Genomic DNA, 53,323 nt, shown 5'->3' with positions numbered 1-53,323 from the left:
AACCCAAGCACCCGACCCGCACACTCAACCACCAACCAAACAGTCAGTGTGAGCGGCTCCTGCCGCGATGCCCTTCCGGGCTGACTCCGTAAACACTAGGCGACCGGAGAGTGTCGGGCAAATCGAGGGCGTGTGAACTGGCGCACGCTCGTCGGTGGCCGGTTTCGGCGTCAGCGCCTGGTGGTCACAGGCCGTTCTGCGAGCCGGCAACGATGCGTCGGTGGTCGGGCTCGAACCCGTGGCGCACTCCCCACAGAACTGCCTGACTCCGGCTCGTCACCCCGATCTTGCGGTAGCCCGTGCGGATGTAGCTCTTCACCGAGTTGATCGACAGGTGAGTCTGGGCTGCGATCTCGTTGTTGGACAGGCCCTGTGTGATGAGCGCGAGCACCTCGGCCTCACGAGGCGTGAGCCCCTCTTCGCGCCCGGGCCACTCACCGGCGATCGGCCCCGTACCCACTTCGGCGGAGACGATCGTCTCCCCGGCGTGGACCCGCTCCAGCGCTGCGACGAGTTCCGAGGCCGGGAGCGTCTTCGACAGGTAGCCCTTCACGCCGGCCTCCAGGCTGCGGCGCACAAGATCCGGTTGAAAGTTCCAGGTGTAGACCACGACGTCGCCAACGTTCGGGGCGCCGATGAGGTGCGACAGCGTGACCTCGTCACCGTGAGCCTGGCCGAACGTGTCGTACAGGACGATGTCGCACTGTTCGGCGACCTCCGGCTCCTGGGGCGTGGTGTCTAGTTCGACCACGACGACACGGTCCTTGTACCGCTCGAGCATCTTGACCAGGCCGTTGACCACCACTTCGTAGTCGTCGACGACGGCCAAGCGGATCGGGTTAGCGTTCATCACCCCTTGAGGCTACGATCTCCACCCCCGCGGCGAACCCACCCCTGTGGGTGAGTAGTTGGTGAAGAGTTTCGCTTGCCAACGTGATTCGGCATTCCTACGAATCGGCTGACAACGGCGGCCACAGGCGTCGGGTGCAGCGGGTGGTCACGAGCGTCAGACAACGCCCGGATTGCCGCGGCCGGTCAGGACTTGGCGGCGCGAGCTCGAGCCAACCTGTCGGCCACCTGCATCGCACCGGGCTGGGGCGACTTCCCCCTTGCCACACGCTTTGCCGCGGACTTCATGCCCAGGTCGTAGAGCGGGCGTGCGTAGCGCTTCGCCCCGTAGGCCACGCGCCCGTCGGGCTCGGTGAGGATGACGTGCTTGCCCGCCTTCATGCGTGCGAACGCAGCAGCGGCGACCTGCGCGGCCGAGCGCGGCGCCTCGTCGATGAGCTTCGTCGCGCTCTCCTCCATCTCCCGGTCAGCGCCCTCGAGGGAGCTCGCGAGGTTCGTGCGGAAGAACGAGGGGCAGATGACGCTCACGTCGACGCCGAAGGGCGAGAGTTCGTGGGAGACCGTCTCGCTCACCGCAACGACGGCGGCCTTCGTCGCGTTGTACGTGGCCATGGCCGGCGCGTGAACGAGGCCGGCCAGGGAGGCGGTGTTGACGATCTGGCCGCTGCGGCGCTCCTTCATCATCGGTGTGAACGTGTGGCACCCCCGCACGACACCCATGAGGTTGTTGGCGAGCGCACGATCCCAGTCGGCCATGCCCGCGGCCTCGATGCGACCGCCGACGGCGATGCCGGCGTTGTTGACGAGAACGTCGAGGTGGCCCCAGTGCGACTGCACCCAGGTGCGGGCAGCAGCCCAGTCGTCGTCGCTGCGGACATCGAGGCGCAGGTAGTCGACGCCGTTCGGCAGGAGGGAGGGGTCAACGCTCTCGTGGATGTCGGTGGCGAGCACTCGCGCGCCGTCAGCGGCGAGGAGCCTCACGAGTTCGAGACCGAGCCCCGAGGCGCCGCCCGTGACGAGGGCGCACGCGCCCGAGTAATTGCGCATCTTCCGTCCGAAACCGATCATGCTCCCGACCGTACGGGCGCATCGTCTCCGTCGGTGCGCAAACCGGCATACTCGTGGCCATGGCAGGCCACCGCATCTTCGACACCCCGTTCGCGAGCATCTACCCGCACTACGTCACGAAGGTGGAGCGCAAGGGGCGCAGCGTCGCCGAGCTGCACGAGGTCATCACGTGGCTCACGGGCTACGACGACGAGGGCATCCGCCGCGTCATCGACGACGGGGTGACGATGCAGGTCTTCTTCGACGAGGCCCCGGCGTTCAACACCAACGCGGAACTCATCACCGGCGTCATCTGCGGGCACCGGGTGGAGGAAATCGAGGACCCCCTCATGCAGCGGATCCGCTACCTCGACAAACTCGTCGACGAACTCGCCCGAGGGAAGAAGATGACCTCGATCCTTCGCGGCTGAACGTCAGCGGCGCAGTGCGTCGATCTCGAGGCGGACGTAGTCGAGCACCGGCTCGCTCATCGCCTCACGCACGGCCCGGGTGAACTCGCGGGCCTCGTCATCCGTCATGCCGTCGAGGTATTCACCGAGACAGATCGTGGCGAGGTAGCGCTCCATCGTGGCCGGATCGTCGATGCGCACGGGGCTGGGACGCAGTTCGACGCGCTCGACGTCGAAGCCGTGACGCTCCAGGCGCTCCTTCGTCTCCTGCGGCCCCACGAAGCTCTTCGGCTCGTTCGGCACGCCGCGAACTCGGAAAATGGCCGCCTCGACGATGGCGATTTTGCCCTCGCCGCCCGAGTCGGACGCGAGGCGGGCGCCGGGACGCATCACCTCGGCAAGATTCGCGAACAGCGCGTCCTGGTCGGCGATCCAGTGGAAGCAGGCCACGCTCATCACGGCGTCGAAGGAGCCTTCGAGGTCGAGCGGCTGCTCGAGGTCGCGCACGTGGAAGCTCGCACGCTCGGCTGGTCGATCGGCGAAGCGCTCGCGTGCCTGCTCCACCATCTGCGACGACCCGTCGGTGCAGACGAGCTCGACGTCGGGGAACCGGCGCAGGAGCTCCTCGGCGTCGCGGCCCGTACCGCAGCCGGCATCGAGGACGCGCTCGGTGCCTGCGAGGTTCAGGCGCTCGATCGTGCGCTTGCCCCAGGCAACGTGCGGCAACGGCAGCTCGTCGTAGACCTTGGCGTTCCACTCTCGGGTCATCGGCTGCACCTTCCGTCGAAGTATCTTGACATCAAGATACTTGATAGGTTCTCATTCGAGAAGGGCTGCGATGTCCGCGCCGCTCAGGCGACCACCGCCGGCCCCTGCGTCGACGACGTCCTCGAAGAGCTTGCGTTTCTTCTCCTGCAGCTCGACGACCTTGTCCTCGATCGTTCCTGCACTGACGTAGCGGTAGACCATGACCGGATTCGTCTGCCCGATGCGGTGGGCGCGATCGATGGCCTGATCCTCGGCGGCCGGGTTCCACCACGGGTCAAGGACGATGACGTAATCGGCCTCGGTGAGCGTGAGCCCGGTACCGCCGGCCTTGAGCGAGATGAAGAACGCGTCGGCGTCGCCGTCCTTGAACTCGTCGACGACCTGCTGCCGGTTGCGGGTCGAGCCGTCGAGGTAGGCCGTGGAAACACCGGCATCCGCCGCGGCCTCACGCACGATGGTGAGGAAGTCGGTGAACTGGCTGAAGACGAGCGCACGATGCCCCTCGCCCGCGATGTCGGCGAGTTGCTGGACAACGGCCTCGACCTTGCGCGAGACGCTCCGCCCAGAGAACTCGTCATCGACGAGCGCCGGGTCGAGCGCGAGTCGGCGAAGGCGCGTGAGCGCAGCGAGAATCTCGACGCGGTTGGCGTCCGGATCCTTGAGCAACCCCATGACGCGCTGCTGCTCGCGGCGAAGGTGCCGCTTGTAGACGCGCTCGTGCTGAGGCGACAGCGCGACATCGACCCGCTGGATCTGCTTCTCGGGAAGGTCGGGGGCCACGTCCTGCTTGCGGCGACGCAACATGAGCGGCCCGATGCGGCGGCGTAGCGCCGACAGGGCGTCGGTGACGACGTGCCCCTCACCCTGCTCGATCGGTTTGCGGTAGCGCCGGATGAAGTCCTCCGGTCGGGGGAAGAGGCCCGGCGCGACGAGGTTGAACAGCGACCAGACATCCATGACGGAGTTCTCGAGCGGTGTGCCCGAGATGGCCAGGCCGAACGGCGCCCCGATCTTCTTGATGGCCTGGAACGTCTGCGACGTGTGGTTCTTGACCATCTGGGCTTCGTCGAGCACGAGGGCGCGCCACGAGCAGGCGTGGAAGTTGTCGGCATCGAGGCGAGCCACCGCATAGCTCGTCACGACGACATGGGCACGCTCGTCGCGGATCTCCTGGGCCACCTCCGTGCCGCGCTTCTTCGACGTGGCGTTGAGGACACTGACACGCAGCTTCGGCGTGAACTGCGCCGCCTCGCGTGCCCACACGCCGAGCACCGAGGTGGGCGCGATGACGAGCGCCGGGGCGTCGTCGAGTTCCCCTGCCGCGCGGGCCCGTTCGAGCATCGCCAGCGTCTGGATGGTCTTACCGAGGCCCATGTCGTCGGCCAAAACCCCGCCGAGACGCGCGTCCCACAGATTGGCGAGCCAGGCGTAGCCCTCGAGCTGGTAGGGCCGCAACGTGGCATCGAACGCCACCGGCGTCTCGACCGCCCGCGGGTTCCAGCCCTGCTTCGTCAGGCCCTCGACGGCCTCCTGCCATGCCGTGCGCTGCTGCTCGACCACCCCGAGCCCCACGAGCTGGTCCCACAGGCCGATGTCATACCGGCTGATCTGCAGCTTCTCCGAGGTCTTGTCGGTGAGCTCCTGGGCTTCCTCGAGAACGCGTGAGATGTCACGAAGCTGGGGCGAGTCGAGCCGGAAGTACGTGCCCGACGGCAGCATCATCGTCTCGTCGCCGCGGTGCAGCGCCTCGATGAGGTTGGGGTAGGGCACCTCCTGGCCGTCGACGCTGATGGTGATCTGCAGGTCGAGCCAGTCCGGCTTGTTGCCGGCCTCGTTGACGCCCACCTCGATGATGGGATCGTCCTCGGCCTCCTCGTAGACCGGCAGCTCACCCGCCATGACGACGTCGACGCCGTCGACGGCCTTGAGTTCCGGAACGGCGTCGGCGAGCTTGACCGCCTCCATGCCGAGGAGCTCGGCCTTCGGCTTGACCCACAGATCGAAGCCGGGCACCGAACGCGTGAGGCGCAGACGCCCGAGGAGGACGGCGGCGCGGGCGATGACGGCGCTCTCGCTCGAGAACTGACGCCCGCGACCCACCGGCGTCGACGTGACTCGCTTGTCGCCGTAGGTGAAGAACGTCTCGACCTCGACCTTGCCCACCGTCTTCGGCGTGACGACGAGGAGCAGACGCGGTTCGACCGGATCGCTCAGGGTGTTCGTGACGTCACTGATGCTTGTGTGACGACGCAGGCGGGGCAGGAACTCGCTCTCGAACTCGGGGATCTCGTCCTCGGGAATCTCGATGACGTCGCCCAGCAGGAGCGGTTGGAGCACCGAGTGCGGCGTCTCGTGGAACGGTACGAGCCGCAGGCTGCCGCGGTCGAGCACGGCGACGCCGTGAGCCGGCTCGCCGATGAGGATGGCCGTACCGAACTCGGGTTCGAGGTCGACGCCGACGACGTCGGCCGTCAGGACGAGCCCGGCCTCGCTGCGGTGGATGCCGAGCGTGACCTCCGCGGGCTCGGCGAGCGTGACGCCCTCACCGGGCGTGGCCGCGAGCATGAGCGTGATGCCGGCGTCGGCCACCTCGCGAAGACCCGGCCAGACGCCCGGGCCGAGTTCGTCGAGGTAGACCGTCTGACCGCTGCCGACCTGGGGCTTGTGCGCCGCGACGAAGCGCTTGAGCACTTCCTGCTGATGCTCGTCGGCCTCGGAGATACCCGCGCTACTGCGCACGTCGACCCACGTCGCCGTGCGCGACCAGCGCCCGGTGCGCATGAGCTTCGTCGGCTTGAGCTCGAGGCGCTGCACCGGCGTCGAGTCCGACATCGACGCGGGCCGAGCCTTGGCCTCGAACTGCAGACCGAGCTGGGCGCGCCACGAACTGCTCGTGGGACTCTCGACCCGCTTCTCCACCCGCTCGGGCTCCGAGGGTCCGAGGGATTCCGACAACCGTGCCCGCCAGGACGCGGTGGCCACGCCGCTGTCGCCGAAAAGGGGCACGACGTTGGACTGGGCGCTCGAACGTGCGGGGGTGCGCGAGACCGAACCCTTGCTCACGCCGTCGGTAATCGCACGGCGCGCCGCGATGATGGCGGCGACGGCGTGCTTGCACTCGGTGGCGACAGGGCACGTGCACCGCGAAACCCACAGCGGCTCACCGTTGGCCGCCTCGCCCTTGTGCGTGACGAGGCACTGGTACGGGGCGAGCCCGTTGCCGGTGACGGTACCCATGAGCACCCGCCCACGGTCCGCCGTGGCCAGCGCGACGACCTTGCCGCCGATGGCATAGTCGAGGCCCCGGCTGAACGCACCCTCCCCGACGACGGCCGCCAGACCGACATCGGTGCTCGACAGCACCCACGTGGCCTCGTCCGGCTCGAATTTCATCGTCACGTGCGCGAGGTTAACGCAGCCCACCGACAACGCCGGAGCTCCGCCCGTGCGAGGTGCGGACCGGGACCGAGGCACCCACCTCGCAACCCGCCTACGATGAGCTTGTGAGCCGCGAGCGTCAGCCCATCACGCCCCCGACGATCATCCTGCGCACGCCTGCCCCGACCGACGACCTCGACGCGGAACGTGCGTGTCTCTCCCCCGACGAGCTTCACCACGCGAACACGTTGCGCGACGGCGAGACCCACCGCATGTTCGTCGCCCGCCGGGCCCTGCTGCGCACCGAACTGGCTGCGCGTCTCGGCGGGTCTCCGGCCGAGATCGTCATCGACCACCGTCCGTGTGTGCAGTGCGGCGGCTCGCACGGACGGCCCTATCCGCGTGCAGCCGATCTGCATTTCTCGGTGACCAGCGTGCGTGGCCCGCGTCCCGTCGTCGCGCTCGCCCTCGCCGAACGTCCCGTCGGGTTCGACCTCGAGGAGGTGGCCGAGCTCGACGTGGTCCGCGACGTGGCGACGCAGCTGCACTTGCGCGAGCGGGCTGCCGTCACCGCAGCGCTCGAGACGTCCTCGCGGGCGGCGTGCAGCGTCTTCACCGAGATCTGGACGCGCAAGGAGGCGCTCCTGAAGGGAACGGGCGAGGGCATCACGGTGCCGCTGGACCGCGACGACGTCAGCGACGTGCGTGCCCGCCCGATCCCCGGGTGGACGGTGGCGATGTGGGAGACCGATCGCCCCGACGTCGTCGGGGCATGGGCTCTCAGCGATTGAGCCGGCTCAGCCCCACCCGAGTTCGTGCAAGCGGTGGTCGTCGATGCCGAAGTAGTGGCCGATTTCGTGCAGCAACGTGACGCGGATCTGCTCGACGACTTCCTCCCGCGTCCTCGAGAGGCGCTGAATCGGACCGGAGAACAGGTAGATGCGATCGGGCAGGCTGCCCCAGCCATAGCCATCTCCGCGGTCAGGAAGCGCAACGCCCACGTACAGACCGAGCAGCTCCCCACCGTCGACGTCGGCGAGCTGCTCGGGCGTGGGCTCGTCCTCGACCTGGAAAACGACGTTGTCGAGGCGGTCGAGAAACTGCGTCGGCACCGCGTCGAGCGCGTCACCGACGGCGTCCTCGAACTCCTGGCGCGACAACCACACAGGGTCAGGACTTACGCAGGCTGCTGACGATGTCCTTGGCCAGCTTCTGTGCCCGCTCGGCCGTGCCGGAGCTGACAGTGATGTTGCGGTACGAGCCCTTGCCGTCCGGCACGTAGAGCGCGACGCCGCGGACGGTGGTCTCGGCTACCGGCAGGCTGTACTCGTACTGCACAGCCTGTCCGAGCGGCGTCTCGATCTCCTTGAAGGAGACGGGCTTTCCGCCGATCTGGTCGAACGACGAGTCGAGTTGGCCCTTCGTGGGCTTCACGGGGGTGGCGACCTTCGTGACGTTCGCGTTGTCGGCGAAGTTCGACGTGCCGGACAGATCGATGACGACGATGTCGGCCTGGGTCTCGAACTGCTTGACCATCTGCTCGGGCGTGAGCCCGGACTTCTTCGCGAGCGGTTCGATGTTCTTCTTCGAGCGCGGGTTGTCGAGAAGCGACGCCTCGACCTTCTGCCAGCCCGACGGCACGGCGAAGCTCATCCCGGCATCAGGAGCCGTGACGAGCTTTGTGCCGGCCGGCAGAGCGGCGGTGCCCGCATCACTCGACGAGGCACTCGAGGAGGAAGTCGAGGAGGAAGTCGGGGACGAGCTCGACGAGGACGATTCGGACGAGGTGGACGACTCCGTCGCGGACGATTCGCTCGACGACGACTCCGACGGCGAACTCTCGCTCGTCGAACTGGAGCTCTGTGACGAGGAACTGCTCGTCGAGGTTCCCTCCGCACCGAACGTGCCGCACCCGGCGAGCACCGTGGTGAGCGCGAGCCCTGCCGTGACCACCCTGAGCGACTTCATGACGAACCCCTCCCGAACACTGCCGACTGTGAGGCTCACACTAGCGCGGCAGGACGACCGGACGACCCGTGGACGGATCCTCGAGAACCACACACTCGATGCCGTACAGACGCTTCGCCAGTTCGGCGGTGAGAACCTCCGCCGCCGCGCCCTGCGCGACGATCTTCCCGTCGGACATCGCGACGAGATGATCGGCGTAACGCGCCGCGAGGAACAGGTCGTGCAGCACCATGACGACGGTCGTGCCACGCTCGGCGTTGCGGCGCCGCACGACGTCGAGCAACTCCACCGCGTGACCGATGTCGAGGAAGCTCGTCGGCTCGTCGAGCAGCAAGATGTCCGTGTCCTGAGCGAGTGCGAGTGCGAGCCACACCCGCTGACGCTGACCGCCGGAGAGCTCCTCGACCGGTCGCTCGGCGAGGTCGTCCACGCCGGTGACGCGCATCGCCTCGGCGACCACCTCGTCGTCCTCGGGGCCACCGCGCCCGAGCAAACCGAGGTGCGGTGTGCGCCCTTGACGCACGAGTTCCGCGACACTCATCCCTTCGGGAGCCAGCGGGTTCTGGGGCAGGAGCGCCACCTTCTTCGCGACGTCACGCGTCGGCTCGGACGCGACGTCGGCGTCGTCGAGCAGCACCCGCCCGGACGCCGGCGTCATGAGTCGGGTGAGGCCCGCGAACAGCGTCGACTTGCCACAGCCGTTGGCGCCGATGAGGACGGTGACCTGCCCGTCGGGCACCTCGAGCGAGACGTCACGGACGACGTCGGGCCCGGCGCCTCGGCCCGAGCCGTAGCGCAGCACGAGTTCTTCGGTGCGAAGCCGTGTCATCGCGTTCCTTTCGATCGGCCTCGCTGCGATGCGACGAGGAGCCAGGCGAGCACGGGCGCGCCGGCGAGTCCGGTGATGACGCCGACGGGCAGCTTGCCGCCGCCAGGGATGAGGTAGGCGCCGACGTAGTCACCGGCGATGGTGATGCTCGCGCCGACGAGCGCCGCAGCGACGATGCTCGTGCGCCCCATGAGACGACGGGCGATCGGGCCGGCGAGCAGGGCGACGAAGGCGACCGGGCCGCAGACGCTCGTCGCCACGGCGATGCCGAGCACGACGGTGACGAAGACGAAGGCTCGTGTGGCGCCGTCGGGAACGCCGAGGCCGACGGCGAGCGGTCGACCGAGTTCGAGCACGCGCAGGCGATGAGCCAGGACGGCGAGCACGACGAGCATCGGAAGCCCGATACCCGCGAGCCGTGCAATCTCGGGCCACGTGACGTCCGAGACCGAACCGGCGAGCCACACCATCGCGTCCTGCGCCTGGAAGGCGTTGGACTTGAGCAGGATCCACTGGATCACCGACTGCAGACCCGCAGCCATCGCGATACCGACGAGGATCATGCGCGCCGTCTGCCCCTTGGCGAGAGCCAGGATGACGCCGGAGACGGCGAAGCCGCCCAGCACGGCGACGAAGAGGATCGGCCAACCGGACCATCCGAGCAACGTCACACAGAACACGGCCGCTGTACTCGAGCCGAGCGAAATGCCGAGGACGTCAGGGCTCGCGAGTGGGTTACGCACGAGCGACTGCATCGCCGCACCTGCCGCGCCGAAGAGCGCCCCACCGACGAGGGCTGCCACGGCCCGCGGCAGCTTCGACTCCATGAGGACGTAGTTCGCGCCGCTCACGTCGATCTGCTCACCGAGGACGATGCGCACGGCATCGGTGATGGTGAAGGTGAAGTCGCCGAGGAGAACCCGGACGAGGAAGATCGTCAGAGTCGCGACGATCAGTGCGCCGAGGGCGAAGAGGCGGCGCCGTTTGCGCGGATCGGTGTCGACGCGCGACCGCTCGAGCGTCGTCGGGGACATCTGCGTCGCGGAGGGAGAAGTCGATGTCGTCTCGTTCACAGCGATCGCATCCTCGCGACGACCCACAGCAGGGCGGGGCAGCCGAGGACGGCCGTCATGATGCCGACCTGCACTTCGCCGGGCGGGGAGACGACGCGGCCGAGCGTGTCGGCGAGCAGAACGAGGCTGGCCCCGACGAAGGCTGACGCGGGGAGAAGCACGCGGTACGACGTCCCGATGAGGGGACGCAGGAGGTGGGGCGCGACGAGCCCGACGAAACCGATCGGCCCCGCGACGGCCACGGCCCCTGCCGCGAGTGCCACCGCAGCACCGCCGATGACGAAGCGCAGCTTCTCGGGCTTCTCGCCGAGGCCGCGCGCCACGGAATCGCCCATGGCGAGGATGTCGAGGCGCCGTCCCGCAACGAGCAGAACGCCGAAGCCGAGCGCGAGCAGCGGCAGCACCGGAACGATGTCGCCGATCTCGCGGCCGGCGACCGAGCCGACCTGCCAGAAGCGGTAGACGTCGAGCGACTTGCCGTCGGCGATGAGCAGTGCCGACCCGACGGAGGTCGCGCCGGCGGTGAACACCATGCCGGCAAGCGCCATCGACAGCGGGCTGTTGCCCGATCCGCCGAACCCGCGTGAGGCCGCCGTCGCGAGCGCCGTCACGGCCACCGCGGCGAGCGCGGCGCCGACGAGCGCGAAAGCGATGTAGCCGAGAAGCGAGTTGATACCGAACCACGTGATGCCCGCGACGACGAGCAGTGATGCCCCCGCGTTGATGCCGAGAATGCCCGGGTCGGCGAGAGGGTTGCGAGTGATGCCCTGCATCGCGGCACCCGACATCGCGACAGCCGCCCCGATGAGGGTGCCGGCGACTGTACGGTCGCCGCGTGCAGACAGGAGCGCACCGAGGTCGCCCGAGGTGAGCGCCGTGGCCCCGACGAGCAGGGACACGACGACGGCGACCGCGAGGAGCGCGGGCAGCACGAGGCCACCGGCGACGAGCCGCGATCGGCTCGGTGCCTGCGCGTCAGGGCGTGACGTGGTGGATGACATCGGCATCGAGGCTAGTGACCACATCGAATGCGGCTGCGCGCGCACCGCGATGCGGAACGCGCGCAGCCGTCATCCGAGGTACTTACTTGACCTTCTTGGCCGCGGCGGCGAGCTGCGGCAGGAACGTCTCGAGAGCGACCGGGATCGACAGCACGCTCGGGCCGGACATCGCCGCGGACGGCTTCTGCTCCTTGATCGAGACGAACGTGTCGTTCTTGATCGCCGGGATCTTGCCCAGCAGGGCGTTGCTCTTGATCTTGCTCGGCTCGGCGCCCTGCAGTTCGTCGAACACGACGATGTCCGAGTCGATCTGCGCGGCCTTCTCGGCAGAGAGGTCGACGAAGAACGACTTGCTGCTCTTCGTCTGCTTGGCGATTCCGTCACCGTCGGGCAGGCCGAACTCGGCGAGCATGCGCGGACGGTTGTCGCTCGGGGTGTAGACACCCACCGTGTTGAGGTTCGTCGGCGTGAAGTAGACCCACGAGGCCGTCTTGCCCTTGAGCTCGGGGTACTTGGCGACGGCGTCGCTGATCTTCTTCTTGGTCTCGGCCATGAGCTTCTCGCCCTCGGCCTTCTTGCCCAGAGCGGTCGCGATCATGGTCGTCGACTCCTGCCAAGACGTGCCCCAGGCGACCTTCGGGTACGCGACCGTGGGTGCGATCTTCGAGAGCTTGTCGTACTGCTCCTTCGTCAGACCCGAGTTCGTTCCGAGGATGAGGTCGGGCTGGTACGTCGCGATCTTGTCGACGGGCGTGCCGTCCTTGTCGCTGAAGCGCGCCGGAGCCTTGCCCCCGATCTTCTTGAGCTGAGCGTCCAGCCAGTCGGTGGACTTGTTCGCGTTGGCGCCCCACGTCACCTCGGGTGCCGCGACCGGCGCGACGCCGAGGGCGGCGACGACGTCGGCGTCACCCCACCCGACGACGACGACCTTCGTCGGGGCCTTCTCGATCTTCGTCGTACCGAAGGCGTGCTTGACCTCGACGGGGAAGCCAGACCCGGCGCCCCCACCCGAGCTCTTGCTCTCCGACGACTCGTCGGACGACGAGCCGGTGCCACAGGCGGCCAGGGCGGTGGCGGCAGTGCCTGCGGTGGCGAGGGCGAGGAAACCACGGCGGTTGATCACGGGGGACCTTTCGATGAAGGGACAACAGCAGATATGCAGTTACGTCACGTCGACGTGACGCAATGCCTGGCAACGTGAGTTAGGCAATGCTAACCTCACATGTGTTGCTCGATGCAACGCCCGCACCCGCAGTCGAGACGGAAGGCGTCGATGATGACCCCGACCACCGCACGCGCTCGCGCGTTGCGCCCAGTCGATCGCGGTGAGGCCGGCCGGATCCTGGCCGACCTTCGCGCGCAGGACTTCGTCTTCACCGTCCTCGAAACCGAGCGCGTCAGCGACACCTACCAGCGCGTGCGCTGCGCAGGCAACGGATTCCTGCGCACTCATGCCCCGTACCCCACGATGTGGGTGCGCCTGTGGTTCACCGATCCCACGGGAACCGGCGCCGGCCACCAGCGCGCCTACACGCTCGTCGACCCCAACGTCGAGACCGACACCTTCTGGCTCGAGTTCGCCATCCACGACGGCGCTGCCGCCCGCTGGGCGCAGCAGACCGTCCTCGGCGACGAGATCGAGGCCAGCCTCTACGGGTCGGAACCGTCCCTGCCCGACTGCGACGACGTCGACCGTCACCTCCTCGTCGGAGACACCGCCTCCCTGCCGGCGATCAACTCGCTCCTCGACGCCGTGAGCGCCGCGCCGACCACTGTTGTCCTCGAGTGGGTGCACCCCGAGGACCGTGCGCTGCCTGTTCGCCTACGTGCACAGGATTCGCTGCGCTGGGTGCGTCGCACCGACAACGGTCAGGGCCTGCTCGACGCCGTCGATGCGGAGATCGCCGCGTTCGTCGCTGCAGACGGGGCGCCCGGCGAACGCACGAACCTGCACGCCCCCGAGGCCACCTGCACGCGGCTGTTCGCGTGGGGCGCCTGCGACACCGTCACGACCCGCGCCCTGACGAAGAAGCTGCGCGCGGCAGGCCTTCGTCGCGACTGCATCAAGACGCTCGGCTACTGGTTGCCGCCGAAGGAAGCCGACCAAGCGCTCGCCGGCTGACGCGCGGCCGGCCTGCCCACGAAGCGAAACGAACTGCCCACGTCCCCTCGGGAGCGTGGGCAGTTCGTCTCACGTCAGGCCCGTGAGGCCAGCGTTCAGGCCTTCGGGACGTTGCGCTCCAGTTCGTCGAGCCAGGCCTTGCCCGAGGCATCGGACGGCATGCGCCAGTCGCCGCGGGGAGACAATGCACCGCCGGCGCTCACCTTCGGTCCGTTCGGCAGCGCCGAGCGCTTGAACTGCTGGCTGAAGAAGCGCTTGTAGAACACCTCGAGCCAGTGACGGATCTCCTCGAGGGAGTAGACCGGGCGCTTGTCCTCGGGGAAGCCGGCCGGCCAGCGGCCGTCGTCGACGTCGTCCCAGGCGTGCATGGCGAGGAACGCGATCTTGCTCGGGCGGAAGCCCTGCGAGAGCACGTGGTAGAGCGTGAAGTCCTGCAGGTTGTACGGGCCGATGTTCGCCTCGGTCGACTGCGGCGTCTCGCCCTCCTTCGTCGGCACGAGCTCGGGCGTGATCTCGGTGTCGAGGATCGACAACAGCGTCTCGCCGACGCGCTCGTCGAACTGGTCGCTCGAAGCCACCCAGCGCACGAGGTGCTGCATGAGCGTCTTCGGGACGCCGGCGTTGACGCCGTAGTGCGACATCTGGTCACCGACGCCGTAGGTGCACCAGCCGAGTGCGAGCTCCGACAGGTCACCCGTGCCGAGGACGATGCCGCCCTTGCTGTTGGCGATACGGAAGAGGAAGTCGGTGCGCAGACCGGCTTGGACGTTCTCGAACGTGACGTCGTAGACCTCCTCACCGCGCCCGAACGGGTGGCCGAGATCCTTCAACATTTGTGTGGCCATCGGGCGGATGTCGACCTCCTCGAACGTGACGCCGAGCGTCTCGCCGAGCTTGTACGCGTTCGACTTCGTGTGGTCGCTCGTCGCGAAGCCCGGCATCGTGTACGCCAGGATGTCGGTGCGCGGGCGTCCGAGGCGGTCCATCGCCTTGGCCGCGACGATGAGCGCGTGCGTCGAGTCGAGACCACCCGAGACACCGATGACGATCTTCGGCTGGCCGATCGAGCGCATGCGCTGCTCGAGTGCGCTGACCTGGATCTCGTACGCCTCGTAGCAGTCCTGGGCGAGGCGGGCTTCGTCGGCGGGCACGAACGGGAAGCGCTCGATCTCGCGCTTGAGACCGAGGTCGGCGTCCGGCACACCGAGCTCGAACGGCACCTCGCGCAGCGGTCGCGCCGGGCCGAAGCTCAGGCGGTTGTCGTCATAGCTGCCGTAGCGCTGGCGCGCCTGGCGGATGGCACCGAGGTCGATGTCCGCGACGCTGGAGCGCGGGCCCTCGGGGAAGCGCTGAGTCTCGGCGAGCAGGGTGCCCTGGTCGTAGATCATCGTCTGGCCGTCCCACGCGAGGTCGGTGGTCGACTCGCCCTCGCCGCTGGCCGCGTAGACGTACGCCGACAGCGTGCGGAACGACTGGCCCTGAACCGTGAGGCTGCGCTGGGCGGACTTACCGATGGTGATGGGCGAACCGGACAGGTTCATGAGGACGCTCGCACCCGCGAGGGCCGCCTCGGACGACGGCGGGATCGGCACCCACACGTCCTCGCAGATCTCGACGTGGATGGCCAGATCCGGCAGGTCGAGTGCTCGGAAGATGAGGTCGGGACCGAAGGGCACCTCGCCGAGTTCCTCGCCGAGGTCGACGTGCTCACCGCGCTGATCCTCGCCGAACGCGTACCAGCGCTTCTCGTAGAACTCGCGGTAGTTGGGCAGGTAGCTCTTCGGCACGACGCCGAGAACCTCACCCTCCTTGACGACGACGGCGCAGTTGTAGAGGCGCTGGCCCTTACGAATCGGCGCGCCGATGACGGCGACGGGCGTGAGCCCGCGCGAACCGTCGACGACGGCGGCGATCGCGCGCAGCACGTCGTCGAGCAGCACGTCCTGCATGACGAGGTCCTCGACGCTGTAACCGCAGAGGTTGAGTTCGGGGTAGACCGCGGCCGCCACACCCTCGTCGTGCAGCTCACGCATCGACTCGAGAACGCGCTCGGCGTTCGTCATCGGGTCGGCGAGCGCAATGGGGTGAGTGACCGCCGCGACGCGGGCGAATCCGTGCGCGTACAGGGAACGGAAGTTCATGGTTCCCAGCATGTCAGAACCCACCGAGGACGCCTGTGAGGAAGGTGCCGGCGCCCCGCGGTGACGCCACGGCGGGGGCCGTTGGCTACGGTCTGGTCATGACGCACTCCGGCTGTTGGACCACGCGCTCGAGCACCCCGAAGTACACCAACCCGTGGATCAGCGTCCGGGAGGACGCCGTCGTGCGCCCCGACGGCGTAGAAGGCGTGTACGGCGTCGTCACCATGCGCAATCCGGCCGTTTTCGTCGTCGCGATGACGGACGAGGACGAAGTCCTCATGGTCTCGCTCTACCGCTACCCCACCCAGGCGATGTCGCTCGAGGTACCGGCCGGCGGCAGCGACGGTGAGAACCTAATGCTCGCAGCGCAGCGTGAGCTCGCCGAGGAGACCGGCTACACGGCCCGCGAGTGGCGCGAGATCGGGCGGATGAACGCCCTCAACGGAGTGTGCGACGCCCCCGAGCACGTCTTTCTCGCCACGGGCTTGCAGGCTGCGGCCAGCGTCGAGGACGTCGAGAGGGCAGCCCGTGAGCAGAAGGCAGAAGGGATCTCCGCCGTTCGAGCCGTTCCGTGGCGCGACCTCACGCGTCTCGTCGCCGACGGAGAGATCACCGATGGCGAGACACTCGCTGCCCTCATGTTCGCTGCGGCCGCCCTCGGGTGGTTGTGACAACAGGTGTTGCGCAACAGGTAACGTCGGTGACGGCGCTCACACTCGCGAGCGCGATCAGCCGAGCCCACGAGGAACGACATGCCCAGCGACGTCGAGATCGCAGCCGCCTCCCCTATGCAGCCCATCGAGGACATCGCGGCGAAGATCGGCATTCCCGAGTCCGAGATCTTCCGCTACAGCCCGCACAAGGCCAAGGTCTCGCTGCCGTACGTTCAGGGGCGCGACCGGCGTGAGGGCAGCAAGCTCGTGCTCGTCACCGCCACGAGCCCTACTCCGGCCGGTGAGGGCAAGACGACGACCACGGTGGGCCTCGTCGACGGGCTCGCGCAGATCGGCGAGTCCGCCGCAGCCGCGCTGCGTGAGCCGAGCATGGGGCCCGTCTTCGGGATGAAGGGCGGGGCCGCCGGCGGAGGGCGCGCCCAGCTCAACCCGATGACGGACATCAACCTTCACTTCACCGGTGACTTCGCGGCCATCGCCGCCGCACACAACCTGCTCGCAGCGGTGCTCGACAACCACCTGCAGCAGGGCAACGCGCTCGGCATCGACCCGCGCAGCATCACCTTCAAACGCGTGCTCGACATGAACGACCGCGCGCTGCGCGACATCGTCATCGGCCTCGGCGGGCCGACCAACGGCGTGCCGCGCGAATCCGGCTTCGACATCGTCGTCGCCAGTGAGGTCATGGCCATCTTCTGCCTCGCCACGTCGATCGACGACCTCAAGGAACGCCTCGGTCGCATCGTTGTCGCGCGAACCTACGAGAAGGCACCCGTGACCGCGAGCGACCTCGGCGTCCACGGCGCCATGGCGGCTCTTCTCGCCGACGCGTTGGCGCCCAACCTCGTCCAGACGCTCGAGGGCAACCCCGCCTTCGTCCACGGCGGCCCGTTCGCCAACCTCGCGCACGGCTGCAACTCGGTGACGGCGACGCAGACCGCCCTCGCTCACACCGATTGGACCGTGACGGAGGCCGGCTTCGGCGCCGACCTCGGCGCGGAGAAGTTCATCGACCTCAAGTGCCGCTTCACCGGCCTGCGCCCGGACGCCGTCGTCCTCGTCGCGACGATCCGCTCGATGAAGTACCACGGCGGCGTGGCCGTCGCCGACCTCACGACGGAGAACGTCGAGGCGATGCTCGCCGGCATGAGCAACATCGAGCGCCACCTCGCGAACATCCGCGACGTGTGGGGCCTGCCCGTCGTCGTGGGCGTCAACCGCTTCCCGAGTGACACCGACGCCGAGATCGAGGCCTTCACGAAACACGTCGAGGGGCTCGGCGTGAAGGTGGAGATCTGCACCCACTTCGCCGACGGCGGCAAGGGCGCGGCGGGGCTCGCGAAGGCCCTCGTCGAGATCACGTCCGGCCAGAAGCCCGAGCTGTCGTTCACCTACGGCGACGACCTCGGGCTCGCGGCGAAGGCAGAGACGGTCGCACAGCGCATCTACGGCGCGGAGCGACTCGAGATCCCCTCGGCCGTCGCCAAGCAGATCGCCCAGTTCGAGGACGAGGGTTACGGCCACCTTCCCGTGTGCATCGCGAAGACGCAGAAGTCGTTCACGACCGACGACGCCGAACGCGGCGCCCCGTCGGGCCATGTCGTCGAGGTGCGCGAGGTGCGCCTGGCCGCCGGTGCGGGCTTCGTCGTCTTCGTCTGCGGCTCCCTCATGACGATGCCGGGTCTGCCGAAGAAGCCGGCCGCGCTGGCCATCGACGTCGACTCCGAGGGCGCCGTCACCGGCCTGTCCTGACGGGCGACGCGCACCGAGGGAAAGATCCGCCCTTCGTGCGTCCAAGCCGGCGGCTCGGACGCACGAAGGGCGGATGTCGTCAGGTGGGGCGCCTCACGGCAGCACGCGGGGGCTGTACTTGACCGCCGCTCGCGCTTCCGCGCGTGCTCCGGCCTTGGCCATCGCGACCTTGCGCGCCTTGGCCGTGTTCTGCGCGATGAGAAGCAGCGCCTGCTCGGCGCGCTCACGGCGGAAGGTGGTGCGAGCGCTCGTGTTCCACGAGCGGTTGAACAGACGCTTCGCCGCAGCGAGCTGATCGGGCGACTTCGTGGTCAGCTCGTGCGCGAGGTCCATGGCGGCAGCCAGCGGGTCGTCGCTCACCTCGGAGGCGAGACCGAGCTCGACGGCACGCTCGCCGCAGACCATCTCGGCCGTCATCGTGAGCTTCTTCGCCACGTCGATGCCGACGAGTTCCTTGAGCGACTGGACGCCGCTCATGTCGGGGATGAGCCCCCACTTGCCCTCGAGCACCGACCACTCGGCGTCAGGTGTGGTGTAGCGGTAGTCGGCGCCCAGCGCGATCTGCAAGCCGCCGCCGTAGCAGTGGCCGTGAACCGCGGCGACGACGGGAACCGGCACGCGCCGCCACGCCCAGCAGGCTTCCTGGAAGGTGTTCGTGCCGCGCCACGGGCGGGGGATGAAGGCCGGGATGATCTTGGCCGGGGCCTTGTTGACCGATCCGAAGTCGAGACCGGCGCAGAACGAGCGTCCCTCACCCGAGACGACGACGACGCGGACGGCCTTGTTCGTGCGCACGTGGTGCGCCGCAGCCACCAGCTCCCCGAGCATGGGCAACGTGAGGCCGTTGAGCTTGTCCGGTCGGTTGAGCTTGACGTGGGCGATGCCCCCGGTGATCGTCGTCTCCACATTCGCCATTGCGTCAGCGTACGTCGACGGCGCCGCGTCCGACAGGCGATTGCCCGGGTTGTGCAGCGCACGAGCCATTCGTCGGCCGTCAGCCTGACGACGATCGTGCTCGTACAGCCCCTCGAGCACCATCGCCTCGTGGGCGGCGCCGCGGTAGAGCTCGAAGGCCGCCACGGTGATCCACGGAACGACGGTGACGACGAGAAGGACGACGGGCAGCGACACGTGCTGCGTCGACAGGAGCACCGCACCCGCGAGCACGGCGAGGGTCGCGAGCAGGATGAACGTGTGCAGGCCGGCCCAGGAGCGGGTCGTGAGGTAGTGGGCGAGGTACAGCGCCACCGTGTAGAGGCCCACCGGAACGGCCAGCGCCAGAGCGGCGACCGTGTGGTCGACGTGCGAGCCCGTCTTCTCGAACGACAGGGCGACGACGTGCAGGCCCCCGACGACGGCCGCCAGGCTCGGCCACACGAGGAAGTGGGCGTAGCCGAAACCGAACGAGCGGCTGAAGAAGCGATGGAGCACCTTGCCGAACGGGGTGATGAAGTAGCTCCACCACATGCCCACCGCCATGGCGATGCCCGAGAGCGCCACGAGGATCGCGCTGCCCCAGTCGATGGTGCGCTCGGCGTCTCCGAGGATCTCCTCGAGCGTCAGCACGGTGCCCGTGACGATCTCGCCGAACGTGATGATGGTGAGCAGGCCGTGTCGCTCCGCGACGTGGTGGGCGTGCCACGGGGTGCCCTTTCCACGTTCGGCGATCAGGGGCCCTGTCAGCTCGACGCACGTGACGAGAGTCGTCAGGGTGAAGATCGCCGGGAGCGGCAGGTGCATGCCCTCGAGAAAGGTCGTGGCGACCCACAGGATCTGTGCGACGACGAGGGTCGCCATGTACGTCGCGATCGCCCTGCGGTGCTCGGGGTCGCTGCGATAGGCGCGCACCCACTGGCACAGCATCGCGCCCCGCATGATGACGTACCCGATGACGATGACCGTGTTGTCGAAGTGCCCTTCCTCGATCGCCTCGAAGGTCCGCGGGATGCCGAGGGTGAAAATGACGACGCCGACCATCTGCACCATCGTGAGCAGACGGTAGAGCCAGTCGTCCGAGTCGTACGCACTCGCGAACCAGGAGTAGTTGATCCAGGCCCAGATGATGCCGAAGCTCGTGAAGGCGAACGCCCGACGGCGCCCGCCACGTGGCCCACCGCAATCCCGTGCGCGAGCTGCGACGCCCCCGTCGCGACGGCGACGACGAACGTCAGGTCGAACAGGAGCTCGAGCGTGCTGGCCACGCGTCCGCTCTCGTGGGGGTCTCGGCCCGACATCGGGCGAATGCGAGAACGAAGGTCGTCGGCGGTGACCGAGGGGGTCGTCGTGGCCGCATTATGACCCCGCGCGTCGACGCGTCAGAGCGCCGTCCACGCTCACGCGTCGGTGCGCAGCTCCGCCGACTCGTAGGTGCGGGCGCCCGCCAAGGACGGCGCGTAGGCGTGCACGGTGAGGGCTGGGCTGTCACCGAAGGCGCTCGTGCGGTGAATGAGACCGGGCGCAAGCCAACGGTGTTCGTCGGCCGTCACCACGCGCGTGGTCTTCTCCCCCGACGGCAGGTGCACCTCTTCGAGCAACGATCCGCGCACGACGACGAAGGCACCGGACGCGGCACCGTGATCGTGCCAACCGCTCGTGGAGCCTGGCGGCCAGGTGATGGCCCACATCTCGAGGTGGGGTGTGCCGGCCAGCGAGGCACGGCGGCGGTTCCCGTCGGCCGGCAGGTCGTCGAGATGCGCGGCCAGCGAATCGTCGCTCGCGAAGAGTCGGGCCACACGCACGAGTTGCTCGTCGGTGAAGCTGGTGATGCCGGGGGCGTCGGACGAGGTTCGCATGGTGATTCCTGGAGTGATGAGGCAACCCAACCCGCAGAAGGCGGGGTCGACCGCGGACATCTCCCAGCCAACCACCTCCACCGAGCGTCCACTCCTCCCGCACCTGTGGATTTGCTGACACTTCCCCTGCGCAGCCGTCAATTTCCCGACAAGGGACGCGGCAGGCCGCGAGCAGGACGGAGACAGGGAAGACCGCCGAGCAGCGACCGCCGCACGACGGGAAAGGGCGCCACTCGTGTGCGAGTGGCGCCCCTCCCTCTTCCCCAGAGCCCCGCGCAACGAGAGCGCAGGGAGTTTGCTCGGCGGGCCAGAACCGGCACGGGGGAAGGTCGTGCGCGAGAGCAGACGCGATCCGGCGGATCGAGCCGTTCTGGCCGGCCACGCGAGGCGCCCGCCGATGGGGCGGACACCTCGCGGGTCACAGGGCGGCCTTGACGCCCCCGGAGAACATCGAGTCGTGCAGTTCGATCTGGGTCAGCTTCGTGCCCGCCGGGACGTCGAAGACGAGGACGCCCTTGACCTGGTTACCGGGGTTGATCTGGTTGAACAGCACGTCGTTTCCCTGGATGGAAGCGCCTGCCATCGTGTCGGCGGAGAACTGCGTGCCGGAGGCGTCCATGGCCTTCTGGTCGGAGTCCGAGAGGCCCTGCTGTTGGTCGCCGATGTTCTTCACGGTGACGTGGACGAGGGTGTACTCGCCCTGAGCGGTTTCACTCACGTACTGCTGCCCCACCGTCTTCTTGCCGCGCTCGACCTTCGTGATCGTGAATTCGAACTTGCCGTCGCGCACCGGCGTACCCACCGCGGGCAAGGCGTCTCCGCCGTCCTTGGACCCGCCATCCGAGTTGCCCTCGGAGGTCTTGCTCTTCGAGCTGCTGCTCGGCGCCGCGTCGTCACCACCCTTGGAGCCACCTCCCCCGATTGCCGATCCGATGCCCACGATCAGGACGAGCGCGAGGATCGCCGTGAGGAACTTGTGGCGCAGGAACCAAATCTTCTTCTTGGGCGGCGGCTGCGGTTGCCAACCACCCTGCGGGTAGCCCTGCTGGGGGTAGTGGCCCTGCTGCTGGAACGTGTTGTTCTCGTCGTTCATGTGATTCTCCGGGGAAAAGGTCGGCGTGGCGCCGACGGCGATGGTTGATGTCGCCCCCTCGTACGCTTCGCATCCGGCGGCGACACCCGAAGGATCATCGCGCTCGATCCCCTCGCGCACATCGGTCGATCGGGCAGAATCCACCTGCCCGATCGGTCGGGGCGCACCGTCCGCGCCGAGCCGTCCCGGCGAACCACTCGCCACCGACGACGAGCCACCCGCGAAGCTATGAACTCCCTCTGAACGGGAAATGGCCCCAGGGCCCGCGCGCGCACCCAAAAAGTGACCGACATCTCACTCGACGCCGACCGATCAAAATAACAACCGCTGAACGCACGACCAACTTGGCGCCAGTACTGGGCAGACAGCTCCTTCTGGCGAAACCCCTGCCCGTTTCAGCCTACCCGCCCTAGACGCCCGTGAGCTTCTTGGGCGAAATTTAATTCTGCTATCGCACATATTATAGGACCGGGCTCCGCCCCCGGTCCGGCCTCAGCCCGACTTGATCGCAGCCGTCATCTCGGCCAGCCGCAAGGAAAAGAAGTACATGAACGCTCGCTCGATTCGCGCACGTCTGCGTACCACCACGATCGCGACGACGGCCGCTACGGCCATGCTCGCCACGGGAGGCGTGGCTCTGGCCACGCCTGCCGCAGCAGCCACGCGCCCCGTGGAAATCCAGGCCACCGTCCTGGTCCTCGACGACGGCCAGCCCATGGTCAGTGCCATCGTCGACCGCCTCGCAAAGGAGGGCGTCGACTACGAGAAGGTCGACCTCACCTCCGCCTCGCGCCCGCAGCTGACTCCGGCATTCTTCGCGAGCCAGGGGTGGCTCACCACTCGGGCGAAGTTCATGGGTGTCGTGACGCCCAGCGCCGAACCGGCGAGCCTCACCGCCGCCGAGCGGGCCACCCTGGCGCGATACGAGAGCACCTTCAAGGTGCGCGAGTTCAGCGCGTACAACTGGCCCAGCGCGGGCATCGGCCTGGAGAACCAGTACAGCGGCGCCGTCGACGGCATGGCCGCCGACCTGTCCGGCGCAGCGAAGACCAACGGCTTCGAGTACCTCAAGGGATCGGTCACGTTCGACGACCTCTCCCCCGGTGTTTCCGAGAGCTACGGATACATCGCGAAGAAGGCCGCCACGAGCAACGGCGCCACCTATACGCCGTATCTCACGCTCCCCGTGCCCGGAACGGGCGAGAACGGCTCCCTCCTCGGCGTCTACGCCAAGGACGGGCGCGAGCAGCTCATCAGCACGGTCGCGTCCAACGCCTCGCAGCAGCACTGGAAGGTGCTCTCGCACGGCATCGTCTCGTGGCTGACCCGGGGGATCTCGACCTCCTACTCGCGCAACTTCCTCGCGGTTCAGGTCGATGACGTCCTGCTGCCCGACGCCGAATGGAACGCCGAGGGCAACTGCACCGTGGGCGACGACTGCGACCCCGCCACGTACCCCGAGACGGCACCCGACGCCACCTCGCGCATGACGGCCCAGGACGTCGACCAGCTCGCCGCCTGGCAGCGCACCAACGGCGTCAAGCTCGACGTCGCCTTCAACGGCGCGGGTGCGGCCGACCAGAAGGCCGAGACCGGCTCCGACGCCCTCGAGGCGTCGTTGCTGGCCAACAAGAACGAGTTCCGCTGGATCAACCACACGTGGTCGCACCCCTACCTCGGCTGTGTTCACGACGACTCGACGACGCCGTGGCAGTGCGCGAAGACGTCGACGGGTGGCATCAACTGGGCCTCGCAGGCCACGATCGCCTCCGAGATCAGCAAAAACGTCGCGTACGCCAAGACGAACACGCTGCCCAACTTCGACGCCGCGAGCCTCGTCACCGGCGAGCACTCGGGTTTGAAGTCGCTGCCGCAGATGCCGGCCGACAACCCTTACCTCGCGTCGGCCCTGACGCAGCAGCGCATCAAGTGGATCGCCTCGGACGCCTCGCGCGAGAGCGAACCGCGCGTCCTCGGCTCCGCGACGACCGTGCCGCGCCACCCGATGAACATCTACTACAACACCTCGACGAAGGCTAACGCCGTCGACGAGTACAACTGGCTCTACACGAGCCGCGCCGACGGCGGATCCGGGCTGTGCGAGGACAACCCGGCCACGAGCACGTGCATCACGCCGCTGACGCAGGACGGGTTCGACTCCTACATCGTGCCCAAGGAGAAGCAGATCGCCCTGGGGCACGTGCTCGACAACGACGCCCGCCCGCACTACGCCCACCAGAGCAACCTGACGGGCGACCGCATCCTCTACCCGGTCGTCGAGGGCATTCTCGGCTCCTACCGCGGCGTCTACGCCGACAACGCTCCCATCGTCAACGTCACGACGGCCGAAGCGGGCACGCAGCTCGTGCGTCAGCAGACGTGGCGGGCCAGGAGCTCGCAGGTGCAGGCGACGATCTCCGGCACCAAGCTGCAGCTGTTCAACAACTCCTTCTCCGCGATCGACGTGCCCGTGACGGCACCGTCCGGCACCCGCTCGGGCCTTTCGACGTTCGGGCAGAGCTACGGCGGGCAGTCGTCCGACTGGGTGCGCCTGCGCGGCCTCGGCCTCAAGACGTTCACCCTGCCCACCGCGACCGGTTTCGCCACGAGCGCCTCGTGGGACACCTCCGCCGCCGCGACGCCCGCCACCCCGAGCGCGCCTGCCCTCACACCGGGCACGGCGAAGGACGGCACGTCGACGCGGGTGGTCGCACAGCCGGTCGCCGACAGCGACCTGATCGCGGCCGCCGGCTGAGTCCAGCATGCACGTCGCGTTACTGAACGAGGGAACCTACCCGGTCGTGCACGGCGGGGTCAGCACCTGGTGCGACCAGTTGGTGAAGAACCTACCCGAACACGAGTTCTCCATCGTGACGCTCACCGGCACGCAGCACGAGAGCGTGTGGTCGCTGCCCTCCAACGTCCGCTCGTTCCAGGCCAAACCCATGTGGGGTGAGGTGAGGCGTCGGTGGTCGTTCGAGGCGCTGCGAGCCTGGGGTGAGTCGTCGGAGATCGACTCCGCCTACCGCCAGTTGTGGTCGGCCGTGTTGCCACCTGCAGGTCGCTCGGTCGACCTGCAGGCGGCGACGGCAGGGCTGCGCGTCCTCGCTGCCGAGTACGCCCAACCCCTCATGGCGCACTTCACGGGCGGCCTGGGGACGAAGGCGCTCATGGGCGCCTGGGCGTCGCACGTGAAGGGCACGGGCCTACCACCGCTGTCGGGGTCGCAGGCGGCGGACGTCTCGCGGCACGTCGACCGTTTTCTCGCGGTGCTCAACGTGTCATGGCCGAGCGTCGACCTCATCCACGCCACGACGAACGGTCCGGCAGGGCTCATGGCACTCGGCCGGCACTGGCGGGACGGCACACCCATCGTCCTGACCGAGCACGGCGTGCACCTGCGCGAGCGCTACCTCGCGCTGCGCGCCGCGAACTTCCCCTGGACCGTGCGCTACGCCCTTATGGCGATGACGCGCGCCGTCTGCCAGACCGTCTACAACCACTGCGAACTCATGACGCCCGTGAGCGAGTTCAACGCAGGATGGGAGCGCGAGCTCGGAGCGAAGGCGCAGCGCGTCATCACCGTGCCCAACGCCGTCGACGCCACGGCCTTCCCACCCGTCGAGGGCGAGCCGGACGTGCCGACCGTCAGCTTCGTGGGTCGCATCGACCCGCTGAAGGACCTGGCCACCCTCATCGAGGCGTTCGCGATCGTGCGCGACTCGGTACCGGATGCCCGCCTGCGGCTCTTCGGCCCGACGCCAGCCGGCAACGAGGCCTACCGGGCGGAACTCGACGCGCTCGTCGTCGCATGCGGCCTCGGGGCGAGCGTGACGTTCGAGGGCGCGGTGCCCTCGGCCCGACCCGCCATCGAAGCGGGCCACGTGGTCGCCCTGTCCAGCATCTCCGAGGGGCTGCCCTACACCGTCATCGAGTCGATGATGTGCGGCCGCGCGACCGTGAACACCGACGTCGGAGGAGTCAACGAGTGCGTCGGGCGCGACGAGACGTGCGGGCTGCTCGTACCGCCACGCGACGCCCAGGCCCTGGGTGAGGCGCTCGTGCGCCTGCTCGTCGACGATGCGGAACGGCAAGCCATGGGACGCCGTGCGCGCGAGCGCGCCCTGTCGACGTTCGACCTCGCGAAGTTCACCGCACGCTACCGGTGCATCTACCAGCGCAGCGCCGCCACGGTGCCCGAGGCAGACCTCGACGACGTCCGCCGCGCCCTCGAGGCAGCCGACTCGAGCGCCACACGTGAGTACGCCGCCGCGACCCACGCCGCACCCACCACCACGGAGGCCGAGTCGTGTCGATGACGCTCAAGGAGGCGACCGGGACGAGGGCGACGGGCGACGACGAGACGCACCTCGAGCTCGCCGCCTCGGTCGACAACACCGTCGACCTCTTCGACGCCGCCGCTCACCTCGAATCGATGGGGTTCGGGGGCCGCAGCTCGGTGCGCCACGGCTATGCGAACACCTTCGCGCACGCTGACGCGCTCGTGCGCACGCGCCTGGCCGGCGCCGTCGTCCTCACGGGCCGCGAGCGCACGGACGAGTTGCGCACGTGGAGGCGGGCATGGAGCCACGCCCTCGCCCGCTCCCTGACGATGCTGTGCGGCGTCCTCATCTGCATCGCCACGGTCTCCACGCACAACACGAACGCCGTGTTCACCGCCGGTGCCGTCGGGTGGCTCGCGGGGCAACTCGTCAGCGCGACGATGTGGCAGGGCCTGTCGTCCGCCAGCCGTCTCAAGGCCGAGGTGAACGGCGCCTGCGTCGGGACGGTGGCCCTCCTGCTCTCTGCGGCCACCTGCCTCGTCGTGGATTCCTGGGCCCCCCTGCTGTGGGCGTTGTGGAGTTGTGCGATCTCGGCGCTCGTCGTCATCGGGTCTCCGGTGCAGCTCCTGGGCGCTGTCCTGCCCTGCGCCGCACTGACCGGGGTGCTGCTGCTCGTCGAACCGAGCATGGCCCTCGTCGTCAGCCGCATCATCATCCTCGGATTCGCGGCGGTGACGGGATACGTCGTCCTCAAGGCTGCCTGGGAGCAACAACAGCGTGCCCGCACGTTGGCGCGTGAGGTCCTGCACCCCATCCTGGCCTGGAGCACCATCCAGACGCTCGCACTCATCACCCAGTTGATGGTGCTCGTCCTGCACGTCGGCAGCGCGTTCACGTCGTCGTTGGCGCTCGCCGGCCTCGCAGCCTCCGCGGCCTGCGAACCGGTGCTCGACAGCGCCCTGCTCGGCGCGAAACGCCTTGCGGTCCTGACCCACAGTTGGCGCCAGTTGCGGTGGACGACGGCCGGCCTCGGCGCGCTCGCCGTCGGCCTCGTCTGCGGCGTGGGCCTCATCGCCGCGTTCTTCATGCTCACTGCCGTCGGAGGTGGCCGCGACGATGCCCACCTCTTCCTGCCCGCTGTGCTCATCACAGCCCTCACCACGACCGGCTCGGGCGTGCAGCTACGCACCGGAAACGCCCCGGGGGCTGCGGCGGTGGCCGCCGGCAGCCTCGCCGTCGTCCTAGTCTGTATGCTCACCGGTGGCGCCGTCGGCCTGCTCCTGGCGTCCCTCGTACTGTTCGTCATCGTCAGCGCCGTCACGGCCCGACGCACCTCCCACTCTGCGAATTGGTGACACGTGTTCGACGCCCCTCAACCCACCCCGGCCGTCCCCTGGTACATCCATCCGGCAGAAGCACCTCTCGCGTGGCAGCGCCTGGCCGACGGCGTGTTCGGCTTCGGGTTCGTCGTCGTCAACGTCGACAACGGGCCTGGGCACGGGCCGCAGGATCCGTACTACCGCAGGCCGCTCGAGCGCGGGCTCGCCACGACTACAGCCGGGTACGTCAACGTCGGCTACGGGCAGCGCCCCTGGGATGACGTGCTCGAAGAGGTCGAGCAGTGGCAGCAGTGGTACGGCATCCACGACATCATGCTCGACTGCGTCCCGTCGCAGGATCATCAAGGCGCCTGGTCGGTCGAGTGGATCGACGCGTTGAGAGACGCCGGGGTCGAGCACGTCATCGCCAACCCCGGCGTCGTGCCAACGCGACGCCTCGTCGAGACGGCCGACGTCACCTGTGTGGCCGAGGCTGCCTGGCAGGACTACGCCCACCTGCAGATGCCCGAGTGGTTGCAGGCGGTCAGCCCGCACAAGCAGTGGCACCTCGTGCACGGCGTGCCACCCGAGCACCTCGCCTCCGTGCCGGCCCTGGCCGCGAGCCGCGGGGCGCACTTCAGCTGGGCCACCGACCGGGGCCTGCCCAACCCGTGGGACGTGCTGCCCGCGCCGTACGCCGACTGTCACCCTGAACTCGTGAAGGCACGATGAAGACCTCGCTCCCCGCAGCGGGCGCGCTCGTGCTCGCGCTCACGACGAGTGCGTGCGCGGCCACGGACGACCAGGCCCTCCCGCCGTCCGCGAGTGCCGCCGGAACGGCCCCGAGCGCCGCAACGTCGAACGGCAAGCCGGGCGCACGTGGTGGAAGCCCGCGCGTGGGCAGAGCTGGCAGATCCAGTACAGCGGCGCGCTCGACACCTCCGTCAAGGCATCGGTCTACAACCTCGACTGGGAGGGGACGAGCACGAAGACCGTCACCGCTCTGCACCGGCGCAACATCAAGGTGATCTGCTACATCAACGCCGGCGGGTACGAGCAGTGGCGTCCGGACGCGAAGAAGTTCCCCGCGTCGACGCTCGGCAAGCCGCTCGATGACTGGCCGGGCGAGCGCTGGCTCGACGTGCGCCAGCGCGCCAAGCTGGCGCCGATCATGGCCAAGCGCATGGACGTGTGCAAGGCGAAGGGCTTCGACGCCGTCGACCCTGACAACATGGACGGTTACGCCGCGACGAGCGGGTTCCCCATCAAGCAGTCCGACGCCGTCGCCTACCAACGTCAGCTCATCGCCGACGCGCACAAGCGGGGCCTGGCGATCGGCCTGAAGAACAGCCTGGAAATCCTCCCGCAGTTGCAGACGAGCATCGACTTCGCCGTCAACGAAGAATGTGTCGCCTACGACGAGTGCGACCGCTACGCGCCGATGCTCGCGGCGAACAAGCCTGTCTTCAACGTCGAGTACTCCGGTTCCGCGGCCAGCGTGTGCTCTCGCGTACCCAAGGGCATGAGCACGATTATCAAGCCTCTCGAACTGACGGCCAGACGCAGCGCTTGCTGACGCCCGTCCGGACGTGGCGCGGCGCCGTCGCACCGGTTCGCGAGCGCGCGGTCACGCCCGCCCCGTGCGCGCCGCGGTGGCAAGGACCGGCACCGCCGGGCGGTCGCTCGCATCACCGGTGGCCGGGCCCGTGGCCGTCACGATGCGACGTAGGCCTCGAGGTGCTTGCCCGTGAGCGTCGAACGATCTGCGACGAGGTCGGCGGGCGTGCCCTCGAACACGACACGGCCACCGTCGTGGCCGGCCCCCGGGCCGAGGTCGATGATCCAGTCGGCGTGGGCCATGACGGCCTGGTGGTGCTCGATGACGATGACGTTCTTGCCCGCGTCGACGAGGGAGTCGAGCAGCGACAACAACTGCTCGACGTCCGCGAGATGCAGACCCGTGGTCGGCTCGTCGAGGATGTACGTGCCGCCCTTGTCACCCATGTGCGTGGCGAGCTTGAGACGCTGACGTTCCCCGCCCGAGAGCGTCGTGAGCGGCTGACCGATCTTCACGTAGCCGAGGCCCACGTCGTCGAGGCGTTCGAGGACCTTGACGGCGGCCGGCACCTTCGCGGCGCCGTCGCTCGTCTCGCCCCGGAAGTAGGCAAGGGCGTCGGCGACGGAGAGAGCGAGCACGTCGGCGATGTTCTTGCCACCCAGCTCGTACTCCAGCACCTCGGGCTTGAAGCGCTTGCCCTCGCAGACGTCACACGGCGTCTCGACGGTCTCCATGATGCCGAGGTCGGTGTAGATGACGCCGGCACCCTTGCACGCCTCGCATGCGCCCTCGGAGTTCGCGCTGAACAGGGCCGGCTTGACGCCGCTGGCCTTGGCGAACGCCTTGCGGATCGGGTCGAGCAGGCCCGTGTACGTCGCCGGGTTGGAGCGGCGCGATCCCTTGATGGCGCTCTGGTCGACGGCGACGACGTCGTCTCGCCCGCCCAGCCCGCCGTGGACGAGGGTCGACTTGCCCGAGCCGGCCACGCCCGTCACGACGACGAGCACACCGGTGGGAACGTCGACGTCGACGTCGCGCAGGTTGTGCGAGTTCGCGCCGCGGATCTCGAGGGCGCCCGTCGCCTTGCGCGTCGCTTCCTTGAGCGTGACGCGATCGTGCAGGTGGCGGCCGGTCAGCGTGTCGGACCCGGCGAGGCCTTCGACGGTGCCCTCGAACATGATGCGGCCACCCTCGCTGCCTGCGCTGGGGCCGAGGTCGACGACGTGGTCGGCGATGGCGATGGTCTCCGGTTTGTGCTCGACGACGAGCACCGTGTTGCCCTTGTCGCGCAGGCGCCGCAGCAGGTCGTTCATGTTCTCGATGTCGTGCGGGTGCAGGCCGACGGTCGGCTCGTCGAACACGTACGTGACGTCGGTGAGCGAGCTTCCGAGGTGGCGGATCATCTTGACGCGCTGCGACTCGCCGCCCGACAGCGTGCCCGAGGGGCGTTCGAGGGAGAGGTAACCCAGACCGATCTGCACGAACGAGTCGAGTGTCTCCGTCAGCCCCTTGAGCAGCGGTGCGACGGACGGCTCGTCGAGGCTCTTCGCCCACTCGGCGACGTCGGTGATCTGCATGGCGCACACGTCGGCGATCGAGTACGCGCCGATCTTCGAGGTGCGAGCACCCTCCGTGAGCCTCGTGCCGTCGCACTCGGGGCACGTGCGGAAGACGACGACCCGCTCGACGAAGGCGCGGATGTGCGGCTGCATCGCCTCGACGTCCTTGCTCAACATCGACTTCTGGATCTTCGGGATGACACCCTCGTACGCGAGGTTGATGCCCTCGACCTTGATCTTCGTGGCCTCCTTGTGGAGGAGGTTGTCCATCTCCCGCTTCGAGTACTTCTTCAGCGGCTTGTCCATGTCGAAGAAGCCGGAGCCGGCGAAGATGCGGCCGTACCAGCCGTCCATCGTCATGCCCGGCACGGTGAGGGCGCCCTCGGCGAGCGACTTCTCCTTGTCGAAGAGCTGGTCGAGGTCGAAGTCGCTCACGCTGCCGCGCCCCTCGCAGCGCGGGCACATGCCGCCCGTGACGCTGAACTGACGCACCTCACGCGTGCCGTCGGCCTTCTTGAGCGAGCCGCTACCCGACGCCGAGGCGACGTTGAACGAGTATGCGCGGGGCCCACCGATGTTCGGCGTGGCGAGGCGACTGAACAGGATGCGCAGCATCGCGTTGACGTCGGTGACAGTGCCGACTGTCGAGCGCGGGTTGGCGCCCAGGCGCTCCTGGTCGACGATGATCGCCGTCGTCAGGCCCTCGAGCAGGTCGACGTCGGGGCGGGCCAGCGTCGGCATGAAGCCCTGGACGAACGAGGAGTACGTCTCGTTGATCATGCGCTGGCTCTCGGCCGCGATCGTCTTGAACACGAGCGAACTCTTGCCGGAGCCGCTGACACCGGTGAACACCGTGAGGCGCCGCTTCGGCAGTTCGACGCTCACGTCCTCGAGGTTGTTCTCCCGCGCGCCTTCGACGCGGATGATCTCGTGGGAGTCGGCGGGGTGGGTGCTCATGGGGCTCCTGCGCTCGGTGCGGACGTAGGCAGCATCATGCCGTACCGCAGGACTACGGTCACGCCATGACGATCTTCGCGGTGACCTGCACGTACGTCGACGACGAGCGGCGCCTCAGCGCGCGGCGTCCGGCCCGTTATGCCTGGTTCCAGGAACTCGAAGCCAGTGGACGCCTGTTGGCCTCCGGCCAGCTGAGCGGTGAGGGCATGCCGCGGGGCCTGTTGCTCCTCGAGGCGGCGGACGCGGGCGAGGCGGCCCGCCTGCTCGACGATGACCCCTTCGAGGTCGAAGGTGTGGTGACGCAGCGACTCATCGGACGCTGGCACGCGACGCTCGGCACGTGGGCCGGACGTTCCTGACACTTCTGCCCGATCGGCGTGCCCGGTCCGACACACGTTGTCGGTGCTCACCCCTAGGGTGTGCGATGTGACACAGCCAACGCTCACCGGCCCGCACGCCGGGCATGCCCCTTCGGGGCAAGGTGCTCGCACGCGCCGCGTGTGGACGAACGTCGGCATCGTCGTCGCCACCGTCGGCTCGGCTGCACTCGCCGCGGGCGCGGCCGACATGCGCCTCTACGACGCGGCACCCGGCCAGCCTGCGGGCAATCTGACGCTGAGCGCCTTTCTCGTCTCCGTCGCGGCGGCGGTGATGCTGTGTTTCCGACTGCGCTCCCCGCGCGCACTGCTCGTCACAGCACTCGTGGCGTGTCTGCCGCCCCTCGTGTTGCCCACCGACAGCTTGCCCGCGCTCATCGGGGCAGCGAGCGTCGTCGTCTGGCACCCGGACGTTCGGGCCCGTTGGGGTGTGCCCGTTCTGGCCGGCATCGCGACGCTCGTGGCCGTGTGGCGCGACACCCGTGGAACGACGAGTGGCAAGAGCTTCTGGAACAGCTTCGAACACCCGGACGGCAGCGCGGGTACCTGGCCCGCCATGCCGTGGTGGCAGGTGCTCCTCGTGGCAGGCCTGCTCGTCGCGCTCTTCGTCGGCACAGCCCTCCTGCGGCGCAGCCGGGCAGACACCGACGTCCACCGTCACCGCGCGGAGGCGGCCCGAGCCGAGGCCGACGACCTCGGACGCCGCATCGCCGAGCAGGACGACCGCGAAGCTCTCGCTCGTGAGGTGCACGACGTTCTCGGTCACCGGCTGAGCATCCTGGCCATGCAGGCCAACGCGCTCGAGATCGAGGCACAGGCAGCCGGGGCGCCGGAGGTCGAAGATCGGGCCCGGCAGATCCAACAGGGTGCCGCCGGGTCGATGAACGATCTGCGTTCTCTGCTGTCGATCCTGCGTCACGGGCCGCAGGCCGGCGAGCGCCCGTACGAACTGGCCGACATCGCAACGCTCGTCACCGAGTGCATCGACGCGGGCACCCCCGTCTCGTCGAACGTCTTCGTCGACCAGAGCAAGCCACTCGATCCGGTCGTGTCGCGCAGCGCGTACCGGATCACCACCGAGTTGCTGACGAACGCACGCAAGCACTCCCCCGGAAACCTCGTCCGCCTGAGCATCCACGGCAACCCACGGGACGGGCTCGTCATCTCCACCGAGAATCCGATGGCTCCCGGCGGTTCGGGTACCGGCAGCCAGAGTGGCCTGGCCGGCATCGGACGGCGAGCCAACGATCTCGGTGGCCAGTTCTGGGCCGGGCCGAGCGACGACGGCCGCACCTACACCGCCACGGCGAGGTTGCCCTGGCACTTGCCCCGATGACTCACCACACTCCCGACGCGAAGAGAGCGCCCATGACGAACGCCGAACAACCCATCCGCGTGCTCGCGGTCGATGACGACCCGATGGTGCTCGACCTCGTGCGCGTCATGTTCAAGGGCGCCCCCGACATCGTCCTCGTCGCCACCGCCTCCGACGGCGACGAGGTCATCGACGCCGTCACGGCCTATCACCCGGACGTCGTTCTCATGGACGTGCAGATGCGACGCCTAAACGGCATCGACGCCACCGCCGCGCTGACGAAGCGGCCCCACCCGCCGCGCGTCGTCATCCTCACGACGTTCGACGAGAAGGAGTACGTGCCGCGCGCGATGGACGCGGGAGCGGTGGGCTTCATCCTCAAGTCGGCCGCGAGCAAGGAGCTGTACGACGCTGTTCGTGCAGCGCACGCGGGCGAGAGCCCGATGTCGGCGCGCAGCGCGGGTCACCTGCGCTCGGGCTACCTCGACGGCGGAGGCGAGGGGCGTCGTGAGGCACGTCGCCTGCTTCAAGGGTTGAGCGAGCGGGAGGTCGAGATCGCCCGGCTCGTCGCGGCGGAACGCACGAACCCGGCCATCGCTGCCGAGCTGTTCCTCAGCGAGAGCACGGTCAAGCAACACGTCGCGACGATCCAGCGCAAGCTCGGCGTCGAAGGACGCATCGGCATCGCGATGGTCGTCGTGCGTGCCGAATGACCCGTCGCTCGTGACGCTCAGCTAGCCTCGTTGAGCTTTGCCATCTCGTCGGGGGTGAGCTGAGGCGCGGCGAGCGCCTCGTCGAGTTGCTCGAGCGAACTGACGCCGACGATCGGGCGCAGGCTCGGCTCGCTCTGCACGAGCCAGCTGAGCACGACCTGCCCCGGCTTGGCACCGTGCGCCTCGGCCACCTCGGCGAGAGCTGCGAGACGCGCCGTCGTGCCGGGGTGGTCGTAGACGTCCGGGAACGGCCGGTCGGCTCGGTCGTAACTGCCCTGCACGAGCGGGCTGTAGGCCCAGCACTCCATCTCGGGGTGAGTCTGCAGGTAGTCGATCGTCTCGTCGGTGACGAAGCCGAAGCGGTGGTCCTTGCCCGGCACCTGGGTGTCCGGTCGGGGGCGCACGTAGCTCGTCGTGAGCTGCAGCGCCGTCCACGGTTCGACGCCCTGCTGCTCGGCGAGCATGCGTGCCTGCTCGACACGCCACGTCGGGTGGTTGCTCACGCCGAGACGCCTCGCCGAGCCGTTCGCGTGCAGGGCGCCCATGGCGGCCACGACGTCCGCCAGGGGCGTGGCACGGTCCTCGCCGTGGGCCCAGTAGAGGTCGATCACGTCGACGCCGAGGCGCTCACGGCTGCGTTCGAACTGCGTGGCGATGACCTCGGGCGCAAGGCCCTCCCACTCGGTGAAGTCGCCGGGACGCACGGGCTCCTGGGCCACCTTCGTCGCGATCGTGAGGCCGTCGCGCACCCCGGGGTTGGCCCGGAGCCACGCGCCGAGCGTCGCTTCACTCTGCCCGCCGGCGCCGCTCGGATTCGCCCAGAACGCGTAGCAGTTGGCCGTGTCGAGCACCGTGCCGCCGGCCTCGACGTAGCGGTCCATGAGGGCGAACGAGGTGGCCTCGTCCGTCTTCGTACCGAAGTACATCGTGCCGAGGACGAGGTGGGCTGCGATCGGGGACGACGAAGTCATTGCGCCATCCTGACACGCCTCAGTGACGGTGCGTCCGCTCCACCCAGGCGGCAGGAATACTGAGGTTCCACAGCGAGTCTCCCTCGTCGAGGCGATAGCTGCGCAGTGCCGCCACGCGCAACAGACGCAGCGATCCGGCGATCATGACGAACGCGAGCGGCCACTCGAGCAAGCCCGCCGACAGCAGGGATTCGCCACGCTCCGCGGCCGCCGCCGTCATGACGTCGAACCAGGCGTCACACGCGAGCAGGACGCCCGTGGCGAACGACAGCAGCATGACGACCTGCTTGCGTCGCCATCCGCAGTAGGCGGTGAGTGCCATGAGCGCGGCGAGGAAGAGATCGAAACCGACCCACGTGTAGCGCCAGTTGTGCGCCTCGTACTGCACGGGCAGCGTGAGGCTGACGTAGAGCACCCACGGCACGAGTGCGACGGCGCCGCCGATCATGAGACCGAGACGCACCGTGCGGATCCGGCCGATGTGGGTGGGCAGCAGCTCCCCGATGGGGCGTTGGAGGCGCTCGATGACATCGCGTCGGTGATGACCACTGGGTCAGCCGTTGTTGGCTCCGCAGTTGCAGCCGCCGCAACCGCAGCCGCCGCCCGCCGGGGCTGCACCCTTGGCTTCGGCCTCCATCTGCGCGCGGATGTCGTCCATGGGCAGTTCGCGGATCTGACGGATGAGGTCGTCAACGGCGTTCGCCGGCAGCACGCCGGAGTTGGAGAAGACCATGAGGCCGTCACGGAACGCCATGAGCGTCGGGATCGACTGGATGTTCGCCGCCGCCGCGAGTTCCTGCTCGGCGTCCGTGTCGACCTTCGCGAAGACGATGTCCTCGTGCTTGTTGCTCGCCTCCTCGAAGACGGGCGCGAACTGACGACACGGGCCGCACCACGCCGCCCAGAAGTCGACGAGGACGATGTCGTTGTTCTCGATGGTCTCGGTGAACGTGTCACCGGTCAGTTCGATGGTGGCCACAGGCCTTGCTCCTCAAAAAGATTGTGGTTCGTCGGCCATTCAAACAAACACCGGAGGCAAACCCTTCCCGCCGCGCCCGCCCGCCCGCCAGAACCGAACGCCCGCGCGGGCCGTGGAACCGGCGCGCGGGCGTTGTCATCCAAACACCATGCCACCGACACGACGCCGACGCTGGCCGCTGATGGTGGCGCTCGCCCTGGTGGTGGCGCTGATCGCGGCCGGTGTCGCCGTCGTCAACCTCACAAGGCACGATTCCTCGTTCCGCGAACCGACCCAGCCGGCGCCTGCCTACGCACATGCTCTCGAGGAGCAACTCGAAGAGCGGCCCGGCGTGGCAAGGGTTCGCGCCGAGGAATCGATCGAGTGCATCGACGGCTGCAAGGGTCAGCGCTACGGGTTCGACGTCGCCATCGACCTCACGGACGACGCGACGGCCGCGAACGTTCGGGATGCAGCGGCCTTCGTCCGCAGCCGCTACCCCGAGGGCGCGCACCCGATGGCGGCAAAAATCCCCGCGTCCATCCACTTCTTCACCGCCGGGTTGAACGCGAACGGTGACAACAGCCTCTCCGTGACCACCTCGGGCCCAGCCCTGACGGCGACGCAAGCACACGCCTTTCTCGACGTGGCGCGCACGAACCCGCGGACGGAAGCGCGCTTGCTCCCCGACCGCGCACAGCCTGCGGCGAAGGCGACCTTCGTCGTCGAATCCGACGTCATCGCAACGAAGTGCGAGGATCTCGACGCCGTGAGCACGCCAACGGTTGCGGCCCTGACGAAGGCGACCGGCACCGATGGCACTAGCACTCATCTGACCTTCCGGTGTGCGCAGACGTACGCCACCGTCGCCGTGGGTCCGACGACGCGGATCCACGGATGGTCGGATGCCGCGACGGCCTTGAGCACACTGGAAGCGACGCCGCAATCGAGTGCCGCGGAGAGGCCCTACGTTCGCCTCGGAGTGCGGGACGGCGCCACGCGTCTGTCGGTGAGCGCCCGCTCCGACGAGGCGTTGAGTCCGGAAACCCGCCGTCGTGCGAGCGTCGTCATCGAGGGCCTTCGCACGGTGGGCGCGGTGAATCCTCAGCTCGATCTCGACTGAGACGCCCTCCCCTGACTCGACGTCGACGTCACGTCTCCAGGCGAGGCGGGCGGCGCCGATAGGTCACCGGCGTCGCCGACATCCGAATGGGGTTCGCCACCTGTGCGAGCCCGTCGACGTCGACCCGCATGTGGAGCCCCACCTGGTCGGCCAGCGCGAAGGCCTGCTCGATGTCGTTGACGGGGCCGGCAGGCACGCCCGCCTCGCCGAGGTCGCTCGCCCACTCCCCGGCGCTGCGCGACGACAAGGCGTCGTTCATCGCCGTCACCAGGACGTCGCGGTGCTCGACGCGCAGGGCGTTGGAGGCGTACCGGGGGTCGTCGGCCCATTCGGGGTGACCGAGAACGTCGGCGAGGCGGGCGAACTGGCGTTCGTTCCCGACGGCGATGGCCAGCGGCCGATCGGCCGTCGTGAAGACCTCGTACGGGGTGAGCGACGGGTGCCGGTTGCCCATGCCGCGCGGCACGGCGCCCGTCATGAGGTGCGCGCCGGACTGGTTCGCGAGCGCCGAGAGCAACGACGACAGCAGCGAGACCTCGACGTGCTGGCCCTCCCCCGTCGCGTCGCGATGCCGCAGCGCGGCCAGCAGACCGACGGCCGCGTGGAGGCCCGTGACGATGTCGACCATCGCGACACCGACCTTCGTCGGCTCGTCGGGGGCGCCCGTCACGGACATGAGGCCGCCAACGGCCTGGACGAGCAGGTCGTAGCCGGGCAGCGTCGACTCCCCGAAACCGGTGATCGAGACGTAGACGACGTCCGGGTTGAGCGCCACGACGTCGTCGTAACCGAGGCCGAGGCGGGCCATCGTGCCCGGCAGGAAGTTCTCGACGACGACGTCCGCGCGCGTCACGAGCTCGCGCGCAGCGGCCCGATCGTCGTCGGAGCGCAGATCCCAGAACTCGCTGCGCTTGTTGCGGTTGACGGAGAGGAAGTAGGTCGCCTCGCCGTCGTCGGTCCACGGCGGGCCCCACGAGCGGGTGTCGTCACCGCAGTCTGGGCGTTCGATCTTGACGACGTCTGCGCCCAGGTCGCCGAGCAGCATCGTCGCGTAGGGCCCGGCGAGGACGCGCCCGAAGTCGGCGATGAGCAGCCCGTCGAGGGCACCGGGCGTCCGCACGTGTTCCATGAATCTCCTCGCCGCCGTTGTCCATCACGTCAACGCGATGCCGTGCGCGCGGGTTCCCCCCGCGAGTCGGCGGCCTTCGTCGTCGTGGCCCCAGGCCGACCCGAAGTCCCGGTCGAGGTGGCTGAACTCATTGTTCCGCAGCCCCACAGGAACACCCCGAGCGAGATCGCGACGCAGCCCAGGAGGTAGACGCGGAAGCCCTTCTCGTTGCCGTCGCACCGAGCACCGGCCACGTGATGAGCAGCGAACCGACGCCGAAGATGAGCAGCATCGTGCGTCGTCCGATGCGCCCGCGCTGGAAGCCATCGGCGTGTAGGAGGCGTCACCGAGCGGGTCGCCTGCCGTTGCGGCGGTGCTCGTCTTGGTGAAGGTGCCACTCGTCGGCGCAGCGGTCGGGTAGAGGACGTACGGCAGGAAGGCGCCGTCGCGACCGTTGGTGCTTGCGGAAGGAACCGAACGTGTTCTGCCACGGCACGGAGACGACGAGTCCGTTGGTGTTCGTCGGGTTGGACGCCGCAACGGCGGGCGCCGACGAGGCGACGGCGACGGCCCGTGTGACCTGCGCAACGGCAAACGATTCGTCGAATTGATTGCCTGTGCGGATGGTGTGACCACAAGGGTGCCGCGACGCGCCGTCTGCCTACTCGCCCGTAAAGTAACTGCGAGTCCACTCGCCCACCGCCGAAGGTCGCCCACGATGCGCATCGCCCTGTCGTCCTACCGCAGCAAACCGCACAGCGGCGGTCAGGGCATCTACGTGCGCAACCTCAGCCGCGAGCTCGTGGCGCTCGGCCACGAGGTGACGGTGTTCTCCGGCCAGCCCTACCCCGAACTCGACGAGGGCGTGCGCCTCGAGAAGGTGCCGAGCCTCGACCTCTACAACGACGAGAACCCGTTCCGCCGCCCCGCGCGCTCGGAGTTCCGTGACGCCCTTGACGTCGCGGAGTTCGCCGGGATGTTCTCGGGCACCTTCCCCGAGCCGCGCACCTTCGGGCGTCGTCTGCGTCGCCTTCTCACACCGCGCGTCCGCGAGTTCGACGTCCTGCACGACAACCAGACCCTCGCGCCCGGCATCCTCGCCGTCGAACGCGCCGGGCTGCCGGTCGTCACGACGATCCATCACCCGATCAGCGCCGACCGTCGCCTCGAGATCGCCGACGCCCCCACCCTTTGGCGCAAGTACACGAAGTGGCGCTGGTACTCGTTCGTGCCGATGCAGGCGCGCGTCGCCCGCGCGAGCAGCCGCGTCATCACGGTGAGCGAGACGAGCCGGAACGACATCATCTCGGAGTTCGGCGTCGACCCGGCGCGCATCGACATCGTCCCGGTTGGCGTCGACGTCGACACGTTCACGCCGGATTCCCCTGCGCGCGAACGTGTTCTCGGTCGCCTGACAACGATCACGAGCGCCAACGTTCCACTCAAGGGCCTGTCGGTGCTCGTCGACGCCCTTGCGCTGCTGCCGGACGACGCGTGGAGCGAACTCGTCGTCGTCGGCACACCGAACCGCGCCGTCGAACGGCAGCTCGACGCTCTCGACCTTCGTCACCGTGTGCGTTTCGTCAGTGGGATCAGCGACACCCACCTCGCGGGCCTGCTCGCGAGCGCCGCCGTCCACGTCGTGCCGAGTCTCTACGAGGGGTTCTCGCTGCCTGCGGTCGAGGCGATGGCGTGCGGGACGCCGCTCGTCGCGACACGTGTTGGGGCGCTGCCGCAACTCGTCGACGGTACGGGTGACGACGACGCCCCGGCCGGCCTTCTCGTCGAACCGAACGACGCGGCGGGCCTCGCCGATGGCATCCGTTCGTTGCTCGAATCACCGGAAACGCGAACGGCATTCGGACACGCTGGCCGCTCGCGCGCCGAATCCACATACAGTTGGCGGGCTGTCGCCCGCGCGACAGCCCGCATCTACGAGCAGGAGATCGCCCGTGCTGACCGTTGATTACGACCGCTTCGCCATCGAGCCGGGCATGCGTGTGCTCGACGTCGGGTGCGGCCAGGGGCGTCACAGTTACGAGGCGCTGCGCCGTGGCGGTGACGTGACGGCGTTCGACCTCAACGAGGACGACCTCGCCGAGGTCGCCACGATGTTCGGCGCGATGGACGCCGAGGGTGAGGTGCCTTCGTCCGCGGCTTACCGCACGGTGGCCGGTGACGCCCGCCGCATGCCGTTCGACGACGCGAGTTTCGACCGCGTCATCGCCTCCGAGGTGCTCGAGCACATCGTCGACGACGAGACCGCGATGGCCGAGATCGCGCGCGTGACGAAGCCCGGCGGGCTCGTCGCGGTGACGGTGCCGCGGTACTGGCCGGAGAAGATCTGCTGGATGCTGTCGACGCCGTACCACGAGGTCGAGGGCGGCCACGTGCGCATCAACAAGGGCTCGGAGCTGACGAAGCGCCTCGAGCGTCAGGGCCTCGAGGCGTTCGCGACGCACCACGCGCACGCGCTGCACTCGCCGTACTGGTGGCTCAAGTGCGCCGTGGGGGTCGACAACGACACCAACCCCGCGGTGAAGGCGTACCACCGCCTGCTCATGTGGGACATGATGAAGGCGCCCAAGCTGACGCGCACCGCCGAGAAGGCGCTCAACCCCGTCATGGGCAAGAGCTTCGTCGTCTACCTGCGCAAGCCCGCCCAGGTCTGATGCCGCCCGCCCTCACCGCAGCGCAGATCGCCGAGACCGGCGCGTTTCTCGCCCGGATGCAGGGTGACGACGGCGCGCTACCGTGGTTTCCGGGTGGGCAGTGGGACGCGTGGAACCACACCGAGGCGCTCATGGGCCTGACGGTTTCGGGCGTCTTCGTTGGCGCGACCGACGAGGTGGAGGGTGAGCGGCTGCTCGCCTGCGCCCGAGCGGGTTTGGAGCACCTGTCGCACACCCAGCGTCCTGACGGGTCGTGGCCGATGGAGGTGCGCGATGGCGCTGTCGTCCACGCCGAGAGCGACACGAACCAGTGTGCCTACCCGGCCGTCGGCGTCTGGCACTACGTGCTCGCGACCGGTGACGACGAGGTCGGCGCGCGGTACTGGCCGATGGTGCGCGATGCGATCAACCACGTCCTGACGGCGCAGCGTGACGACGGCACCATCGCGTGGGCGATCAACCCGCGCGGTGGCCTGGGCGATCACGCGCTGTTGACGGGCAACGCGAGCATCCTGCAGTCGTTGTGGGCCGCGTGTGCTCTCGCGATGCGCCTCGGCCACGACGCGAGCGACTGGCTCGCCGCGGGACGGCGACTGGCCCATGCGGTGCGCCGCTCGCCCACCGGCTTCGCCGACCGTGACCGCTTCTCGATGGACTGGTTCTACCCGGTTCTCGGCGGCGCACTCACCGGTGACGCGGCCCGAACCCGTCTCGACGACGGTTGGGAGCGCTTCGTCTGGGCCGGCCAGGGCGTCCGCTGCGTCGACGATCGGCCGTGGGTGACCGGCGGCGAGAGCGCCGAGCTCGTCATGGCGTTGTGCTGCCTCGACGACACCCCGCACGAAACGCAGGCCAGGGAGCGAGCGCGCCAGGTGTTCGCCGAGATCCAGCAGCTGCGCGACAACGAGGGCGCGTACTGGACGGGCTACGTCGTCGACGACGCCGCCATCTGGCCCGAGGAACGCACGGGCTGGACCGCCGGCGCCGTCCTCCTCGCCGCGGACGCCCTCGACGGGCTCACGCCCGCAGCGAATCTCTTCCACGCCATGACGTGGGCCGGCGACGAGGACTCCTCCGCGTCGCCACGCCTCGAACCCACGGCCTTCCAGCCCTCGACGCAGGAGACCCCATGACGACGAACAGCCCCGAGCTGCCCCGGAACGTGCTCGACGCGTTCGATGCCACGACCGGCTTCATGCCCCTCGACGAAGGCCGCGCGCTCTTCGAGGCGGCGTGCACGGCCCGTCCCGGAACGTGGCTGGAGATCGGCACGTACTGCGGCAAGTCGACGGTGCTGCTCGCGCAGGCGGCCCGCGAGGTGGGCGGTACCCAGATCGTCACGGTCGATCATCACCACGGCAGCGAGGAGAACCAGCCGGGCTGGGAGTGGCACGACACGTCGATGGTCGATGCCCACTCCGGCCTGCTCGACACCCTCCCGAGTTTCCGACGAACGTGGGACGAGCAGGTGCGCGACGTCGTCACCGCGGTGGTGGCGACGACCGAGCAGGTCGCCGCGTGGTGGAGCACCCCGGTGGAGTTCCTCTTCCTCGACGGCAACCACGTCGAGGAGATGGCGCAGCACGACTACGCCGCGTTCGCGCAGCACGTCACGCCCGGTGGGCTGCTCGCCGTCCACGACGTCTTCCCGGACCCGAACGACGGTGGCCAGGCGCCCTGGCATGTCGTCGAGCGCGCTCTGGCGGAGGGCTTCGAGCAGGTGAGCGTCACCGGCTCGCTGCGCGTGCTGCGTCGCGCCTGACGCGGCGATGGTGCCTGGGAATCGCGGGACCGGTGCCGCGGTGCCCGCTCAACATCGGTGGTCAGGGGATGGCGGCGGCTTCCTCGTCGGCGGGTAGGGGTTGCCCCTCGCGCCCCAGCGCCAGCACGCCGAGCAGGACGAGGGCCATGCCCAGCCAGCCGAGCATCCCCATCTCCTCCTTGACGACGAGAACTGCGAGCACGGCGGCGACGACGGGTTCGACGAGCGTCAGCGTCACCGCGGTGGACGCCGACGTCGTCCGGAGGCCGTAGCCGAAGAGGAGGTAGGCGAAGGCCATCGGGACGAGGGCGAGGTACGCCATGACGGCCCAGCCTCGGGGCTCGGTGAGCAGCGGCCCACCCGTCGCGAGGTAGAACGGCACGAGGAAGAGGCCGGCGACGCCGAACATGCGGCCCATCGCGATGCCGGAGGGGCAACCGCGCCGGATCATCTCGTGCGCGCTCGCCGAATAGCCGGCGTACGTCAGGCCTGCCGCGAGGCCGAGGGCGATGCCGAGTGGTGGGTTCTCCGCGGTCGAGGCTCCCCCGTGGCCGGCGCCGCCGATGGACAGGAGCACGAGTCCGAGGACGGCCAGGGCTGCCGACCCGAGCTTGCGGCGGGTGAACGTGGCCCGGCCCGTCGCTCGTTCGATGGCCATGGCCATGAGGGGCGCGCTGCCGATGTTGATTGCTGTGCCGACGGTGATGCCGGCGTAGTGCATGGCGCCGTAGAAGCACATCGGGTAGACGGTGAGGCACGCGACGCCCCACGCGAGTGGCGTGCGGATTGGGCGCCAGGGTGCGCGGCGCGCTGCGCCGGCGTGGCCGACGAGCGCCATGACGAGCCCGCCGAGGCCCATCGAGCCGGCCCCGATGGCGAACGGGCTCGCCCCGGCCGGCGCGTAGTGCGCCGTCAGCCCGGTGGTGCCCCACAGGATTCCGGCGACGAGGACGGCGATCGCCCCCATGGAGGCGATGACACCACAACCGCGTGCGCAGCCGGGAGGGGTGTCCGCACGTCGGCGAGCAGGTCGCGGGCGCTCGTGTCAGAGGTTCAGTCCTGCCCCTTCGACGGTGCCGCGCAGGCTGCGATCGGGATGTCGCGTTCGCGCGCCCATTCCTCCCACTCCGAAGCGGTGCGGGCGGCGAGGGCTGCGCTCAGCGCGCTGGCTGCGTCCGGCCCGTCGGGCAGGTCGAGGGCGTCGCGTAGGCGGGCCCAGAAGTGGCCCTCGAGGGCGGCGACGGCGACCCAACCGTCGGATGCTCGGTAGAGCGCGTATTGCGGCAGCGAGCCGCCGAGTGGTCCGTCGGGCGTCGTCATGCCGTGACGGGCGGGGGCGGCGAAGTCGTAGGCGACGTCGCTGAGGGCGACCTCGCAATAGCTGCCCGTGCCGGATCGGGAGCGTTCGACGAGGGCGGCGAGGCCGGCGGAGACGGCGCGTTCGGCGCCGCCGAGGTCGGCCATGAGGACGCGGGGAAGCGACGGTGGGTCGAGGGTTCCGTTGACGGCCTGGTAGGTGAGGTCGTGGCCGGCGATCTCGGCTTCTTCGCCGGGGTGCCCGACGATGGCGACGTGCACGAGCCGCGGGTGGGCGGCGTGCAGGGCGTCCCAACCGAGGCCGAGCTTGGTGAGGGCCGACGGGCGCGACGAGGTGAGCAGGATGTCGGCGTCGGCGAGCAGTTCCGCAACGGCTGCCTTGCCCTCGTCGGACTTGAGGTCGTGCGTGACGATCTCCTGCCCCGCGGTGAGTTCGCGGTAGTAGGCGGGCGCGGCGGCCTCCATGAAGTCACCACTCGGCGGCTCGACCTTCGTCACGTGCGCCCCGAGGCGGACGAAATGCATGGCCGCCGCAGGCCCGGGGAGGTTCGGCGCGAGGCTGACGACGCGGACGCCCTCGAGGGGAGATGTGCTCATGGTTGGGACTCTGCCACGTTCAGCCGCCGCTCCCGTGTTCCGACTTTCGGACTGACTCGTCCGACTTCTGGCACAGTGAGCACGGATGCTTCAGCCCCACAACTGCTCTTCCGACACCCCTAGGAGACACCTTGGGATTCCAAACGCCGCAGTACCGTCTAGCCGAGTACCTTGAGCGCGCAGTCAACGGCAAGATTCAGCTGCCCGATTTTCAGCGCGGCTACAAGTGGGATGACGAGCGCATCCGGCAGCTTCTAGTCACCGTTTTGCGCGGGCATCCGATGGGGGTGGTGATGCTGCTCAACACGGGGAATGAGCAGATCCGCTTCAAGCCGCGCCCGGTCGAAGGCGTTCACCTGTCAGGCGGAACTGAGCCGGAGGCTCTGTTGCTCGACGGCCAGCAACGCCTCACCTCGTTGACCCAATCCCTCACGGGGGATGGCGTGGTCGACACCAAGGACGCTCGCGGTGAGCATCTGCGGCGCCGCTACTTCGTTCATATCGAGACCGCCTTGGCTGGCGAGGAAGCACTGGATGATGCCGTCATCTCGGTGCCCGCGGATGGGGTGCAGCGCACCAACTTTGGTCGTGATGTCGTCCTCGACCTCTCCACCACCGAGAAGCAGCAATCTGCCGGCTACTTCCCCCTCAACCTCCTGCTCTCCGCAGGGGAAGGGGTCACGTGGATCTTCGGCCTCAAAGTCCTTCCAGGGGCAACAACCGACTTCAGGAGCGAGTTCCACTCGCGCGTGGTTGCCCCCGCGCAGTCTTACAGCATCCCGGCCATCGAGCTGGACAAGCAGACGAGCAAGTCGGCTGTCGCCACCGTCTTTGAGAAGGTCAACACCGGCGGTCTCACCCTCAACGTGTTTGAACTCCTGACCGCGACGTTCGCAGGAGACGCTAGCTATTTCGCTCGCACGGGTAGCGACTTCCGACTCAACGACGACTGGGAAAAGACGGAAGAAGCATTCCGCGCTCATCCCGTACTGCGCGGAGTCGAAAACACCGACTTCCTGCAGGCCGTTACCGTCCTGACGACTCTCAAGCGGAAGGAGTTGGACCCCGATCGGCGGGTTGCCGTTTCGGCCAAGCGCGAGGACGTCCTCAAGCTTCAGTTGGACGACTACTTGGAGTGGGTCGAGCCGCTTCGTGCGGGCTTCCTCTGGTCAGCGCAGTTCCTCGCCGACCAGCACATCTTTGACGACAAGTCGGTTCCCTACACCAAACAACTTGTCCCTATGGCGGCTCTCCACGCGGTGATGGGTAACGACATCAATCTGCACGGCGTGAGGCAGCGCATCACGCAGTGGTTCTGGTGCGGCGTGCTGGGAGAGCTCTACGGTGGCGCGATCGAGACACGGTTTGCCCGTGACTTGGAGCAGGTGCCCGCCTGGGCGGCAGGCACTTCCTCGTCGGTCCCCCGCACGGTCCAAGACGCGACGTTCGTGGAGTCGCGGCTTCACTCCCTGCGCACAAGAAATTCGGCGGCCTACAAGGGCATCCATGCCCTCGTCATCGCGGGTGCCACCGACTGGATGCGCGTCCAACCGTTCGACATGGTCCAGTACAAGGACATGGCCGTTGACATCCACCACATCTTTCCGAAGCAGTGGTGCATCGACCACGGCATCGATGCCGATCTGCGCGACAGCATCGTGAACAAGACGGCACTTTCGGCTGCAACCAATCGGGCGATCGGTGGCGCCGCTCCTTCCTCCTACCTGCGTTCTATCGAGAAGAGAGCCGGGGTCGGCAGCGAGGCACTGGACGCCTTGGTCTCCACAAGCAAGATTGACGCCTCCGCGCTGCGCGATGACGACTTCATCTGGTTCTTCTCTGCGCGGCGTGACGCTCTCGTCGCGCTCATCGAAGCAGCGATGGGCAAAGACGTACAGCGGGACGTCGCGTCGGGAGAGATGTTGGAGGCACCTGAGAAGTTCGAAGAGGTCCTCGACGACACTGAGGTCGAGTTGGAGGGCTAGTCCACCCGCCAGGCTCGAAGGATCGGCCCCTGCCAAACGCCGGTGAAGCCTCCGCGGCGTGGCTGCGTCCTCGATACTCTGAGCGGAACCACATCGCATCATCGAGAGGCACGCATGTCGACGCAGGGCTTGAGCAACTTCATCTGGTCGATCGCTGATCAGCTGCGTGGGGTGTACAAGCCCAGCCAGTACGGCACGGCCACGCTGCCGTTCCTCATCCTGCGGCGCATGGAGTGCGTCATGGACGGCAAGCGTGACGAGATCCGCGCGATGGCCGAGGCGACGCCGAACCCGTCAGCGCTGGCCGCCAGGCTGCGTAAGCAACACGGCCTGCACTTCTGGAACACGAGCGAGGACACCCTCAAGTCGATGCTCGGGGATCCAGACAAGATGGCCGACAACCTCATCGACTACACGAGCGCGTTCTCGGCAAACGTGTCGGACATCTTCGACCGTTTCGCGTTCGACAAGACGGTACACAAGCTCGCGGAGAAGAACCGCCTGTACTTCGTCGTCGAAGCCTTCAGCAACATCGACCTCCACCCTGATCGGGTGTCGAACGCCGACATGGGCGAGATTTTCGAGCACTTGATCTTCAAGTTCTCCACCGCCTCGAACGAGACGGCCGGTGAACACTTCACCCCGCGCGACGCGATCCGCCTCATCGTCGATCTCGTGCTCGCCCCCGATGACGATCTGCTCGCCACGCCCGGCGCGGTGCGCTCGATCTACGACCCGACCGCAGGCACCGGCGGCATGCTGTCGGTGGCCGAGGAAGCGATCCTGGCGATAAACCCAAAGGCGAAGGTGACGCTGGCGGGTCAGGAGCTCAACGACGAGTCGTACGCGGTGTGCAAGTCCGACATGATCGGTAAGGGCCAGGCTGTTGAGGCGATTCAGCTCGGTGACACGCTGCGCGAGGACAAGCACGAGGGCAAGACGTTCGACTACTGCCTGTCGAACCCGCCCTACGGCGGCGACTGGAAGGCTGCCGAGGATGTCGTGCGCCGCGAGCACGCGAAGGGCGGTGGACGGTTCGACGCCGGCTTGCCGCGCATCAGCGACGGTCAGACGTTGTTCTTGCAGCACCTGGCGAGCAAGATGCGCCCGGTGAAGTCGGCCGAGGAGAATTCGGGTGGCCGCGCCGGCATCGTCTTGAACGGCTCGCCGTTGTTCACCGGCGGCGCTGGCTCGGGTGAGTCGGAAATCCGCCGTCATCTCATCGAGTCGGATCTCGTCGATGCGATCGTGGCGTTGCCGACGAACATGTTCTACAACACCGGCATCGCCACGTACGTGTGGATTCTCGACAACCACAAGCCCGCCGAGCGACGCGGCAAGATCCAGCTCATCGACGCGACAAGCCGCTGGACGAAGCTGCGCAAGAACCTCGGCTCGAAGAACCGCGAGATCAGCGAGGCCGACCGCGCCGAGATCGTCAAGATCTACGACGCCTTCGAGGACGGTGAGCAGTCGAAGATCCTCGAGCCGGCGGATTTCGGGTACCGGGAGATCACGGTTGAGCAGCCTTTGCGGCTGCGGTTCGAGGTTACCGACGACACCCTCGAGGCGGCGATGGCCGCGAAGGCCGTCGCGAAGCTGAGCGACGACGAGCAGGCCATCGTGCGTGCAGCACTGGAGTCGCTGCGCGGGCAGACCCGGCTGAGCCGGGATGAGTTCATCAAGGCGCTGCGTCTGGCGCTGAAGAACGCCGGCCAGGCCTTCGGCACGCCCGTGGTCAAAGCCATCTGGCAGGCCATCGGTGAACATGATGACGCCGCCGAGGTGTGCAAGGACAACAAGGGCAACGTCGAGGCGAACACCGATCTGCGTGACACCGAACTCGTGCCGTTCCGCGACACCATCGACGCCTACTTTGAGCGTGAGGTGAAGCCGCACGTGCCGGACGCGTGGATCGACACGCCGAAGACGAAGATCGGCTACGAGATCCCATTCACCCGGTTGTTCTACCGCTACGTTCCGCCGCGCCCGCTGGCGGAGATCGACGCCGAGCTCGAGGCCTTGGGCAAGGAGATCATCGCTCTGCTGTCGGAGGTGGAGGGGTGAGCCTTATCAAGCACGCGTGCCGAGTCATCGCGGGACAGTCACCGTCGGGCGACGACGTTACGGATCTTGACGGCGGCATGCCGTTCCTTCAAGGCAAGGCAGAGTTTGGCTCCCACTCTCCTGAACCACGGTACGAGTGCGCGACCGCGCCAAAGATAGCGCCTCGCGGCTCGGTTCTAGTTAGCGTTCGGGCGCCAGTTGGTGCGGTGAACATGGCAGATCGCGCCTACGGGATAGGCCGTGGTCTCGCCGCCGTCGTGCCCGCTAGGGCCTCTGCGGTTTACGTTCGTTACCTCATGGAAGCCCGGGCTCCCTACCTTCGGAGCTTAGCTACCGGTTCGACATTTGAGGCAATCGCGGCTGCAGACATCGGCGGCATCGCGGTGCCCGTGGAACCGCTCAGCGAGCAGCAGGCCATCGAGGACTACCTCGACCGCGAAACGGCAAAGATCGACACGCTCATCGAGAAGCAGACGACGATGATCGAGCGGCTGCGGGAGCGGCAGGCGGCGGTCATTTCGACTGCCGTCGCTGATCGTGGAGATGCGGTCACTCTCGCCTCTCTCTCCCAGCGTGGTGGCTTCTTCGACGGAGATTGGGTCGAGAGCAAGGATCAGGATCCGCAAGGCGAGATCCGGTTGTTGCAACTGGCCGATGTCGGGGACGGTCAGTTTCGTGATCGCTCCGACCGGCGTGTAAACGCAGCCACTTTCGCTCGCCTCCGGTGCTCGGCTCTGCGCGCTGATGACATTCTGATTGCGCGCATGCCTGATCCTCTCGGGCGGGCCTGCGTACTGCCATCCGATCAGGCGGGGGCCATCACGGTTGTAGATGTTGCTGTCCTTCGGGTTGACCACGCGAGGGCTGTACCTAAGTACGTGATGTATGCCCTAAACAGCGCAGCGGCCCGGTCTGCGATCGAGGTTCAGCAGGACGGTGCCACGCGGCAACGCATTCCGCGCAAGAAGCTGGGCAAGATCGCGCTCCCGGTGCCACCCCTCGACGAGCAGCGCGAGATCGCGGCTTACCTCGACCGTGAGACCGCGAAGATCGACAACCTCATCGCGAAGGTGGAGCGGCACATCGAGTTGGCGAAGGAGCGCCGCGCGGCGCTGATCACCGCGGCCGTCACCGGCCAGATCGACGTCACGACCTCAACCCAGAGCGGGGACGCAGCATGAGCCAGACGCACGAACTGACCTTTGGCGGCGAGATCTGCGCCTACCTCGGGGCGCATGGCTGGCTCGTGAGTCAGAACGATGCCGGCTATGACCGTGAGCTCGCGTTGTTCCCCGAGGATGTGTTCGCGTGGCTCGAGGCGACGCAGCCGGAGCAGCTCGCGAAGAAGGTCAAGCCGTCGATGAGCGAGGGCGAGCAGGCGAAGGCACGCACGAAGCTGTTGCGCGCCTTGGCGGATGACTTGAACGCGCCGGATCCGCAGGGCGGCTCGTTGCAGGTGCTGCGCAGGGGGTTCAAGAACACGCCGGCGACGTTCACGATGATGGAGAAGCGCCCGGAGAAGACGTCGAACGCGAAGGTGAACGCGCGTTACGCCGCGAACCGGCTGCGGGTCATGCGGGAGGTGCGGTACTCGACGAAGAACGAGAACCGCATCGATCTGGTGCTGTTCGTCAACGGCATCCCGGTCGCTACCGTCGAGCTGAAGACTGACTTCAACCAGAGCGTCGAGCACGCGAAGCGCCAGTACCGAGACGATCGCCCGCCGGCGGGTGAGCCGTTGTTGACGTTCGGGGCGCGGGCGCTCGTGCATTTCGCGGTCTCGAACGACGAGGTGTGGATGACGACGCGCCTGGCCGGCAAGCACACCCGATTCTTGCCGTTCAACCGTGGCGATGCTGGGCATGCGGGTAACGGCCCGGACGAGGACGGGGGCTGTCCGACGACGTACCTGTGGCGCGATGTGTGGGCGCGTGATCAGTGGCTCGACATCCTCGGCAAGTTCATCCACTACGAGACCGACAAGAGCACTGATCCGAAGACGGGCAAGCAGTCGGTGTCGAAGGCGCTGATCTTCCCGCGATACCACCAGCTTGACGCGGTGACGAAGATCGTCGCGGACGCCCGCGAACTCGGCGCGGGGCAGAAGTACCTCATTCAGCACTCGGCCGGTTCGGGCAAGACCCGCTCGATCGCGTGGACCGCACACCGGCTGGCGACACTGCACGACGCGAACGATGCGAAGGTGTTCGACACCGTCATCGTTGTCACCGACCGCACCGTACTGGACGATCAGTTGCAGGAGGCGGTGCGTCAGATCGAACCGGCCGCCGGCATGGTCGCCACGATCAACCAGAACGAGGCGGCGAAGGCGCTGACCGATTCGGATTCGACGTCGAAGTCGTCGTATCTGACGAAGACGCTTGCCTCGGGCAAGCTCATTATTGTTGTCACGATCCAGACGTTCCCGTTCGTGCTCGACAAGATCGCCTCGGAGCAGTCCTTGAAGGGCCGGCGTTTCGCGGTCATCGCGGATGAGGCGCACTCGTCGCAGACCGGTCAGACCGCAGCGAAGCTCAAGGAAGTGCTGTCGCCGCAGGAGATCGCGGACATGCAGGACGGCGGTGAGGTCAGCGTCAACGACCTGCTCGAGGCGAAGATGGCCGCGCGTGGGGATACGGACAACGTCTCGTTCGTGGCGTTCACCGCGACGCCGAAGCAGCGCACCCTCGAGTTGTTCGGCCGGCCCGACCCGACGACGGATCTGCCGCGACCGTTCCACCTGTACACGATGGCGCAGGCGATCGAGGAGGAGTTCATCCTCGACGTGCTCGCCTCATACACGACGTACGACACGGCATTTCAGCTTGCGACGAAGTCCGGCAACGCCACCCCCGATTCGGCGCTCGATGGGGAGGGGATGCTCGTCGATGAGCAGGTCGCGACGAAGGGGCTGATGCACTGGGTGAAGCTGCACCCGACCAACATCGCGCAGAAGGTGCAGATCATCATCGAGCACTTCGACGCGAACGTGAAGGACCTGCTCGACGGGCGCGCGAAGGCCATGGTCGTCACCGATTCGCGCAAGGCCGCGGTGCGCTACAAGCACGCGATGGATCGTTACTTGGCCGAGCACAAGATCGAGGCGTACACCTCGCTCGTAGCGTTCTCCGGGGAGGTCGAGGATCCGCAGACGCCGCAGAACGCGCGTGAGTTGCTCAAGGGCAACACGAAGCACAGCGAAGCGACGATGAACCCGAAGGGCACGAAGGACCTGCGCACGGCATTCACCGATGACGCCTATCGGGTGATGATCGTGGCGAACAAGTTCCAGACGGGCTTCGATCAGCCGCTGTTGTGCGCGATGTATGTCGATCGCAAGCTGTCCGGGGTGACGGCAGTGCAGACGCTGTCGCGGCTCAATCGGTTCAAGCCGGGCAAGCGCACGATGGTGCTCGACTTCGTGAACTCGGCCGACGACATTCTCGCGGCGTTCAAGCCGTATTACGAGGAAGCCGAGATCGTCGAGACGACCGACCCGGACTCTATTCATCGCCTGCAGCGCAAGCTCGACGCGGCCGGCCTGTACGACGATGCGGAGGTCGATGATGTTGTCGAGAAGTTCGTGCGCGGCGCCGGCAACACGGAGTTGTCGGGCGCGCTGACGCCCATCAAGCGCCGGTTCGTCGAGCGGCGCAAGGCGGCGCGGGCGAGTAAGGACGCGGTGGAGCTCGAGGCGTTGGCGATGTTCCGCAAGGACCTGCGTTCGTTCGTCAAGCTGTACGACTTCCTCAGCCAGGTGCTCAACTTCGACGACACCGACGTGGAGAAGCGCTCGATCTTCTACCGGTTGCTCTCACCGCACCTGCGTGATGATGACGAGACGCCCACGGTGGACCTGTCGGATGTGTCGTTGCGTCACATCGCGACGACGAAGCAGGCCGATACGAAGCTCGACCTGGCGGCGGGGGAAAAGATCAAGTTGAAGCCGGCCGGCTCGGCCGGCACAGGGCAGCAGCGGGATCCGAAGATGGTGCTGCTCGATGAGCTGGTGGAGCGACTCAACGAGCGCTTCGCCGGTGAGGGCTTCAAAGACGATCAGATCAAGGCGTGGGCCGGAGGCATCCTCGCGGAGATGGAAGCCGACGACGACCTGCGCGATCAGGCACAGGCCAACTCGGAAGACCAGTTCCTCGAGTCCACGACCCTGCGCGATGCGCTCGTGCTCGCTGTCAGCGACTCGCACGACGCGCAGGAGCGCATGGGCGAACTGTTGAGCACCGACGACGCTGTCGAGACGACACTGCTCAACATCATCGGGCGGCTGCTCTACCGCGAGTTGAAGGCGAACCTGTGAGCGCACGACGAAGTGCGTCAACTGGGCAGCTCACGCGTCCGAGTTCCTTACCGATGTAGGCAAGTAGGTGCTTTTCCGCTCGTCATTGGTTCGCCCGTGCACCCGCAGCGCTGCACGCTGCTCAGCTGTAGCTGCTAGTGACATCGTCCTGGCCTTCGCTCATCGTCAGGATGAAAGCCAGGTCGAAGGCTCCGTGAAGCCCCCATGTTCGCGTAGCGCCTTCAGAGCGTTGCTCTCGATCTGGCGGATGCGTTCACGGGTAACCCCATAACGTGGCTCTTCACAGATGAGGGTGTAGCGGTGGTGTGACCTGGGGCGGCGCGTCGGTGTCGGGGTGAGGCGGACCTACCACCGACGCCGACGGCAAGACGCCCTCGGCCGATTGACCCCCGTCGAATACGAGACCATCATGACCGCACCGGTCACTCAGGCCGCGTGACCACCGTGTCACCTATCCGTGCAGCGGTCCC

The 53,323-nt window shown here is 67.9% G+C and carries 45 protein-coding genes and 1 pseudogene; 22 read left to right on the top strand and 24 right to left on the bottom strand.

The genetic code is table 11. The annotated features are described in order from the left end of the window. Positions 1–184 precede the first annotated feature (184 nt). A complete protein-coding gene (locus D1832_RS13290; protein ID WP_118914704.1) occupies positions 185–850 on the bottom strand; it encodes a response regulator transcription factor in 666 nt (221 codons plus the stop codon). 185 nt (positions 851–1,035) lie between these two features. Then, positions 1,036–1,917 (bottom strand): SDR family NAD(P)-dependent oxidoreductase, encoded by an 882-nt coding sequence (locus tag D1832_RS13285; protein ID WP_206609406.1) that lies wholly within the window; start codon positions 1,915–1,917, stop codon positions 1,036–1,038. 59 nt (positions 1,918–1,976) lie between these two features. Between D1832_RS13285 and D1832_RS13280 the strand changes: the two genes are divergently transcribed. After that, on the top strand, positions 1,977–2,327 hold the full coding sequence (locus D1832_RS13280) for a DUF2200 domain-containing protein (protein WP_118914703.1): 351 nt from the start codon (positions 1,977–1,979) through the stop codon (positions 2,325–2,327). Positions 2,328–2,330: 3 nt separating this feature from the next. Here D1832_RS13280 and D1832_RS13275 read toward each other — a convergent pair whose 3' ends face one another. Both D1832_RS13275 and D1832_RS13270 read right to left on the bottom strand, forming a co-directional pair. Then, complete coding sequence (locus tag D1832_RS13275; RefSeq protein ID WP_118914701.1) at positions 2,331–3,074, bottom strand: class I SAM-dependent methyltransferase; 744 nt, start codon at positions 3,072–3,074, stop codon at positions 2,331–2,333. 51 nt (positions 3,075–3,125) lie between these two features. Continuing rightward, on the bottom strand, positions 3,126–6,467 hold the full coding sequence (locus D1832_RS13270) for a DEAD/DEAH box helicase (protein WP_118914699.1): 3,342 nt from the start codon (positions 6,465–6,467) through the stop codon (positions 3,126–3,128). A 110-nt stretch (positions 6,468–6,577) separates the two neighbouring features. Here D1832_RS13270 and D1832_RS13265 point away from each other — a divergent pair, with 110 nt between their 5' ends. Then, positions 6,578–7,243: a 4'-phosphopantetheinyl transferase family protein gene (locus tag D1832_RS13265; RefSeq protein ID WP_118914698.1), complete on the top strand. Its 666-nt coding sequence runs from the start codon at positions 6,578–6,580 to the stop codon at positions 7,241–7,243. A 6-nt stretch (positions 7,244–7,249) separates the two neighbouring features. On the opposite strand, the gene D1832_RS13260 is transcribed toward D1832_RS13265, so the two are convergent. From D1832_RS13260 to D1832_RS13230, 7 genes are all read right to left on the bottom strand, one after another. Next, positions 7,250–7,618 (bottom strand): metallopeptidase family protein, encoded by a 369-nt coding sequence (locus D1832_RS13260; protein WP_047311017.1) that lies wholly within the window; start codon positions 7,616–7,618, stop codon positions 7,250–7,252. 4 nt (positions 7,619–7,622) lie between these two features. After that, positions 7,623–8,105 (bottom strand): hypothetical protein, encoded by a 483-nt coding sequence (locus D1832_RS13255; protein ID WP_118914696.1) that lies wholly within the window; start codon positions 8,103–8,105, stop codon positions 7,623–7,625. Positions 8,106–8,163: 58 nt separating this feature from the next. Further along, complete coding sequence (locus D1832_RS13250) at positions 8,164–8,364, bottom strand: hypothetical protein (protein ID WP_118914694.1); 201 nt, start codon at positions 8,362–8,364, stop codon at positions 8,164–8,166. A 96-nt stretch (positions 8,365–8,460) separates the two neighbouring features. Further along, on the bottom strand, positions 8,461–9,249 hold the full coding sequence (locus tag D1832_RS13245) for an ABC transporter ATP-binding protein (protein WP_118914693.1): 789 nt from the start codon (positions 9,247–9,249) through the stop codon (positions 8,461–8,463). Further along, positions 9,246–10,322: a FecCD family ABC transporter permease gene (locus D1832_RS13240; RefSeq protein ID WP_241511015.1), complete on the bottom strand. Its 1,077-nt coding sequence runs from the start codon at positions 10,320–10,322 to the stop codon at positions 9,246–9,248. Before D1832_RS13240 ends, D1832_RS13245 begins: the two co-directional genes overlap by 4 nt. Continuing rightward, complete coding sequence (locus D1832_RS13235; RefSeq protein WP_241511014.1) at positions 10,319–11,323, bottom strand: FecCD family ABC transporter permease; 1,005 nt, start codon at positions 11,321–11,323, stop codon at positions 10,319–10,321. Before D1832_RS13235 ends, D1832_RS13240 begins: the two co-directional genes overlap by 4 nt. A gap of 82 nt (positions 11,324–11,405) precedes the next feature. Further along, complete coding sequence (locus tag D1832_RS13230; RefSeq protein WP_118914690.1) at positions 11,406–12,446, bottom strand: iron-siderophore ABC transporter substrate-binding protein; 1,041 nt, start codon at positions 12,444–12,446, stop codon at positions 11,406–11,408. Positions 12,447–12,599: 153 nt separating this feature from the next. On the opposite strand from D1832_RS13230, the gene D1832_RS13225 reads away from it, so the two are divergent. Continuing rightward, on the top strand, positions 12,600–13,445 hold the full coding sequence (locus tag D1832_RS13225) for a siderophore-interacting protein (protein ID WP_147362714.1): 846 nt from the start codon (positions 12,600–12,602) through the stop codon (positions 13,443–13,445). Between the two features lie 95 nt (positions 13,446–13,540). Here the strand turns inward: D1832_RS13225 and D1832_RS13220 are convergent, their stop codons facing one another. Beyond that, a complete protein-coding gene (locus tag D1832_RS13220; protein ID WP_047311012.1) occupies positions 13,541–15,586 on the bottom strand; it encodes an NAD(+) synthase in 2,046 nt (681 codons plus the stop codon). Between the two features lie 98 nt (positions 15,587–15,684). Between D1832_RS13220 and D1832_RS13215 the strand changes: the two genes are divergently transcribed. Beyond that, positions 15,685–16,257, top strand: coding sequence for an NUDIX domain-containing protein (locus D1832_RS13215; protein ID WP_118914711.1), 573 nt, complete (start codon positions 15,685–15,687; stop codon positions 16,255–16,257). A gap of 81 nt (positions 16,258–16,338) precedes the next feature. Next, positions 16,339–18,012 (top strand): formate--tetrahydrofolate ligase, encoded by a 1,674-nt coding sequence (locus D1832_RS13210; protein ID WP_118914686.1) that lies wholly within the window; start codon positions 16,339–16,341, stop codon positions 18,010–18,012. Between the two features lie 93 nt (positions 18,013–18,105). Here the strand turns inward: D1832_RS13210 and D1832_RS16035 are convergent, their stop codons facing one another. The 4 genes and pseudogenes from D1832_RS16035 to D1832_RS13190 form a co-directional block, all read right to left on the bottom strand. Beyond that, entirely contained in the window at positions 18,106–18,927 is an 822-nt protein-coding gene (locus tag D1832_RS16035) for a crotonase/enoyl-CoA hydratase family protein (RefSeq protein ID WP_182434794.1), read from the bottom strand. A gap of 192 nt (positions 18,928–19,119) precedes the next feature. After that, positions 19,120–20,088: pseudogene (locus D1832_RS16030) on the bottom strand (low temperature requirement protein A); the annotation flags it as partial. Between the two features lie 257 nt (positions 20,089–20,345). Beyond that, positions 20,346–20,804 carry a cysteine dioxygenase gene (locus D1832_RS13195; protein WP_165357977.1) on the bottom strand — a complete coding sequence of 153 codons (459 nt, stop codon included), beginning with the start codon at positions 20,802–20,804 and terminating at the stop codon, positions 20,346–20,348. Positions 20,805–21,222: 418 nt separating this feature from the next. After that, positions 21,223–21,897, bottom strand: coding sequence for a DUF4352 domain-containing protein (locus tag D1832_RS13190; RefSeq protein ID WP_118914708.1), 675 nt, complete (start codon positions 21,895–21,897; stop codon positions 21,223–21,225). A 547-nt stretch (positions 21,898–22,444) separates the two neighbouring features. Here D1832_RS13190 and D1832_RS13185 point away from each other — a divergent pair. Genes D1832_RS13185 through D1832_RS13165 form a run of 5 tightly spaced genes read left to right on the top strand, consistent with a single transcriptional unit; the run spans position 22,445 to position 29,075 of the window. Beyond that, positions 22,445–24,652: a hypothetical protein gene (locus tag D1832_RS13185; RefSeq protein ID WP_147362713.1), complete on the top strand. Its 2,208-nt coding sequence runs from the start codon at positions 22,445–22,447 to the stop codon at positions 24,650–24,652. A 7-nt stretch (positions 24,653–24,659) separates the two neighbouring features. Further along, a complete protein-coding gene (gene pelF / locus D1832_RS13180; protein ID WP_118914680.1) occupies positions 24,660–26,216 on the top strand; it encodes a GT4 family glycosyltransferase PelF in 1,557 nt (518 codons plus the stop codon). Further along, positions 26,207–27,535 (top strand): hypothetical protein, encoded by a 1,329-nt coding sequence (locus D1832_RS13175; protein ID WP_147362712.1) that lies wholly within the window; start codon positions 26,207–26,209, stop codon positions 27,533–27,535. Before pelF ends, D1832_RS13175 begins: the two co-directional genes overlap by 10 nt. 3 nt (positions 27,536–27,538) lie before the next feature. Further along, on the top strand, positions 27,539–28,231 hold the full coding sequence (locus D1832_RS13170; RefSeq protein ID WP_118914676.1) for a spherulation-specific family 4 protein: 693 nt from the start codon (positions 27,539–27,541) through the stop codon (positions 28,229–28,231). Positions 28,232–28,283: 52 nt separating this feature from the next. Further along, positions 28,284–29,075, top strand: coding sequence for an endo alpha-1,4 polygalactosaminidase (locus tag D1832_RS13165; RefSeq protein WP_118914675.1), 792 nt, complete (start codon positions 28,284–28,286; stop codon positions 29,073–29,075). Positions 29,076–29,212: 137 nt separating this feature from the next. Here the strand turns inward: D1832_RS13165 and D1832_RS13160 are convergent, their stop codons facing one another. Next, positions 29,213–31,573, bottom strand: a complete 2,361-nt coding sequence (locus D1832_RS13160; RefSeq protein ID WP_118914673.1) for an ATP-binding cassette domain-containing protein — start codon at positions 31,571–31,573, stop codon at positions 29,213–29,215. Between the two features lie 65 nt (positions 31,574–31,638). On the opposite strand from D1832_RS13160, the gene D1832_RS13155 reads away from it, so the two are divergent. The 3 genes from D1832_RS13155 (at position 31,639) to D1832_RS13145 (ending at position 33,978) form a co-directional block, all read left to right on the top strand. Next, positions 31,639–31,932 (top strand): YciI family protein, encoded by a 294-nt coding sequence (locus tag D1832_RS13155; protein ID WP_118914671.1) that lies wholly within the window; start codon positions 31,639–31,641, stop codon positions 31,930–31,932. 67 nt (positions 31,933–31,999) lie between these two features. Beyond that, positions 32,000–33,286 (top strand): sensor histidine kinase, encoded by a 1,287-nt coding sequence (locus tag D1832_RS13150; RefSeq protein WP_147362711.1) that lies wholly within the window; start codon positions 32,000–32,002, stop codon positions 33,284–33,286. A gap of 32 nt (positions 33,287–33,318) precedes the next feature. After that, entirely contained in the window at positions 33,319–33,978 is a 660-nt protein-coding gene (locus D1832_RS13145) for a response regulator transcription factor (RefSeq protein WP_165357980.1), read from the top strand. Between the two features lie 17 nt (positions 33,979–33,995). On the opposite strand, the gene D1832_RS13140 is transcribed toward D1832_RS13145, so the two are convergent. The 3 genes from D1832_RS13140 to trxA form a co-directional block, all read right to left on the bottom strand. Next, positions 33,996–34,949 (bottom strand): aldo/keto reductase, encoded by a 954-nt coding sequence (locus D1832_RS13140; RefSeq protein ID WP_118914666.1) that lies wholly within the window; start codon positions 34,947–34,949, stop codon positions 33,996–33,998. A 19-nt stretch (positions 34,950–34,968) separates the two neighbouring features. After that, the gene (locus tag D1832_RS13135) at positions 34,969–35,412 is read right to left on the bottom strand and encodes a hypothetical protein (protein ID WP_206609405.1); all 444 of its coding nucleotides are present in this window, start codon (positions 35,410–35,412) and stop codon (positions 34,969–34,971) included. 90 nt (positions 35,413–35,502) lie between these two features. Then, a complete protein-coding gene (trxA, locus tag D1832_RS13130) occupies positions 35,503–35,928 on the bottom strand; it encodes a thioredoxin (RefSeq protein WP_118914664.1) in 426 nt (141 codons plus the stop codon). Between the two features lie 148 nt (positions 35,929–36,076). On the opposite strand from trxA, the gene D1832_RS13125 reads away from it, so the two are divergent. After that, positions 36,077–37,030 (top strand): hypothetical protein, encoded by a 954-nt coding sequence (locus D1832_RS13125; protein WP_147362710.1) that lies wholly within the window; start codon positions 36,077–36,079, stop codon positions 37,028–37,030. A 28-nt stretch (positions 37,031–37,058) separates the two neighbouring features. On the opposite strand, the gene D1832_RS13120 is transcribed toward D1832_RS13125, so the two are convergent. After that, positions 37,059–38,159, bottom strand: a complete 1,101-nt coding sequence (locus D1832_RS13120) for a CaiB/BaiF CoA transferase family protein (protein WP_118914660.1) — start codon at positions 38,157–38,159, stop codon at positions 37,059–37,061. A gap of 697 nt (positions 38,160–38,856) precedes the next feature. On the opposite strand from D1832_RS13120, the gene D1832_RS13115 reads away from it, so the two are divergent. From D1832_RS13115 to D1832_RS13100, 4 genes are read left to right on the top strand one after another with little or no spacing between them, the layout of a single operon-like run. Next, positions 38,857–40,104 carry a glycosyltransferase family 4 protein gene (locus D1832_RS13115; RefSeq protein ID WP_118914658.1) on the top strand — a complete coding sequence of 416 codons (1,248 nt, stop codon included), beginning with the start codon at positions 38,857–38,859 and terminating at the stop codon, positions 40,102–40,104. Continuing rightward, the gene (locus D1832_RS13110) at positions 40,091–40,810 is read left to right on the top strand and encodes a class I SAM-dependent methyltransferase (protein WP_118914656.1); all 720 of its coding nucleotides are present in this window, start codon (positions 40,091–40,093) and stop codon (positions 40,808–40,810) included. The genes D1832_RS13115 and D1832_RS13110 overlap by 14 nt, the downstream gene beginning before the upstream one ends. Beyond that, on the top strand, positions 40,810–41,943 hold the full coding sequence (locus tag D1832_RS13105) for a prenyltransferase/squalene oxidase repeat-containing protein (protein WP_182434793.1): 1,134 nt from the start codon (positions 40,810–40,812) through the stop codon (positions 41,941–41,943). Before D1832_RS13110 ends, D1832_RS13105 begins: the two co-directional genes overlap by 1 nt. After that, positions 41,940–42,572 carry a class I SAM-dependent methyltransferase gene (locus D1832_RS13100; RefSeq protein WP_118914654.1) on the top strand — a complete coding sequence of 211 codons (633 nt, stop codon included), beginning with the start codon at positions 41,940–41,942 and terminating at the stop codon, positions 42,570–42,572. The genes D1832_RS13105 and D1832_RS13100 overlap by 4 nt, the downstream gene beginning before the upstream one ends. Positions 42,573–42,633: 61 nt before the next feature. Here the strand turns inward: D1832_RS13100 and D1832_RS13095 are convergent, their stop codons facing one another. Then, on the bottom strand, positions 42,634–43,539 hold the full coding sequence (locus D1832_RS13095; RefSeq protein ID WP_118914652.1) for a DMT family transporter: 906 nt from the start codon (positions 43,537–43,539) through the stop codon (positions 42,634–42,636). Positions 43,540–43,625: 86 nt separating this feature from the next. Then, positions 43,626–44,486: a CoA transferase gene (locus tag D1832_RS13090; protein ID WP_118914651.1), complete on the bottom strand. Its 861-nt coding sequence runs from the start codon at positions 44,484–44,486 to the stop codon at positions 43,626–43,628. Positions 44,487–44,617: 131 nt separating this feature from the next. Here D1832_RS13090 and D1832_RS13085 point away from each other — a divergent pair, with 131 nt between their 5' ends. The 4 genes from D1832_RS13085 to D1832_RS13070 all read left to right on the top strand — a co-directional run bounded on the left by D1832_RS13085 (position 44,618) and on the right by D1832_RS13070 (position 52,853). Beyond that, positions 44,618–46,471: a DUF262 domain-containing protein gene (locus D1832_RS13085; protein ID WP_118914649.1), complete on the top strand. Its 1,854-nt coding sequence runs from the start codon at positions 44,618–44,620 to the stop codon at positions 46,469–46,471. A 114-nt stretch (positions 46,472–46,585) separates the two neighbouring features. Continuing rightward, positions 46,586–48,538 (top strand): type I restriction-modification system subunit M, encoded by a 1,953-nt coding sequence (locus D1832_RS13080; RefSeq protein ID WP_118914647.1) that lies wholly within the window; start codon positions 46,586–46,588, stop codon positions 48,536–48,538. 77 nt (positions 48,539–48,615) lie between these two features. Further along, positions 48,616–49,719: a restriction endonuclease subunit S gene (locus tag D1832_RS13075; RefSeq protein WP_274541972.1), complete on the top strand. Its 1,104-nt coding sequence runs from the start codon at positions 48,616–48,618 to the stop codon at positions 49,717–49,719. Beyond that, the gene (locus tag D1832_RS13070; RefSeq protein ID WP_118914643.1) at positions 49,716–52,853 is read left to right on the top strand and encodes a type I restriction endonuclease subunit R; all 3,138 of its coding nucleotides are present in this window, start codon (positions 49,716–49,718) and stop codon (positions 52,851–52,853) included. Before D1832_RS13075 ends, D1832_RS13070 begins: the two co-directional genes overlap by 4 nt. 165 nt (positions 52,854–53,018) lie before the next feature. Here D1832_RS13070 and D1832_RS16265 read toward each other — a convergent pair whose 3' ends face one another. Next, positions 53,019–53,141, bottom strand: coding sequence for a sigma factor-like helix-turn-helix DNA-binding protein (locus tag D1832_RS16265; protein ID WP_118914706.1), 123 nt, complete (start codon positions 53,139–53,141; stop codon positions 53,019–53,021). Positions 53,142–53,323: the final 182 nt, after the last annotated feature.

This window comes from Dermacoccus abyssi, assembly GCF_003515945.1.
Classification (GTDB): Bacteria; Actinomycetota; Actinomycetes; order Actinomycetales; family Dermatophilaceae; genus Dermacoccus; species Dermacoccus abyssi.
Note: the sequence above shows the minus strand (reverse complement) of the source record. Positions and strands in the feature narration are given on the sequence as shown.

Coding starts and splice junctions, on each gene's coding strand:
- D1832_RS13100 (WP_118914654.1), top strand. CDS start 41,940: ATGACGACGAACAGCCCCGAGCTGCCCCGGAACGTGCTCGACGCGTTC.
- D1832_RS13145 (WP_165357980.1), top strand. CDS start 33,319: ATGACGAACGCCGAACAACCCATCCGCGTGCTCGCGGTCGATGACGAC.
- D1832_RS13275 (WP_118914701.1), bottom strand. CDS start 3,074: ATGACCCGAGAGTGGAACGCCAAGGTCTACGACGAGCTGCCGTTGCCG.
- D1832_RS13255 (WP_118914696.1), bottom strand. CDS start 8,105: ATGAGCTTCGCCGTGCCGTCGGGCTGGCAGAAGGTCGAGGCGTCGCTT.
- D1832_RS13195 (WP_165357977.1), bottom strand. CDS start 20,804: ATGCGAACCTCGTCCGACGCCCCCGGCATCACCAGCTTCACCGACGAG.
- D1832_RS13280 (WP_118914703.1), top strand. CDS start 1,977: ATGGCAGGCCACCGCATCTTCGACACCCCGTTCGCGAGCATCTACCCG.
- D1832_RS13290 (WP_118914704.1), bottom strand. CDS start 850: ATGAACGCTAACCCGATCCGCTTGGCCGTCGTCGACGACTACGAAGTG.
- D1832_RS13220 (WP_047311012.1), bottom strand. CDS start 15,586: ATGAACTTCCGTTCCCTGTACGCGCACGGATTCGCCCGCGTCGCGGCG.
- D1832_RS13095 (WP_118914652.1), bottom strand. CDS start 43,539: ATGGGGGCGATCGCCGTCCTCGTCGCCGGAATCCTGTGGGGCACCACC.
- D1832_RS13140 (WP_118914666.1), bottom strand. CDS start 34,949: ATGACTTCGTCGTCCCCGATCGCAGCCCACCTCGTCCTCGGCACGATG.
- D1832_RS13125 (WP_147362710.1), top strand. CDS start 36,077: ATGCCACCGACACGACGCCGACGCTGGCCGCTGATGGTGGCGCTCGCC.
- D1832_RS13245 (WP_118914693.1), bottom strand. CDS start 9,249: ATGACACGGCTTCGCACCGAAGAACTCGTGCTGCGCTACGGCTCGGGC.
- D1832_RS13075 (WP_274541972.1), top strand. CDS start 48,616: ATGCCGTTCCTTCAAGGCAAGGCAGAGTTTGGCTCCCACTCTCCTGAA.
- D1832_RS16035 (WP_182434794.1), bottom strand. CDS start 18,927: ATGGCGAATGTGGAGACGACGATCACCGGGGGCATCGCCCACGTCAAG.
- D1832_RS13190 (WP_118914708.1), bottom strand. CDS start 21,897: ATGAACGACGAGAACAACACGTTCCAGCAGCAGGGCCACTACCCCCAG.
- pelF (WP_118914680.1), top strand. CDS start 24,660: ATGCACGTCGCGTTACTGAACGAGGGAACCTACCCGGTCGTGCACGGC.
- D1832_RS13235 (WP_241511014.1), bottom strand. CDS start 11,323: ATGTCATCCACCACGTCACGCCCTGACGCGCAGGCACCGAGCCGATCG.
- D1832_RS13270 (WP_118914699.1), bottom strand. CDS start 6,467: ATGAAATTCGAGCCGGACGAGGCCACGTGGGTGCTGTCGAGCACCGAT.
- D1832_RS13090 (WP_118914651.1), bottom strand. CDS start 44,486: ATGAGCACATCTCCCCTCGAGGGCGTCCGCGTCGTCAGCCTCGCGCCG.
- D1832_RS13115 (WP_118914658.1), top strand. CDS start 38,857: ATGCGCATCGCCCTGTCGTCCTACCGCAGCAAACCGCACAGCGGCGGT.
- D1832_RS13070 (WP_118914643.1), top strand. CDS start 49,716: ATGAGCCAGACGCACGAACTGACCTTTGGCGGCGAGATCTGCGCCTAC.
- D1832_RS13160 (WP_118914673.1), bottom strand. CDS start 31,573: ATGAGCACCCACCCCGCCGACTCCCACGAGATCATCCGCGTCGAAGGC.
- D1832_RS13080 (WP_118914647.1), top strand. CDS start 46,586: ATGTCGACGCAGGGCTTGAGCAACTTCATCTGGTCGATCGCTGATCAG.
- D1832_RS13155 (WP_118914671.1), top strand. CDS start 31,639: ATGACGATCTTCGCGGTGACCTGCACGTACGTCGACGACGAGCGGCGC.
- D1832_RS13210 (WP_118914686.1), top strand. CDS start 16,339: ATGCCCAGCGACGTCGAGATCGCAGCCGCCTCCCCTATGCAGCCCATC.
- D1832_RS13285 (WP_206609406.1), bottom strand. CDS start 1,917: ATGATCGGTTTCGGACGGAAGATGCGCAATTACTCGGGCGCGTGCGCC.
- D1832_RS13105 (WP_182434793.1), top strand. CDS start 40,810: ATGCCGCCCGCCCTCACCGCAGCGCAGATCGCCGAGACCGGCGCGTTT.
- D1832_RS13215 (WP_118914711.1), top strand. CDS start 15,685: ATGACGCACTCCGGCTGTTGGACCACGCGCTCGAGCACCCCGAAGTAC.
- D1832_RS13120 (WP_118914660.1), bottom strand. CDS start 38,159: ATGGAACACGTGCGGACGCCCGGTGCCCTCGACGGGCTGCTCATCGCC.
- D1832_RS13225 (WP_147362714.1), top strand. CDS start 12,600: ATGACCCCGACCACCGCACGCGCTCGCGCGTTGCGCCCAGTCGATCGC.
- D1832_RS13185 (WP_147362713.1), top strand. CDS start 22,445: ATGAACGCTCGCTCGATTCGCGCACGTCTGCGTACCACCACGATCGCG.